Here is a 56,893-nt window from a genome sequence, read left to right as displayed (position 1 = left end):
AGACAAAGACCTTACTGTAGCCGGACACCGGAGCTGCGACCAGATATTCTAGGCAGCTCGACGACCCGAACCGGAGTGACGCAATGACTGACGCTGTAGCCCATGACGTGGAACTGGACGCCAGTGGCCTGAATTGTCCGTTGCCGTTGCTCAAGGCAAAAATGGAACTCAACAAACTTGAGAGTGGCGCCGTCCTCAAGGTAATCGCCACCGATGCTGGCTCGCAGCGCGACTTTCGCACCTTTGCCAGATTGGCCGGTCATACGCTGCTGCGCGAAGAAGACGAAGCAGGCGTCTACCGTTACTGGTTGAAAAAGGCCTGAAACCGACAGCGTTAAATCTAAGGATTATTGATGTTCAAAGTGTTACGCGACTGGATTCAGCGCTACTTCTCCGATGAAGAAGCCGTGGTGCTGGCGGTGCTGCTGTTTCTCGCCTTCACGGCCGTGCTGACCCTCGGCGGGATGCTCGCGCCAGTGTTGGCAGGGATGGTGCTGGCGTATCTGATGCAGGGCCTGGTGGTCACGCTGGAACGGCTGCGCGTGCCGGGTGGCGTGGCGGTAGGGTTGGTGTTTGCGCTGTTCATGGGCGTGCTGATGCTGTTTATCGTCGTGGTGCTGCCGTTACTTTGGCATCAGTTGATTACTCTGTTCAATGAGCTGCCGGGCATGCTTGCCAAGTGGCAATCGCTGCTGCTGTTGCTGCCGGAGCGTTATCCGCATCTGGTTTCCGATGAACAAGTCTTGCAAGCCATCGAAGCGGCACGTGGCGAGATTGGCAAGTTCGGCCAGTGGGCGCTGACATTCTCGCTGTCGAGTCTGCCGCTGCTGGTGAACATCATGATCTATCTGGTGCTGGTGCCGATTCTGGTGTTTTTCTTCCTTAAAGATCGGGCAATGATCGGTGAGTGGGTGCGAGGCTACTTGCCACGCGAGCGCGCGCTGATCACCCGGGTCGCGCAGGAGATGAACCGGCAGATCGCCAATTACATTCGTGGCAAGGTCATCGAGATCGTGATTTGCGGCGGCGTGACCTATATCGCTTTCGTCGCGCTCGGTCTCAACTATGCCGCACTGCTGGCGTTGCTGGTCGGTGTGTCGGTGGTGGTGCCGTATGTCGGCGCTGTGGTCGTGACCGTGCCGGTGCTGTTGATCGCATTGTTCCAGTGGGGCTGGAGTGATCAGTTCATCTATCTGATGGCGGTCTACGGAATCATCCAGACCCTGGATGGCAACGTGCTGGTGCCGTTGCTGTTCTCGGAGGCGGTCAACCTGCACCCGGTGGCAATCATCTGCGCGGTGCTGTTGTTTGGCGGGTTGTGGGGATTCTGGGGGGTGTTCTTTGCGATCCCGCTGGCGACGCTGTTCAAGGCGGTGCTGGATGCGTGGCCGCGCAAGGAGCCGGTGGTGGCGCCGCTACTGTAACGGTTGATCCAGACTTTGCAGGAAGGCTATTCGCGAGCAGGCTCGCTCCCACATTGACCGAGTTGCCAATGCAAGCACGGTTTATTGTGGGAGCGAGCCTGCTCGCGAAAGCGTCAGTAAAAATGACGCAAAACCATCAGGCCTTGTTCAAATCCTGAGCAGCAGCCAATACGGCATCCACATGCCCCGGCACTTTCACACCGCGCCATTCCTGACGCAGAACACCGTCCTTATCAATCAGGAACGTGCTGCGATCAACGCCCAGGTATTCCTTGCCGTACAGCTTCTTCAACTTGATCACGTCGAACAACTGGCAAACGGCCTCGTCCTTGTCGCTGATCAACTCGAATGGAAACTCCTGCTTGCACTTGAAGTTCTCATGGGACTTCAGGCTGTCGCGTGAGATACCGAAAATCTCCGTGTTGGCAGCCTTGAACGCGGCGTACTGGTCACGAAAGCCCTGGCCTTCGGTGGTGCAACCCGGGGTGCTGTCCTTCGGGTAGAAGTAGATCACCACTTGTTTGCCCTTCAGGGCGGACAGGCTGACGGTCTGCCCGCTGGTGGCAGGTGCTTCGAAATCGGCAACCGGTTGGTCGATGACAACGGCCATGAAAGCTTCCTTACATTGGGTTTTGTGGGCGCCAAGGCTCGATCAGTGCATCCAGGTTCATCGCATCGGAGAAATCGAGGAACTGGTCGCGCAGCCAGCTGATCTGGGTGCCGGCCGGCAGGGTCACGGTGAACGTGGCGTTGAGCATGGTGCCGCCGGTCTGCGGCGCCTGATAGGTGTCGCAGGTCAGGTTTTCCAGCTCGACGTTGTGGTCCATGAAGAACTGGCACAGCTCATTGATGATGTCCGGACGATACGCCGAGCTGACATAGGCCACGTAAGGCAGCGCCTGCGGACGATTTTCCAGCGGCGCGCTGCGCACCACGTTAGCCGTGAAGGCATGTTTCTTGGCCAGGCCCGGGAGGCTGCCCTCCAGGCGGGCGAGGGCGTCCCAACTGCCGGAGATCTCGAGGATCAGCGCACTGCACTCGCCGTGGCGAGTCAGGCGCGAAGTAACCACGGCGCAGCGATTTTCATGGCTGGCGCGGCACAGGACGTTAGTCAGCTCCATGGGGTTGGCGCCAAGGGCACTGATGACAAGGAATTGTTCGCGAACTGTGGGGGTGGACATGCAGCATTCCTAAAGCGATGAGCGGTCGGTAGGTTTACGCGCGTTGGCTGCCGGGGAGTGCCTGTTCTGGCGGTCCGTACAAAGAGGCCCGGCAAGCTCGCGGCTCGCTCCACTATAGCGGGAGCGCGCCGATGCGACGCAGGAACGGGGTCTGGGAGGCCGAAAAGGGAGGCTGGAACCCGGCGTACAAGCTGATCAGTACCGATCAAAGTCTGAAGGGTAGCGAAAAGCGGCGCCAAGGGGAATGGCAGCAGCGCAGTACTTCGCTTGTGCAAGCATCTTGGCGCCAGTACCATTACCGCTCTCTTTTTCCGGCAGGAGCGGTTTCATGATTGCGGGCAGTATGGTGGCACTGGTCACTCCCATGGATGCACAAGGGCGTCTTGACTGGGACAGCCTCAGCAAACTCGTGGACTTCCATCTCAAGAACGGCACCCATGCCATTGTCGCGGTCGGCACTACCGGCGAGTCGGCAACTCTTGATGTAGAAGAGCACATCGCCGTCATCAAGGCCGTGGTCAAACAGGTTGCCGGGCGTATTCCGGTCATCGCCGGCACTGGCGCCAACTCGACCCGCGAAGCCGTCGAGCTGACCCGCAACGCCAAGGAAGCCGGCGCCGATGCCTGCCTGCTGGTTGTTCCGTACTACAACAAGCCGACTCAGGAAGGCTTGTACCAGCACTTCAAACACATCGCCGAGTCTGTCGACATTCCACAGATTCTCTATAACGTTCCTGGCCGCACGTCGTGCGACATGCAGGCCGAGACCGTGATTCGCCTGTCCACCGTGCCGAACATCATCGGTATCAAGGAAGCCACCGGCGACCTCAAACGTGCCAAAGCGATCATCGATGGCGTGAGCAAGGATTTCATCGTGCTGTCCGGCGATGATCCGACCGCCGTTGAGCTGATCCTGCTGGGTGGCAAAGGCAACATCTCCGTGACTGCCAACGTCGCTCCGCGCGAAATGGCTGATCTGTGCGAGGCCGCGCTCAAGGGCGACGCCGACACCGCACGGGCGATCAACGAAAAACTGATGCCGCTGCACAAAGACCTGTTCATCGAAGCCAACCCGATTCCGGTGAAGTGGGCTTTGGTTGAAATGGGCCTGATGCACGAAGGCATCCGCCTGCCACTGACCTGGCTGAGCACACCTTGTCATGAAACGCTGCGCTCGGCCCTGCGCCAGTGCAGCGTCCTGGTTTAATTGAGGAAGTACAACGCATGAAGCGAATGGCCGGACTTTCCGCACTTGCCTTGATTATCTCCAGCACCAGTGGCTGCGGATGGGTCTGGGGCCCGGAAGGTTATTTCCGTGACCGTGGTAGCGATTACCTGGAAGCGCAACAGACTGCACCGATGCAACTGCCACCGGATGTCAGCACCTCCAAGCGTCTGGATCCGCTGCTGCCGATCCCGCGCAACGTCGCTGATGACACCGCCAAGGGCGAATACATTGTTCCGCGTCCTCAGCCGCTGTCGGCCGTTGCCGATGCCAGCGATTACTCGCTGCAGAAGAGCGGTGATTCGCGTTGGGTCGTGGCCCAGCACCCACCGGCCGAAGTCTGGCCAGTGGCTGTGCAGTTCTTCCAGGACAACGGCTTCCGTCTGGATGAACAGCGCCCGCAAACCGGTGAATTCACCACCACCTGGCAGCATTCCGACGAGCTGTCCGCCGCCATGGCCAAGCGCCTCAGCGCAGCCGGTATCGCCAGCGACAGCGAAACCCGCGTGCGTGTGCGCATCGAGCCGGGCGTGCAGCGCAACACCAGTGAAATCTACGTGGTCAGCGCCGAGCGTCCTGCCGGTAGCACTGCCGATGTGGCCTTCACCAATCGTTCGGTCAACACTGGCCTGGATGCCGCCCTGGTCGACGACATGCTCGCAAGCATGAGCCGTATCTCCGAAAAGGGTGGTTCGGTGTCGATGCTGGCTTCGCGTGATTTCGATACGCCGAGCCGTGTCAGCCTCAGCGAAGACGGCAGCGGCAACCCGGTGTTGAACGTCGGTACCGATCTGGACCGTGCCTGGTCGAGCGTTGGCCGTGCACTGGAACAAGGCGAATGGCGCGTTGAAGACATCAACCGCAGCCTTGGCCTGTACTACATCAACCTGGCCGAAAAAGCCGAGAAGAAAGACGACAAGCCTGGTTTCTTCAGCAGCCTGTTCGGCAGTGCGCCGACCAAGGAAGAAGTTGAATCCCGTGCCGAGCGTTATCAGGTTCGCCTGAGCAAGGTTGGCGAGAACATCCAGGTGACCGTCGAGAAAAACATCAACACCGTCGCGCCGGCCGAAGTGGCACGCAAAGTGTTGAGCGTGATTCAGGACAACCTGGGCTGATCAATCATGCGTTTTGCCGTTCTCGGCAGCGGTAGCCAAGGGAACGGCACGCTGATCGCCAGTGCTGATACGTATGTGCTGGTGGATTGTGGTTTTTCCCTGCGGGAAACCGAAAAACGCCTGTTGCGCCTGGGTGTGAACCCGGCGCAACTGAGCGCGATACTCGTAACCCACGAACATGCCGACCACGTGCATGGCGTGGGTTTGCTGTCTCGGCGCTACAATCTACCGGTCTACCTCAGTCGCGGCACACTGCGCGGGATGCGCAAACCGATTGAACCCGCAGGCTTCCTGGCTGGCGGCGAGCAACTGCAGATCGGTGCACTGAACATCGGGGTCATTGCCGTGGCTCATGATGCGCAGGAACCGACCCAGTATGTCTTCAGTGATCACCAGCAGCGGCGCTTCGGCCTGCTGACCGACCTGGGTTCCTACTGCGAGCGGGTGCTGGACGGTTATCGGGATCTCGATGCGTTGATGATCGAGTCCAACCATTGTCGTGACATGCTGGCCCGTGGTCACTACCCGTACTTTCTCAAGCAGCGGGTGGGCGGCGAGCTGGGACATTTGAACAACCATCAGGCGGCATTCCTGGTGTCCGAGTTGGGTTGGCAGGGTTTGCAACACCTGGTCCTGGCCCATCTGAGCAGCAAGAACAACCTGCCGCAGCTGGCCCGGCAATGTTTTGTCGACACCCTCGGGTGCGACCCGGACTGGCTGCAACTGGCCGATCAAGATTCAGGGCTCGACTGGCGCCACATCGCCTAGCCCACCTACTTAGCAAGCGGAGCCCATCATGGAAAAACGTGAAGAACTCTACCGCGGCAAAGCCAAATCGGTTTACAAGACCGACGACGCTGACCGCTTGATCCTGCTGTTTCGCAACGACACCTCGGCGTTCGACGGCAAGCGCATCGAGCAGCTCGACCGCAAAGGCATGGTCAACAACAAGTTCAACGCCTTCATCATGCAGAAACTCGAAGCGGCCGGCGTACCGACCCAATTCGACAAACTGCTGGCCGACAACGAAGTGCTGGTCAAGAAGCTCGACATGATCCCGGTCGAGTGCGTCGTGCGTAACTACGCCGCTGGCAGCCTGGTCAAGCGTCTGGGCGTTGAAGAAGGCCTGAAGCTCAACCCGTACACGTTCGAACTGTTCCTGAAGGACGACGCCAAGGGCGACCCGTTCATCAACGAATCCCACGTTGTGGCATTCGGCTGGGGCACCGCCGAGCAACTGGTTCGCATGAAAGAACTGTCGCTCAAGGTCAACGAAGTGCTGACCAAGCTGTTCGACGACGCCGGCCTGCTGCTGGTCGACTTCAAGCTTGAATTCGGCGTGTTCAGCGACGGCTCGATCGTCCTCGGTGACGAGTTCAGCCCGGACGGCTGCCGTCTGTGGGACAAGGACACCAAGAAGAAGATGGACAAGGACCGCTTCCGTCAGGGCCTCGGTGACGTCATCGAAGCTTACGAAGAAGTCGCCAATCGTCTGGGCGTACCGCTTTAATCGACGCAAGCATCTGATAGCACGAAGAAATTTTCGAAAGAGGGTTTGCTTTCGGTAAAAGTGTTGTTATGATGCGCGCCGTTGGAGAGATGCCAGAGTGGCCGAATGGGACGGATTCGAAATCCGTTGTACCTTCACCGGTACCTAGGGTTCGAATCCCTATCTCTCCGCCATTACATAGAAAAAGCCCCGTAGATGAAAATCTACGGGGCTTTTTCGTTTCTGCGAATCCGGTATTCGTGGCGATAGCGGAGGCGCTGAAGCGCTGAAGCGCGTCTTGCGCGGTGAGGTCGTTGGGGCGAGGCAATTTAAGTAAATACAGCCTCTGCCGACATTAGAGATACGACGCTCACAGGACTCGCCGGCCCATTTAAAGCAGCGTTCGCAGAGTAGAGGGCTGTCATTATTGGCGAGCGATCGGCCGCCAGATCACACCTGTCATCGTTTATCCTCTGCCCAGCCATCAGGCCAGCGCTCTCACTAAAGTGGATACTTGCTCACCTCGCCGTGAAAGGCGCATCCAGCGAGTTCCAGCCTCGCTCCCTATTTGAATTGGTTTGAATATGATAATTCCACCATCAGCCCAAGGTGCTCACCGCGTATCTGAACTTCAGTCCGTCAAGTCAGCCAGCGGCGCCGTTTCCCAGGTCGAAGAGTGCGAAGTGCTGGTTGCGCAGTTGCCAGCATTCGAGGATGGCGAGCCGCCAGTCGGCGTGGTCATCCATGCGTTTTACCCCGAAGTGCTGAAAGGTATCCTGCGCCGTTTGATTAAACTTTCTGAACGCCTGCATCTCTACGTGACCTGCGTAGCCGGGTGTGAAGATGAGATCTGTGCTCAGCTGACGGCCAGCACATTGAGTTTTTCGCTATACCGGGTGCCGAACCACGGCAGGGACGTTTTGCCGTTTCTGCGGGTGCTGCCGTTCTTGCGTGCCGATAACATCCGCACCCTGGTCAAGCTGCACACCAAGCGTTCGCTGCACTTGGGCGGGGAGATCGATTGGGGCGTTGAACTATTCGATGATCTGCTGGGCCCGGTACGATTCAGTCGAGCGCTGGAACACCTTGCCGACCCGGTGCACGTTCCAATGCTGGGTCCTCAGCGATACCTGGTGCCAGTCACCCGATTCCTCAGCGAAAGCAACCGTGCGTTGCTTGTCACCTTGGCCGAGCGTGGCGGCATTGATCCGCAAGGCATCAATGAGGCGGATTATTTTGCCGGCACCATGTTCTTTGCGCGCATTGAAGTGTTTACGCCTCTGGAGCGGATTCAACTGACGGGCAGCGATTTCGAAATCGAATGTGGCCAGCTCGACGGTACTCTGGCACACACGTTAGAGCGGTACTTCGGCGTTCTGGCGAATGTTGGCCGTCAGCAGCGCAATATCGACCTTTATCAGCGCTGGCTGGCGAGTCGGCAACTGGCCGCCGTCGAGGTCGAAGGTTTGCCCGCGCGACTGGCGAGCTGGCCGCGGCAACCGGATGTGTTGTTGGTGTTGACCGACACGACGGGTGATATCGGACTGTTGCGTTCCAGCCTGGCAAGCATCGACCGCCAGCTTTATCGGGCGGCGGCCATCGTGGTGCTGTCCAATGCCGAACCTGTAGGCGTGACGCCAGCCGATAATCTGGTCTGGCTGCCGTTGGCCGAATCCTGGCCGAGCCAGCTCAATGAACTGTTGCAGGAGATCGACGTTGACTGGTGGTATCTGTTGCGCGGAGGAGACGAACTGGATCCCCATGCGCTGCTTTTGCTCGCCGAAGGCATCGCTCTCAATCCCGGTGTCAGCGCTTGCTACAGCGATGAAGATTCACTGACCGCGGAAGGCTGCCAGAGTCCGGTATTCAAGCCGGATTTGAATCTGGATATGTTGCGCAGTTATCCGTATGTCGGCCGCGCACTGGCTTTCAGTCGCGAGGCCGCGCTGTCTGCTGACGGCTTTGATCCCGCCTTCAGCGAACTGGCGCCCCATGATTTGCTTTTCCGGCTGATTGAAAATCACGGTCTGGGCACTGTCGGGCATCTCGCGGATGTGCTGGTGCACCAGGCCATCAATTTCCCCCAGTGGCTCGGTGAACCCCAAGTCATCGCGAACTCGGCTGCCATCGTCGGGGCGCACTTGCAGCGCCTGGGCGTGGCTCATGAGCTGCAGGCCGGACCTTTGCCAATGGCCAACCGTGTGGTCTACCAACATGCGGAACAACCGCTGGTCTCGATCCTGATTCCCACCAAGGACTGCCTGCCGATGCTGCTGCGCTGCATCGAAAGCATCATGGAGAAAACCAGCTATACGAATTACGAACTGATCATCGTCGACAACAACAGCGAAACCGAAGAAGCCCGGGACTGGTTCAACGGTATGGAGCTGTTGAACAATCCCAAGGTGCGCATTCTGCGTTATCCGCATCCGTTCAACTATTCGGCGATCAATAATTTTGCCGTCAACCATGCCCGCGGCGATTACCTGGTGCTGCTCAACAATGACACGGTGGTCATTGATGGCGACTGGCTTGGTGCGATGCTCCATCACGCCCAGCGGCCAGAAGTGGGGGTAGTCGGCGCCAAGCTGTTATTCCTCGACGGGACTGTTCAGCATGCAGGCGTGGTACTCGGGTTGCGTGGCGTTGCAGACCACCCGTTTATCGGCGATTCAATGCAGTCCAACGGCTACCTTCACCGCTTGCATCTTGATCAAAACTACAGCGCGGTCACCGCCGCCTGCCTGATGATCAGCACCGAGCTGTACCAGCAAGTGGGTGGAATGGACGAGGTCGACCTGGCCGTTTCCTATAACGATGTGGATCTGTGCCTGAAAGTCGGCCAGGCCGGGCGGTTGATTGTCTGGACGCCTTATGCGCTGCTCGTTCACGAAGCCAGTGTGAGCCAGAACAACGTCGACACGACCAAGGAAGAAGCCAAGCGTAAAAGGTTCAAGGGCGAGCAGTCGGTGATGTACCAGCGCTGGCTTGGGCAAATCGCCAACGATCCAGCCTACAACCGCAACCTGACCCTGGAGGGCAGCGGTTTCTCCTCCAAATACCGCACCGATACCGACTGGCACCCGTTTGCCAGTCGTGAGTTGCCTCACGTGCTGTGTCATCCCGTCGACTCTTTCGGCAGTGGGCACTACCGCGTGCGTCAGCCTTTCGCTGCCCTGAAAGCCGCGCAGCTGATCGGCGGAGCGGTGAGCGACGAGGGGCTGCAACCGACAGAACTGGAGCGCATTGCGCCGGACACGATTATTTTCCAGGGGCAGCACACAACGCCTCATCTGGAGTACATGCAGGACACCAAGGCATTCTCCAGGGCGTTCAAGGTTTACGAGCTGGATGACTATATTCTTGACGTGCCCGCTGGCAACTTGAACCACGAATTGCTTCCCAAAGACATCACCAAACGCTTGAAGAAAGCCGTAGGGCTGTGCGATCGGTTGGTGGTGTCGACCGAGCCGCTGGCCAATGCGCTGAAGGGTTTCAACGCCGACATCCGGGTGATGGAAAACCGCCTGCCGAGCCATTGGTGGAGCGACCTGACCAGCCGTCGCCAACAAGGTCGCAAGCCTCGGGTTGGCTGGGCCGGCGGCTCGAGTCACAGCGCCGATCTGCAAGTCCTTGCCGAAGTGGTTCGTGCGCTGGAAGGGGAGGTTGAATGGGTGTTCATGGGGATGTGCCCACCAGCACTGCGGCCTTATGTCCATGAGTTCCATAGGGGGGTGAGTATTGAAAAGTACCCGCAAAGACTGGCCGGCCTGAACCTGGACCTGGCTTTGGCACCTCTGAAAGACAACTTTTTCAACGCCTGCAAAAGCAATTTGCGCTTGTTGGAATATGGCGCTTGTGGTTTCCCCGTGATCTGCTCGGACATCCTTTGTTATCGTGGTGATTTCCCGGTGACGAGAGTCAGGAACCGTTCGCAAGACTGGATTGCCGCTATTCGCGAACATCTTGCTGAGCACGATGCCAGCGCCAAGGCTGGAGACGCCCTGCGCAGCGTTGTACTCGATCACTGGATGCTCAAGGACGAACATCTGTTGGCGTGGCGAAACGCCTGGCTGGCGGACTGAACAAGAGGCCAGCGTTGCGCGCTGCTTCTTCAATGTCTTTCGATACCGGCCCGAAAAAAAGCCTCACAGCCTTGAAACTGTGGGGCTTTTTCATATCTGCAGGATCGTGCTGAGCGGTTAGATCTCCTTGATCGGAGTCTCCCCCTGCACAGCCTTGATCAACCCGATCACGTGCAAACAATCCGCCTTGTTCACATACGACTCGCCGCTGGCGATGGTCTCGTGGTTACCCGCCCGCAATCTCCAGCGCCATTGCCCTTTGCCGGTGCTCGGGGTGCCTCTGGATTGCCTGTAAATCTCGAAATACATTCGTTTCGCTCCATGCGATTCATTTGTGCGACAGCCTGTGTGGCGCATGCTCGCAAGCCTAGCGCAGACGGTTTTTTTGGCTATCGGACATTTGTTTCCAATCGTTCGCGGATGTTTCTGAAGGGCACGGGCTAGAGCGCAGCAATAGGCCTGTGGATTGGCCAAAATGACGCCGTCTGCGCCTTGCAACACCGTCGACGCTGCTGCTTAATACGGGACGGCTCATGGCGTCGAATATCGTTCGACGACCGACAAACACTATAAAAAGAGCATTCCTTTTGACTGAGCACGGAACGCAACAGCACAGGCAGGTGACGTTATCGCTGGTGGTCCCCGTTTTTAACGAGGAGGACAGCCTCGACACGTTTTTGCGGCGCATCAATGAAGTCTTCAAGACGCAGACGTTGATCGATCTTGAGTTGGTGTTCGTCAACGACGGCAGCACCGATGCCACGCTCGAACGCCTGCTCGAACATCAGCGACACGATGCACGCCTGCGCATCGTCGACCTGAGCCGCAACTTCGGCAAGGAAGCGGCGTTGTCCGCTGGTTTGCAGACCGCGACCGGGCAGATCGTGGTCCCGATCGATGCTGACCTGCAGGACCCGCCCGAAGTCATCCTGCAGATGATCGAGCGCTGGCGAGAAGGCTTTGAGGTGGTGCTCGGTCATCGCATCAGCCGTCGCAGCGACACCTGGGCCAAGCAGACGTCGGCCCACTGGTTCTATCGCTTGCACAACAAAATTGCCGAACAACCTTTACCTGAAAACGTCGGCGATTTTCGTCTGATGGATCGCTGCGTCGTCGATGCGTTGCTGACGCTGCCCGAATCCCGGCGCTTTATGAAAGGCTTGTTCGCCTGGGTCGGGTTTCGCACCACCCACGTCGATTACGAACGCCCGGAGCGGGTGGCGGGGCAGAGCAAGTTCAACGGCTGGCGCCTGTGGAATTTTGCGTTGGAAGGCATCACCAGTTTCAGCACCGAGCCGCTGCGGATCTGGACGTATGTCGGCGCGCTGGTGTCGCTGGTGTCTTTTGCTTTCGCCATCTTCATTGTGGTGCGCACGCTGATTCACGGTGTCGACATGCCCGGTTACGCCTCGCTGATGGTGGCCGTGACCTTTCTCGGCGGGTTGCAATTGATCGGCATCGGGGTGCTCGGTGAGTACCTGGGCCGCACGTATATCGAATCCAAACGCCGACCGGTTTTTCTGGTGCGTCGCGTCTACGACTCCAAGGACTGATTCATGGATCTCAAGGAAACCGACATCCTCGGCGACAGCATCAACGAGCATTGGTATTACTGCTCGAAAGCCGCGGCCACCCGGCGTTTGCTGGGAGATGCAGCCATCGGCCGAATCCTCGATGTCGGCGCCGGCTCGGGGTTTTTCTCCCACCACTTGCTGACGCATACCGATGCACGCGAAGCGTGGTGCGTGGATATCAGCTATAGCGCCGACTCCAGCGCCACCACCGCCGGCAAACCCGTGCATTACCGTCGCGCAATTGAAACCATCGATGCCGATCTGGTGCTGTTGATGGACGTGCTGGAGCATGTCGATGACGACCTCGGTCTGCTCAAGATGTATGTCGATAAGGTGCCATCGGGCAGCCGCTTTCTGATGACCGTGCCGGCGTTCCAGTTCTTGTGGAGCGGGCACGATGATTTTCTCGAGCACAAGCGCCGCTACACCCTGGCGCAGTTCGAAACACTGGCGCGCGCTGCCGGTTTGTCGGTGCAGCGCGGTGCGTATTATTTCGGCGCGGTGTTTCCGATTGCGGCGGCGTTGCGCTTGTTGCCGCAAGGCGCACAAACCCAGCCACCGCGTTCGCAACTCAAGCGCCATCATCCGCTGGTGAATACGTTGCTCAAGACACTTTGCAGCCTTGAATTACCGTTGATGGGTATGAACCGTCTGGCAGGTTTGAGCGTTTTTGTGCTGGCGCAAAAACCGTGACCTCAGCTGAAAAATCAGCGTTGATCCAGCGGGGTTTGCGTTTTGCCGTGACCGGTGTGTTCGTCACCGCTTTGCATGCGTTGGTCGCGGTGCTGTTTATCCATTTCATCAGTGCGCCGCCGCCCCTCGCCAACGGTGTGGCGTTCGCCGTGGCGACAGTGGTGTCGTATGTGATCAACACCACCTGGAGCTTCTCGGCCCGCTTGCATGGGCGGACCCTGGTGCGGTTTCTGCTGGTTTCGGTCGGTGGTTTTTTTCTGGCGATGTTTGTCGCCTGGGCTGCGCAAATGGCCGGCCTCCACTATTTGCTGGGCATCGGCGCGGTGGCGCTGACGATCCCGGCATTCACCTTCGTACTGCACAACTTCTGGACGTACCGATGAGGGCATTGAACAAGCATCCGGCCCTCGCGCTGCTGCCATTGTTGCTCGGTGTGCTGGCGTTTTTTCTGGTGATCGGCCCGCGCGCCCTGGATCCGCAGAACATCGCTTGGCTGAAGGACGGTGACCCGGCGACGCATTACTTGGGCTGGGTGTATTTCCGGCACTCGCCCTGGACGTTTCCGCTCGGGCTCAACCCTTCTTATGGACTGGAGTTGGGCAGTGCGATCATTTTTTCTGACTCCAATCCACTGCTGGCACTGTTGTTCAAACCGTTCAATGGCTGGTTACCGGAAACGTTCCAGTATTTCGGCTTTTGGTTGCTGGCCTGTTTTGTCCTGCAAGCGTGGTTTGCCTGGAAGCTGCTCGGACTCATCAGCGACAACCCCGTGCTGCGCCTGTTGGGCACCGGTCTGCTGGTGTTTTCGCCGCCGATGTTTGTGCGTACCGGTGGGCATCTTTCTCTGGCCGGCCACTTTCTGATCCTGGCTGCTCTGTATCTGGCCTTGCATCCGGCGCTGACGCGACGGCGACTGGCATGGGGCGCCTTGCTTGCAGCCACCGCGCTGGTGCATGCCTACCTGTTGGTCATGGTGGCTTTGATCTGGATAGCCGATCTGTTTGGCAAAGTCATGCTCGGCACTCTGACTCGTCGGCAGGGGCTGATAGAGTTCGGCAGTCTGTTTGCCCTGGTCAGCGTATGTTGCTGGCAGGCGGGTTATTTCAGCATTGTCGACGGCGCCGGTGGTGGCGGTTTCGGTTGGTATCGGATGAATCTGATATCCCTGTTCGACGCTGAGGGGTGGTCATACGTACTGCCAAGCTTCGCGACGGGCGGCGGCGACTACGAGGGCTTCAACTATTTGGGCCTTGGGGTGCTGTTGCTGGTGCCCGCCGCGGGTTTTGCCATGCTGCGCAGCAATATTCGCGTCAAGGCGTTGCTGAGCCGTTGGCCATGGCTAATGTTGGCGATGCTCGGGCTGACGGTATTTGCCTTGTCCAATCAAATTGGCCTGGGCGCTCACACGTTCAGTTATCCGCTGCCGAAAACCGTTGAGGGGCTGGCGAGTATCTTCCGTGCCTCGGGCCGGATGTTCTGGCCGGTGTTCTATGCCATCGTTTTACTGGTTACGTTTCTGGTGGTGCGTGGCTATCGACCGGCGTTCGCCATGGGGCTGCTGGCGCTGGCGCTGACGACCCAGATCGTCGACACGCGAATTGCCTGGGCGGGGTTGAGAGCGACAAAAATGGTCCCGCAAACTTCGGCCTGGGCCAGCCCGATGCACGATCCGTTCTGGAACAGTGCGGCCGCTCACTACAAGAATATCCGTGCGTTGATCCCCAAAAACCAGTCGGATCAGTGGCAGGTCCTAGCCGATTTTGCCGCGGCTCATGGTTTGAAGACCGATGCAGTTTATATGGGGCGCATGAGCCCCAAGGCGCTCGAAGAGGCTCAGCGTGACGCGCAACGCCGGCTGAGTGCCGGACAATACGAAGCCGATTCGCTGTACATCCTCGACGATGATTCGCTGGACCTGGCCATCCAGAATGTTCATAGCGATACCGATCTGCTGACCCGGGTCGATGACTTTGTCGTATTGGCCCCAGGCTGGAAGCGCTGTGATCAATGTGTGGCGATGGTCGATGAGGGGCGCTCGATGTCAGCTGTTCCGTTGAGCCAGCCCGGCCTGGTGCAAGCGTTCAATCGCAAGAGCCGGCAGTTGGTCAAAGGCTGGGCCGCTCCGGAAGCGTGGGGCACCTGGAGTGAAGGGCAAGACGCCGAAATCGCGCTGCGTGTGGCGCCAGATACCCGCTCGATTGTCATCGACGTGCTGGCTTTCGTCATGCCGCCCAAACTGACTCAACGGGTCATCGTCAGTGTCAATGGCATTGAAGTCTTGTCGACTCGCCTGACGCAGGTTCAGGGCAATCTGCTGGAAATTCCGCTCAACCCGGCTGTCCGCGAAACGCTGGTCGATGGCCGGGTCGTGACGATCCAGGTGCATTTGCCCGATGCCACCAGTCCACGCAATCTGGGGTTGAACGATGATGCTCGGGTGATGGGGCTGGGGCTGAAATCGCTGACCGTTCGCTGAGGCTCGGCCGGCCGTGCAAAGGTTGATGGACGCCGGGCCCAAGGCCTTTCTACACTGCCCGTATTCCGGGGAGCAGGGGGCAATGGATGAACCGCAATGAACTACGCAAAGCCGACATCAACCTGATGGTGGTGTTCGAAACCTTGATGCTGGAACGCAATGTGACCCGGGCGGCCGAGAAGCTGTTTCTCGGCCAGCCGACCATCAGCTCGGCGCTCAACCGCTTGCGGACGATGCTCAACGATCCGCTGTTCATCCGCGTCGGCCATCGCATGGAACCGACGGCCCGTGCCGAAGATATCTTTCGCCATCTCAAGCCGGCGCTGGATTCGCTATCCGTGGCGCTGAGCCTGACCCGCGATTTCGATCCAGCGGTCAGTACCATGACTTTCCGTATCGGCCTGTCCGATGACGTCGAGTTCGGCCTGTTGCCGCCGCTATTGCGTGCACTGCGTCAGGAGGCACCGAACGTGGTGTTCGTGGTGCAACACGTCGATTACTGGCGGATTCCCGATCTGCTCGCCGCTGGCGACATTACTGTCGGCATCAGCCAGACCCGAGGTCTGCCGGCCAATGCCAAGCGCAAACTGCTGCGGCATATTCAGCCGAGCATCCTGCGTGCCGACGCCAGCGATACGCCGCTGACGCTGGATGAATATTGCGCACGTCCGCATGTGCTGGTTTCGCACACGGCCAACGTCAGTGGTTTCGCCGATGAGTGGCTGGCGGAGCTGGGGCGCACGCGCCAAGTGGTGCTGTCGGTGCCGCAATACAGTGCTTTACCAGCGCTGCTGGCCGGTACTGATCTGATTGCCAGCCTGCCGGATTACACTGCGGCGGCCATGGCCACTTCCGGATTACTGTTCAAGGAACCGTTTCCGTTCAAGACGCCAACGCTGGATTTGTCGATGGTCTGGCTCAGTCATGTGGACAGCGATCCGGCTGAGCGCTGGTTGCGTTCGCGGCTGGAGCAATTCATGAGTGAACGGCCATTGACCGCAGCCTGAGCCATGACACCGTGTAGGAGCTGCGGCACGCTGCGATCTTTTGATCTTCAAATCTCACGATCAAAAGATCGCAGCCTCGTTTCACTCGACAGCTCCTACAGGGATTGGTGATGAGCCGCATGTGCTATATGTACGACCTTTCTGCCAACTGACTGGGGATATGCAATGCCACACCTGCACATGGAATACACCGCCAACCTGCCACAGTTGAACGCCGACGTCGCGTTGATCCGCCTCAACAACACGCTGGTGGGCTCCGGTCAGTTCGCGGCGGAGTTCGATATCAAAAGTCGTGCGGTGAAAGTCGAGACCTTCAAGGTCGGTACCGCCATGGCCGAGCGCGCCTTCGTCTATGTGAAGCTGGCGCTGCTCAGCGGACGTTCGCCGCAGATCAAGAAGCAGTTGTCAGAGAGCCTGTTGGCGGTCTTGCAGGACCTGTGCGAATGGCCGGCCGGTGTCGAGGTGCAGCTGTGCGTTGAGCTGGTCGACATGGATCGCGAGTCCTATAGCAAAACCGCGATTGGTGTGTAGGACTCAGGCCGCTTCAAGTTCGCTGCACACCTTGACCACCTGCTCGCGCAACCACAGGTTGGCGCTGTCCTGATCCACGCTCTGGCTCCACTGCATGTCGAGGGTGAAGCCTGGCAAGCCGTTTGGCGCCTCGCAGTGATTGAACACCGCCTCGTTGGTCAGCAAACGCTGGATACGGCGGGGCAGGGTGAGGATGAAGTCGGTCCCGGTGATCATTTTCAATGCCGCACTGTAGCTGTTCGAGCGCGCGACGATCTGGCGCTTCTGCGCCTGTCGCGCCAGCCAGCCATCGACCATGTTGGTGGTCGACGTCCACGGTGTCGGGAACACATGCCGGCGTTCGGTAAAGGCCTGCAGACTCAAGCGCGGTTCCAGTGGCGTGGCACGTTTGTCGAAGACACAGACCAGATCATCCTCCAGCAACATCCGTGATTTCAGGTCGGTGTGATGGCGGTGGAAGTTGGGGCCGAAGCTGATCACCAGATCGAGGCTGCCGTCGCGCAACTCATCCGCCGGGACGTCGGTCTCGAACTTGTGCATGTTGACCATCACCGGCAAATCATCGAAATCGAAACGCTTGAGCAGGCGCGGCAGGATCAGTTGCTCGAAGTATTCCGGGGCGCAGATGTTGAAGGTGACGGCTTGCTGGGTCGGGTCGAACGTGGGGGCGCCGGCGTGGCACAGGTTGATGCTTTCGAGGATCTTCTGCACATGGCCGTACATGGTGCTGGCCTTGTAGGTCGGACGCATGCCGGTGCGGGTATTGATAAACAGTTCGTCTTCGAAACTGGTGCGCAGTTTTTTCAAACAGTAACTGACGGTGGACTGGCTGACGAACAGGGTTTCTGACACGTCGGTAACGCTGCTTTGCTCATAAACAGCGATAAACACCATGAGATCCTGCATGTCGAGCTTTCGTAGCAAGTTACTGTTCAGCATCCGTTCCGTCTCGCTGTGCTCCTTGCGCTGAATCCGCGCAAACGTGTGCGAACGATCCTAACGGAACGATGGTGCCAGGACAAAGCCCTGTAGGACGTTTCACGGTCAGTTGTGGGACAGAAAGTTTTACTAACACGACGTCGCCGACAAAACCGTTGTAAGGTGGCCAGAAGCCTTTATCTCGACGAGGGAAAGTGTCGGGCGTAATGCCTGGGATCGAAGCGCCACACCATCAACAGCATCACCCCCATCACAGCCGTCAGCGACCACCAGGCCCATTCGAAACTCCCAAGCCAATCGCGGATCATTCCGGCCAGCAGCGGCGAAAGGCCGGCGATCAAGTAACCGATGCCCTGCACGAACGCGGTCAGGCCACCGGCGCGTTGCGGGTTATCGAAATGATCGAGCGAGACGATCAGGCTCATCGGAAACAAACCGCCAATGCCCAGCCCCAACAGGCACGGCCACAGCAGGCTGAGCTGTTGTGGACTGAGGATCAGGCCGCAAAACCCGGCGATGATCAGCATCAGTAACGCCATCAGAATCACGCGGCGATCGCGGCTGCGATTGGCGATAGCGGGAACCACCAGGCCGGAAATCACCTCCATGGCCGTCAGAAAACCTAACAGCAGTCCGGCGTTTTGTTCGCTCCAGCCTTTTTCCACGTAGTACGGGGCGAGCCAGGCGAGAACACAGGTGTAGGACGCTGTCCCCAAACCAAAGAAGATTGCCAGTAACCAGGCGCGGGAATTGCCTAAGAACCAATCTTTCCTCGCTGCCGCCATTTCCGTGGAGGGTTGCTGGCGGCGTTGGAGCCACCAGAACACAATCGCGAGTAAAGCCAGAATCGCCCAGAAGGCCAGACCGCTGCGCCAGCTTCCGGTTTGCACCATCACCAGTGGCGCCAGCGAGGCGGCAAGCGCGGCGCCACCCATGATCGACGTGACGTACAAGCCCATGCACAGCGCGACGTTGTCGGCGAAGCGCGATTTGATCAGCGCCGGCATCAACGCCTGAATCAGTGCAATGCCGATGCCGGCCAGCACGGCGCTGGCGATCAGTTCGGCTGCCGATTCGATAAACAGTCGCGACAGCGTCGCCAGGCCAATGATCAGCAACGACAGCAATACCGTCCGTTGCTCACCCAGCCGTTGACTGATGCCAATGCCGAAAAACATCGCCAGCCCCATGGCCGTCACCGGCAGCATGGTCAGCAAAGAAGCGACACTGAAGCTCAGCGGGATATCGCCGCGAATGGCCGACAGTAGGGGGCCGACCGTCGCCATCGACGGACGCAAATTGAGCCCGACGAGAATGATGGCGAACATCAACCAGACAGCGGGGCGGGCGGTGGCGCGGAGGTTTTCCATCATCAGACCTTTGAGCGGGGCCAACGATTAGGCGCGGAACCGCTTGTGCCGGGCAAACCAGAAAATCCACAGCCCTTTTTAAAAATCAAATACCGATCCCTGTAGGAGCTGTCGAGTGCAACGAGGCTGCGATTTTTTGATCTGGCTTTAAAGATCAAGATCAAAAGATCGCAGCCTGCGGCAGCTCCTACAGGGGACGCATTGTTTACTGAATAAAACCTGAACCATTCTCAAATACTTCACAAGTTTCAGCATAAAGGTATAAGCCAACTAATCATTGGCGTCTTTTTCACAAAAAATTGATGGTTGCCTGCTTAAAGTTTGTCATGCCTTAGTTAATGAAATTTTCACAATTGAATTTTCCAACATTGACCGAGGCTCGTCTTTTCAGGAATGACCCCTTCTATGTTGAAGTTAAAAGCCGTGCGCCCGGAATGGCTGACGTTGATTGCCAGTGCCTTTCTTTTACTGGGCTGCAATGTTGTGCTCTGGCAGCACCTGTTCGAGATCACCGCTGCCGATGGCAATGGCCTCGCCATGCGCTTGGCGTTTGGGGTGATGATCCTCGCCGCGTTCAACATCGTGCTGACGGTTCTGGCTTTTCGTCCAGTGCTCAAACCGCTCTTGACGCTGATATTTCTGATCAGCGCCGGTGTGGCTTATTTCATGAGCCAATATGGCGTCATGATCGACGCCGGCATGTTTCGTAACTTTGCCGAAACCAATGCCACGGAAGTGCGTGACCTGCTCGCGTGGAAGTTGTTTGCTTATATTCTGTTGCTCGGTGTTTTACCGTCCTTGTTACTGTGGAAAGTGCCAGTCAGCTATCGTCGCTGGCACCGCGAGTTGATCAGCAAAGTTATTGTCAGTGTCGTTTCGGTCGCGGTGATTGGCGCGGTGGCATTGGTCAACTATCAGGGCCTGTCCTCGCTGTTTCGCAATCACCACGAAATTCGTTTGATGTTGGTGCCCAGCAACTACATCGGCGCTTCGGCCGGTTACCTGCGTGAGCAAGTGGTCTCGGCACAGCAACCGTTCATCAAGATCGGCGAAGATGCCCGGCGCAATCCCGAAGTGCAGCTTCAGCCGCGTAGATCCCTGACCGTGCTGGTCGTGGGCGAAAGCGCCCGAGCGGAGAACTTCGGCATCCTCGGTTATGACCGGGACACCACCCCGCAACTGGACAAGGAAGCCGGGTTGATCGCCTTTACCGATGTGCACTCCTGCGGTACGGAAACGGCTGTTTCGGTGCCGTGCATGTTCTCCAATATGGGTCGCAAGGATTACGACGCGAGCAAGGCGAAAAATGAAGAGGGCCTGCTCGACGTGCTCAAGCGTGCCGGCATCGATGTGATCTGGCGCGACAATCAGTCGGGCTGCAAAGGCACTTGCGATCGGGTCACTCTGCAAGATGTGAGCAACCTGAAAGATCCGGCACTGTGTGCCAACAACGAGTGCCGCGATGAAATCCTCCTGCAAGGTCTGCAAAGTTTTATCGACCATCTAAACAAGGACACCGTGCTGGTTTTGCACCAGATGGGCAGCCATGGCCCGGAATACTTCAAGCGTTATCCGAAGGAATACGAGCACTTCACGCCTGTTTGTGAAAGTAACGCGCTGAACAATTGCAGCCGTGAAAGTATCGTCAACGGTTACGACAACACGCTGGTGTACACCGACCATGTGCTATCGAGCCTGATCGATGTATTGCGCAGCAATCAGGACAAAGTCGATACCGCCATGTTGTATCTGTCGGACCACGGCGAGTCGCTGGGCGAATACAACTTGTTCCTGCACGGTACGCCTTACATGTTGGCGCCAGAGCAACAAAAGCATGTAGCGATGCTGGCGTGGTTCAGCGACAGCTATCAAAAGGCCTATTCGGTCGATACCCATTGCCTGCAAATGAGCCGCGACAAACCGCTGAGCCAGGACAACCTGTTCCACTCGATGCTTGGCCTGCTCGAGGTCAAGAGCAAGGTCTATCAGCCGGGTCTGGACATGTTTGCCGGTTGCCGTGGTGCGGTGATCGACGGCGTACTCGCCAAGGACTGAGTCCAATCGGCTCCGTCGTTCTGAGACGACGGGGCTTTCTGCTTCTTCTGTCAGACTATTCTTGCTCTCTGGCAGGACATTTCGTTACAGCTCTTGCCCTTCACAGGCGCGTAAATCGCCGGTGGCGATATATACTGCGCGCCATTCTTCAAGGGAGAGCCGTGTGGCCATCGATATTCACTGGATTCGCGACAACGAAAGCCTCGCGCAGTTTTGCGCCGAGTGGCAGCAGCTGCCGTTCGTTGCCCTCGACACCGAATTCATGCGGGTCGACACCTTCTACCCGATTGCCGGCCTGTTGCAGGTCGGCGACGGCAAACGCGCCTACCTGATCGACCCGTTGACCATCAACGCCTGGCAACCGCTGGCCGCCTTGCTGGAAAACCCGGCGGTGCTCAAAGTCCTGCACGCCTGCAGCGAAGACCTCGAAGTGCTGTTGCGTCTGACCGGCAGCCTGCCGGCGCCGATGTTCGACACGCAACTGGCTGCCGCTTACTTGAACCTCGGTTTCTCGATGGGCTATTCGCGGCTGGTGCAGGAAGTGCTTGGCATCGAACTGCCGAAGGGCGAGACCCGTTCCGACTGGTTGCAGCGCCCGTTGTCCGAGACGCAAATCAGCTACGCCGCCGAAGATGCCGTGCATCTGGCGGAGGTTTTCGTACAGCTGCGGCCGAAACTGTCTGACGACAAATTTGCCTGGGTATTGGAGGACGGTGCCGAACTGGTCGCCAACCTGCGCCGCGAAACCGATCCTTACGAGGTCTACCGCGAGGCCAAACTGGCGTGGAAACTGTCCCGTGCGCAGTTGGCCGTTCTGCGTGAGTTGTGCGCCTGGCGTGAAAAAGAGGCCCGCGCCCGCGATCTGCCGCGCAACCGCATCGTCCGTGAGCATTCGCTGTGGCCGCTGGCCCGCACGCAACCGGACAACCTTGCAGCGCTGGGCAAGATCGAAGACATGCACCCGCGTACCGTGCGTCAGGACGGCCAATTTCTGCTTGATCTGATCAAGCGCTCTGGCAGTGTGGGGCCTGATCAATGGCCGCCCGCCGTAGCGGAGCCATTGCCGATCGAAGCCGCCGCGTTGATCAAACAATTGCGCGCATTGGGCCAGGCTGAGGCCGAGCGTCTGGGTATTGCCCCGGAACTGATGCTGCGCAAGAAAACCCTCGAAGCCCTGGTCAAAAGCGGTTATCCCGAGGGTCCTTACCAATTGCCTGAGTCGTTGCGTGGCTGGCGCCGCGAACTCATGGGCCAGAAGCTGCTCGACAGCCTGGCCACCGCCGGAGAACAGCCTTGAAACGTATTTGTTCCATCTACCAAAGCTCCAAGCGCAGCGGCATGTACCTTTATGTGCTCAAAAGTGATGCGCTTGAGCGTGTGCCGGAAGCGCTGATGCTGGCGTTCGGCAAGCCGAAGCATTCCTTCGACCTGGTGCTGTCGCCCGAGCGCAAACTGGCCAGCGAGGACATCGTCGTGGTTCTGGAAAACCTCGACAAGCAGGGCTACCACCTGCAAATGCCACCGGCCGAGGACGAGTACATCGAGCACTTGCCCGAAGAGTTGCTGCGACGCAACGACCCGGTCTGATCTGCGCGGCTCTGTTCTGAGTCTCGGTTTACCCTGGAACTGTTTTTACCGCGATGGCCGTCCGAATCCGGCGGCCATCTGCACGGTTTGCGAAAGGTTTGAAGATGCGCGTTCTGATTGCCGAACACGACCACGCGATATACGCCCGGCTGCTGCGTCAGGCAGCGCCCGAGGTTGAAGTACTGACCAGCGGCGACTCCGCCGAGCTGGCTCGTCAGGCCGCCGATTGCCCGGTGTGGCTCGGCCAGCCCGATCTATTGGCGACCCTGCTGCGTCAGGGTCATCAACCACAGTGGCTGCAATCGACCTGGGCCGGCATCACGCCGTTGCTCGCTGACGGTTTGCGCCGCGATTACCGTTTGACCCGTGCGGTGGGGATTTTCGGTCAGGTGATGGCTGAATACGTGCTGACCTACATCCTCGGCCATGAGCGCGAAGTGCTCGCACGACTGGTCAGCCAGGTCGAACGCAAGTGGGACAACCGCAGCGGCCAGAGCCTGGTCGGACGCAAAGTGCTGATCGTCGGCACGGGTGACATTGGCCAGAGCGTGGCGCAGTTCCTGCTGCCATTTGGCATTGAGTTGTACGGCATCGCCAGCAGCGCCCGCCAGCAGGCGCCGTTTGTCGAAGTCGGTTCGATGGCCGATCTGCCGCGTCTGGTGGGCGAGGTGGATTACGTGGTCAACCTGTTGCCGAACACCGAGCACACCCACGATATCTACGATGCGGCGCTGTTCAAGCAATTCAAACCGACCGGGTTGTTTATCAACGCCGGACGGGGTGTCGCGGTGGTTGATGCCGATCTGGTGGACGCGTTGAAGGAAGGCCATCTGGCGGGGGCGGTGATCGACGTTTGCCGTCAGGAGCCACTGCCACAGCGCCATCCGTTCTGGACCGCGTGGGGTTTGCTGCTGACCGGGCACAGCTCGGCACCGACGTCACCGGCGTTGATGGTGCAGCTGTTTGTCGAGAATCTGAAGGCGTATCAGGCGGGTGAGGCATTGCGCGGGGAAGTGGATTTCAACCGCGGATATTGATCTCCTTGCTTCAGATCGTTCCCACGCTCCGCGTGGGAATGCAGCCGGGGACGCTCTGCGTCCCATTGGAACGCGGAGCGTCCCTTGAGTCATTCCCACGCGGAGCGTGGGAACGATCATTTGCGGTGTGGCTTAGAGGCTGAAGTCGCCTTCAGCCGCCAGTTCGTTCAGCGGACGGCGCGGGCTCGGCTCTTCACGGGCTTGCAGGTATTCAGCCAGCGTTGCCTTGTCACCGAGTTTGCCGACCGCCACGGCCGCGTGCAGCGCGTAACCTTCAGGAATATTCAGCTCCTTGCGCGTCAGCTCCTGATCGAAACCAGCCATGCCGTGGGTGTGCCAGCCGCTGATGCTTGCTTGCAACGCCAAATGGCCCCACGCCGAACCGGTGTCGAAGGTGTGCCACAACGCTGGGGTTTCTTCCGTCGCGCCGGGTGCAGTGAACGTGGTTTTCGAAATCACGATCACCAGCGCCGAGGCGTGCTGCGCCCAGCTACGGTTGAATTCATTGAGCAGACCCAGATAACGCTCCCAGTTCGGCGTATCGCGACGCGCATAGAGGAAACGCCACGGCTGCGAGTTGTACGCCGACGGCGCCCAGCGCGCGGCTTCGAAAAAGCTCAGCAGGGTTTCTTCCGGGATCGCTTCGCCGGTGAAGGCACGCGGCGACCAGCGGTCGGTGAATTGCGGGTGAATGGCGTAATCGGCAACGCGAGGGTTGGCACTCATGGAGAGATTCCTTGCTACGGTTGAGTCAGGGATTTGCATGAAAACCCGGCGGGATCAGTTGCGCTGAACGATGGGGTTTTCCGAGCCTGAGGGTTCACCACAATGCAACGCGGTCGAGCGTTAATGGCTTGTGGGCAAGGCTCCTTGCGACTGGCAAAGCTACGCGCCGCCACAAAAACTGACAAGTCCCGCACAACCGGCAGTCGCCAACGCTTGGCCCGCAAGGCCTTGAGCACTAGACTGGCGGCCTTTTCACCACCTGATGTTGATGCTTGAGCCATGGCCGCCGAAGTCGAACCGTTCTGGAAACGCAAAACCCTCGATCAGCTGAATCACCAGGAATGGGAATCGCTGTGCGACGGCTGTGGTCTGTGCTGCCTGCAAAAGCTCGAGGATGAGGAAGACAACAGCGTTTACTACACGCGCATCGCCTGCAAACTGCTGGACCTGAACACCTGCCAGTGCAGCGATTACCCGAACCGCATCAAATTTGTCCCGGACTGCATCCAGCTCACCCCGGGCCAGGCCGAAGAATTCAAATGGCTGCCGCCGACCTGCGGTTATCGACTGGTCAGCGAAGGCAAGGATCTGCCGTTGTGGCACCACTTGGTTTGCGGCGATCGCGACGCGGTGCACCACGAGCGGATTTCCCAGTCCGGGCGCATGCTCGCCGAAGGCAGCGTGCCGGAAGATGACTGGGAAGATCACCTGATTTTCCGCGCGGGCTGAATACCTGCGGATTCAAGCTTTACCAAGGAGTGCGTATGGCTGTCGGATTGTCGCGAGCGTTGATGATTGCGCTGCTGGCGCTGAACACGCCGGCATGGGCGGCGAAGAAAGTCGATCTGGATTATCACGTGCGCTTGTTGCCACAGAGCGATCAGGCCGAAGTACGCCTGACCCTGGCCAAAGGCGAGGCGGTGCGCAGTCTCGATTTTGATCTTGGCGACGGCAGTCATTACAGCGACTTCAAGGCTGACGGCCAGTGGCTGCTGAGCCCGGGCAAAAACGCCCGGGGCGTCTGGCGTCCGACCAGTGACAAGTCCAGCCTGACCTACCGCGTACGCGTCAGCCACGGCCGCAAGAACGGCAGCTTCGACACGCGCATGACCCCGACTTGGGCGTTGATGCGCGGCGATGAACTGGTGCCGCCAGCCAAACTCGATCAGCAGGACGGCACCGAACTGGTCGCGCGTCTGCAATTCGAATTGCCCGACGGTTGGAAGAGCATCGAAACCGCGTGGCCGCGCATCGGCAAAAACAAATTCCGCATCGACAATCCCTCGCGCCTGTTCGACCGCCCGACCGGCTGGATGCTCGCCGGCCACCTCGGCAGCCGCCGCACTCGCTTGGGTGAAACCGAGGTCACCGTGGCCTCACCGCAAGGGCAGGGCATGCGCCGAATGGATGTGCTGACGTTGCTGACGTTTGTCTGGCCGCAGGTGCAGGCTGTGTACCCGCGACATCCGAGCAAGCTGTTGATCGTCGGTGCCAGCGACCCGATGTGGCGCGGCAGCCTCGGTGCGCATGAATCCATTTACGTGAATACGCGATTGCCGCTGGTCAGCGAAAGCGGCAGCAGCGCGCTGGTGCGTGAGCTGGCACAGGTTTTCGGGCGCATTAACGACGAGCAGCGTAGCGACTGGATCAGCGAAGGCTTTGCCGAGTATTACGCCATTGAACTGGTGCGCCGCGCGGGCGGCATGAGCGATGAGCGTTATCAGAGTTTGCAGGCGAAACTGAGCAAGGACAGCCAGAAAGTCACGACCTTGCGCGGCGAGCAGATCAGCCCGGCGCAGGTGGCGAAAGCGGTGGTGCTGTTGCAGGAACTGGATGGCGAGATTCGTTTGAAGACGCGCAACAAGCGTTCGCTGGATGATATCTTGCGTGGAGCGATGCATCTGGGGACGGTGAGTACCAAGGAGTTTGTGCAACTGGCCGAGAGCGTGCTTGGCGAGTCGTCCAAAGTCCTCGATACCGCGTTGCTACAGTAAAGATCAAAAGATCGCAGCCTGCGGCAGCTCCTACCTGTGGAATGCGTTTTCCCTGTAGGAGCTGCCGCAGGCTGCGATCTTTTGCTTTTAAGCTATCAAACCCCGGCTTTCGGCGATTTCACCGAATCATTGCCGGTCACGATGGCAGTGCTGGTCGCCGCCTCGGCATTGGCTTTCAGCTTGCTCAGCTCTTCCCCGGCCCTTTCGATCTTCGCCCGCACGTTGTTCATGTCCTGACGACTTTTCTCAAACAGGCTTTTCACCGAACTGTGCCCGGTAATCCCGCGCGCCATGGCCACGCCGCCAATCGCCACCTGAATCAAGCCGAACACACCGCCACGGCGCAGGCCCTTGCCGACCATGATCACGCCGCCCGCGAGCGAGCCGATACGCTCCCAGCCTTCGACGTTCTGCTCGGAACGACTCTGGAACGGGGTGGATTCGATACGTTCGACACGTTTGAGCTCGGTCATGATCTTTCTCCAGGCAATGAGTAATGGATAAACAAGCTGACTGCCAGAGCGGTCAGCTCGTTCCATCAAATGTACGACGCTTCAGCGGAATTTTGGCCCGGAGCGGGTGTTCAAGCCCTTGGCCATGCGGTCGTAGAGCACGACGTTGACCGTGGCGGCGAGGTTCATGCAGCCGGTGGTCGGGATGTACACGACGTCTTCGCACCAGTCGCGGATCTCTTTGTCCAGCGAGCCGTCTTCCGGGCCGAAGATGTACAGGGCGCGATCCGGGTGGGTGTATTCCGGCAGCGGGCGGGCGCCCTCGACCAGTTCCACGGCGACCGGCACGCAGTTGAGCGGGAGGATCTTTTTCAAATCGTCGATGCCGATCAGCGGGATGTCGTAGTGCACGCGTTTGGTGTCGGTGACGAAGTCGGCGGCGCGTTCATAACGCTTGCCGGTGTAGAACACCGACGCCACGCCATAACAGCCTGCGGCGCGCATCACCGAACCGACGTTCTCCGGTGATTTGGGGTTATACAAACCAATGCAGCTGTACCGTTTGTCTGCCACGAGCGGGGTGCCTTCGGGAAAAAGAGGGCGATTATACGGGGATTGGGGGAGGGCGGGCAGATTCGAGATCTGTGGTGTTCGGGAGATCGCTATCGCGAGCAGGCTCACTCCTACAGGGGAACGCATTCCAAAATGTAGGAGTGAGCCTGCTCGCGATGGGGCCTTAACGGCCAATAAAGATCTCTAATCTTCTTTCTTCATCAACCCGGCCAGCGCGGCAAACGGGTTGTGCGTGGCCTTGGCGATCTTCGGCGTGCTCAGCGAGCCTTCGCTGAAATACTGCTGGTCGGTATAGCGCGAGTGTTCGTTGTCGTGGCAATACAGGCACAACAATTCCCAGTTCGAGCCGTCCTGCGGGTTGTTGTCATGGTTGTGGTCGCGGTGGTGCACGGTCAGTTCGCTCAGGCGCTTGCCGGAAAACTCACGGGTGCAGCGGCCACAGACATGCGGGTACATCTTCAGGGCTTTGTCGCGGTAGCCCATTTCCTTGTCGCGCTGGTTGTCGGCGAGGATGCGATCCAGCTTCGACGTGTTGGTTGGGGTGGACGAACTCATGGGTTCACCTTTGTAAAAGACTAATGACGGTTATGCGCAGAGTTTAGCTCAGCCCTTGAGCTTCTCGGCAATCCAGATTGTGTGCCGCGTGCCCTTGTTGCCGTGGGCGAAGACTTGGACTTCTTCGGCCTTGAAACCGGCCTTCTTCAATTTGTCGGAAAACAGTCGGTCAGCGCTGGCCGACCACACGGCGAGCACGCCTTTGGGGCGCAAGGCTTTGGCGCAGGCATTCAGACCCGCGGCGGAGTAAAGCCAACTGTTGGCCTTCTGCGTCAGGCCTTCGGGGCCGTTGTCGACGTCGAGCATGATCGCGTCGAAACCGTTCGGCTCACTTTGCAGGACCTTGGCCACGTCTTCCTGACGGATCACCGTGCGCGGATCGAGCAGCGGCCGACCGGACTTTTCGCCGAGCGGGCCACGGTTCCACTCGACCACGCCGGGTACCAGTTCCGCGACCACCACTTCGGCAGTTTTACCCAGATGCTTGAGTGCGGAGGCGAGGGTGAAACCCATGCCCAGACCACCGATCAGTACTCGCGAATCCGGGCGGCCAGCAACCTTGCGGCAAGGAATCTCGGCCAGTGCATCTTCGGAGCCGTGCATGCGCGTGTTCATCAATTGTCCGCCGTCGCCGCCCTGGATCTTGATGACAAAATCCTCGCCATACTCGAACAGGCACAGGGCACCGCCGCTTTCAGGGATCGGGGTGGTGTCGAGCAGAACGAAACGTTTCATGGAAATCTCTACAAGGGGGAAGGCAAGCAGGCTCGTTGGGAGTAGCCTGAGCGCAGACTAGAGGCCAAACGGAGCCCTTGATGAAGCGCACCATTCTAACGGTCATTGCCCTGGCCGCGCTCTCGATTACTGCAGTGCAGGCGCAACAGGCGATTCCGGTCAGCCCGGCGCCGCAACCTGGCTCGCCCGGGACAGCGACACCGACGCCGTATCCGCAGATCACGCCGATCAACATTCCCAAGTCCGGTGCCGGCAGCGGCAGCCCACCGCTGGTGCCGATCGAAATGCCCAGCCCGCCGAGCAAGGATCAGCCGGTGCCGGGTATCGAACCGACCGGCACCAAGGCAAAATCTCCCGGCGGTTAAACCTGTTGCGCCGCCAGTTGACCGTCGGCCATGCGCAGGCGTTTCGACAGGGAAACGGCGAGGGCGCGGATGATCTTCGCGGCGATCTTCGGCGCGTCGTTGAGCATTTTTTCCAGCGAATCCTTGCCGAGGTTCAATAGCTGGCAGTTAGTCGCGGCGATGCAGGTGGCCGAGCGGCGTTCACCGTCGAGCACGGCCATTTCACCAAACGCCCGACCGCTGCGCAGGGTAGCCATGGTGATCACCTGACCATCGGGCCCGGTTTTCTGCACGGCGACCTGGCCGGTGTGGAGGATGCACATGAAACTGCCGGCATCGCCCTCGCGGAAAATCGCCTCGCCTTCAGCCACGGTGCTGATGCTGAAGTAGCCGGAAGCGGCCGCAAAGTCGGCCAGCTGCAATTGATCGAACAGGCCGCAGTCCATCAGCCAGTCGCGGATTTCGTTGTTCAGTAAGGTCGGTTCTGACATGTCGTCACGGTCTTTTTGTTTTCACTGTTTCAGGCTTCAGACGATCCCTTGTAGGAGCTGCCGAAGGCTGCGATCTTTTGATCCTGCCTTTGAAAAAATCAAAATCAAAAGATCGCAGCCTTCGGCAGCTCCTACAGGGATCTGTGTGGTATCGGCCTCTTGGGTCTGCAATTAAGACCCAAGTGACCGACGGAGTTCCTCAGGCCAGACCCAAAACCTTGAAAACAAATGCGTATTCGAGCGCTACGTCACGTAATCCCTGATAACGCCCGCTCATCCCGCCATGCCCGGCGCCCAGTTCCGTTTTGAGCAGCAGCACATTGTTGTCGGTCTTGGTGGCGCGAAGTTTTGCCACCCACTTGGCCGCTTCCCAGTACTGCACGCGGCTGTCGTTGTAGCCGGCGATTACCAGCGTCGCCGGATAATCCTGCGCGCTGACGTTTTCGTACGGCGCGTACGCCTTGATCCGCTCGTAAACCTCCGGCTCTTCGGGATTGCCCCACTCGTCGTACTCGGTAACGGTCAGCGGCAGCTCCGGGTCGAGCATGGTGTTGAGCACGTCGACGAACGGCACTTCGGCAATCGCCACGCCGAACAGATCCGGACGCTGGTTCAGCACTGCACCAATCAGCAAACCGCCGGCGCTGCCACCGCTGATCGCCAGTTTTTCAGCCGTGGTAATGCCGTTGAGGATCAGAAACTCGGCGCAGGCAATGAAGTCGCTGAAGGTGTTGTGCTTGTGTTCCTGTTTGCCGGCGCGATACCAGGCCTCGCCCAGTTCACCGCCGCCGCGCACGTGAGCAATGGCGAAGGCCATGCCACGATCCAGAAGACTCAGACGGGCATGGGAGAACCACGGATCAAGGCTCGAGCCGTAAGCGCCATAACCGTACAGATACAGCGGCACCGCTTGGCCAACCATTTCGCGCTTCATCACCAGGCTGATCGGTACTTGCGTACCGTCCGGTGCCGTCGCCCACAGGCGCTGGCTGACGTAAGCGTCGGCGTCGAACGGGCCGAGTACCGGAGTTTCTTTCAACACCGCCTGTTCGCCGCTGGCGAGGATCAGTTGGCGAACCTGTGCCGGACGGTTCAACGCCTCGTAGCGCAGACGAATGCGGTCGCTCTCGAACTCCAGGCTGTTTTGCACATAGAGGCTGTAGGCCGCGTCCGGCAATTGCACGCGATAAGGCGTCAGACCGTGTGGGTGAACTTCGATGATCGGCAGGCCACCCTCGCGCAGACTCAGGGTCATGGCCTCGGTGTTGAGGCTGACGCCATCAAGCATCACTGTGTCGCTGTGGGGGATCAGGTTTTGCCAGTCGGCTTCGGTCGGCGCGGTGCCGGTGTCCGGGGCCTGATACAGGGCGTAGTTGATACCGTCACGGTTGGTGCGGATAAACCACGTCCAGACGCCATCGAGCAGGCCGTGATCGACATCGTATTCGTGATCTTCGACGCGCGGCGCCAGGCAAGTGAACGGCAGGTGCGGCTGATTGGCGTCGAGTGCCCAGACTTCACTGGTGGTCTTGCTGCCCAGCGATAACAGCAATTGCTGCTCGGAACTGGAACGGTAGCAGTGCAGGAAGAAACGCCCGTCCGGTTCGTGGAAAACTTCTTCGGCAGCGGTGCCGTCGAGGCGATAACGGAACAGTTTGTGTGGGCGATGGGTGTCGTCGAGTACGCCGAAAAACAGGGTCAGGCTGTCATTGGCCCAGGTCATGCTGCCGTCGCAATCTTCGAATTCCAGTTCGCTGACTTTGTCGTTGGACAGTTCCTTGACGAACAGCGTGTAGATCTCATCGCCCGAGGCATCGACGCTGTAGGCCAGACGCTGGTGATCGGGGCTGATGCTGAACGCACCCAGCGAGAAGAACCCGCCGTTGGCCAGCACATTCGGGTCGAGCAGCAGTTGCTCGCGGCTTTCGTCGAGGCTCAGGCTGTCGTCCGCCGGTCGCGGGCAACGGTAGTGCCGGGCGTATTCGTCACCGGCGGTGGTGCGCGTGTAATACAGGTACGGGCCCCACGGCGATGGCAGGGACAGGTCGGTTTCGAGGATCCGGCCCTTGATCTCTTCGAACAGGATTTCACGCAGCTCGGCCTGATCGGCGGTCTGCGCTTCCTGCCAGGCGTTTTCGGCCTTGAGGTAATCGAGCACCGCGTCGGTGTCGCGCTCCTGCAGCCAGGCATACGGGTCGGCACCGGCAGCCTTGTGGGCGATCGGGGCACTGATGACGTTGGCGGATTGGGGCATGGAAGGCTCTCGGACAATATACGGAATAGGGTTTTCGCAGCTTTTGAAACCGTCGCAGGCCCCTGTGGGAGCGAGCCTGCTCGCGAAAGCGGTGGGTCAGACAACAATGTTTCAACTGACAGTCCGTATTCGCGAGCAGGCTCACTCCCACAGGTCGTGTGTCTATTGGGACAAGCCGCACGGGCGAAAAGTCGTTACTATAAGCGCCTCTTTGCCTGCCTTGCCATGGACACCATGACCGAGAACGACTATCTGATCGCCTGGGGCCTCTACGCCTTTGCCGCTGTGGGCTGCCTGTTGGTATGGATGCGCCTGACTACCTGGATGTGGCGCTGGTTGCGCGAGCCGCTGCGCGTGCTGATGGCGGTGTTGCTGTTCAGCCCGACCATCATTGATCCGGTGAAAGCCAAGGTTGCGCCGTCCATTGCCATCACCGCGCTGGACCTGGCCTTCAAGGTCGGCAACAACGCCTGGCGTGCAGTCTCCGATCTGTTCATGTACAGCATGATCGCTTTCGGCATTTACCTGATTTTCGTGGCGATCCGCTTCCCGATCGAACGTGCTTCGCGTGCGCGTCGTGAACAGGCAGAAGCCGCCAAAGCCGCCGCTCGCGCTGATGACCGCGATGACGATCAACCGTTTGGCGGTGCCGGTGATGACCGTTATGGTCGTCCACCTCTGCCGAACAATCCGCAGCGCATGCGGGTCGAGCCGCGCCTGTAACCCGAGAGTCCGCACATGTGTGAATTACTGGGCATGAGTGCCAACGTGCCGACCGATATCGTGTTCAGCTTCACCGGCCTGATGCAGCGTGGCGGTCGTACCGGCCCGCACCGCGACGGTTGGGGCATCGCTTTCTATGAAGGCCGTGGCTTACGGCTGTTTCAGGATCCGGCTGCGAGTTGCGAGTCGGAAGTCGCCAATCTGGTGCAGCGTTATCCGATCAAGAGCGAAGTGGTCATCGGCCACATCCGCCAGGCCAACGTCGGCAAGGTCTGCCTGTCCAACACTCACCCGTTCGTCCGCGAACTGTGGGGGCGTAACTGGTGTTTCGCGCACAACGGCCAGCTCGCCGATTTTACGCCGATCAAAAGCTTCTACCGCCCGGTCGGCGATACCGACAGCGAAGCGGCGTTCTGCGATTTGCTCAACCGCGTGCGTGCAGCATTCCCGGAGCCGGTCGATATAGAAGAGCTGTTGCCGGATCTGGTCGCTGCCTGCGCCGAATACCGCAGCAAAGGCGTGTTCAACTGCCTGCTCAGCGATGGTGACTGGCTGTTCTGCTATTGCTCGACCAAACTCGCACAGATCACCCGCCGTGCACCGTTCGGCCCGGCGCGTCTAAAGGATGTCGACGTGATTGTCGATTTCCAGGCGGAAACCACGCCCAACGACGTGGTCACGGTGATCGCCACCGAACCTTTGACCGAAAACGAAACCTGGACCCGCTACGAACCGGGCCAATGGAGCCTGTGGCGACGCGGCGAATGCGTCAGCCAGGGCAAGACCGAATAAGGATTGCACCCCATGTTGCTCAGTTATGTACGGCTGGTGTTGTTTGCGGCGGGCCTGTTGATCGGTGTCCAGGTGCCGGGGTTCATCAACGATTACGCCAAACGCGTGGAGGCGCACCTGATCGAAGCGCAGACCGGTTTGCGCGGTTTTCAAGGGACTGCCGAGCAGTTCTTCAAGGGCGATATGCAGGCACTGGTCGCGCATTACCGCGCCAGTGAAGATCCGATCTTCCGCAGCGACGCCGACAGTCTGAACACCTTGCTCACGCGTCAGGTGGCTTTGGACAAGCAGTTCCAGGCGATGCAAGGCCCGTGGTACATCCGCTTCCTGCAAGTGGTGCTGGCCGCTGACCCGGATATTCGCAAGGAAACCTGGAACGGCTACAGCTACCAGATCCTGCTGACCCCGGAAGCGATGATCTGGGGCATGAGCGGGGCGTTGCTGCTGTCGTTCGGGATTGAGTGCCTGTTCCGCTTGATCGACTGGGTGGTGCTCGGTGGCCGACGCCTGCGCCAGAGCCGGCCGATCGAAGACCGCGACGTGCGCGGTCTCTGATGATCGTTCCCACGCTCTGCGTGGGAATGCCTCAACGGACGCTCCGCGTTCGGCTTTCGAGGGGCGCGGAGCGTCCCGGGCTGCACTCCCACGCGGAGCGTCGGAACGATCAACTTAAAGCGATGTAGTCCTTGCCCACCTTGTGCGCATACCCTTCCAGCACCTGCTGACACAACGTCACAATCTCCTCGACCCACTCAACCCCCACCCGCCACGACACCACCACCTGCAGGTTTGGCGGTCGCTGATCAATATCCAATAACGTCAATTCCCCCCGCGCCAATTCCTCAGCCACCAACACTGGCGGCAGCACACCAATCCCAAATCCATCACGCAATAACCGGGTAATCGCCGACACCGAGTTCACGCAATTCAAACGTGGAGCCAGTACGCCATTGGCTTGCATCAGCGCCAAAAGATCCTGATGCGGTCGGGAGTTTTTCGAGTAGGTGATGATCCGCTCCTGCGCCAGTTCGGCGAGGTCGGCGTAGTCGCGGTTGTAGATCGAATTACTGGCGACAATCCAGCCCAGTGGATGACTGGCCAGCTCCAGACTGCGTACGCTTTCATGGCGCACCAGGTCGGTTTGCAGAACGATGTCGAGAAAGCCTTTTTGCAGCTGATCGCAGAGGTTCAGCGAGGTATCCGCCACCAGCTCGATTTCCACCCGTGGGTACAGATCGGTCATCTGCGCGACCAACGGGCTGAGCCAGGTGTGGATTACCGTGTCCATCACGCCGATGCGCACGCGGCCGACTTTGCTCGAGCGGGTCTCAATCGACTGTTTCAGGGCGGACATGGTGTCGAGCATCTGCTCGGCGTACTCCAGCACTTTCAACCCTTCAGGCGTCAGGCTGACACCGCGTGAATCGCGCAAAAACAGCTTCACCCCCAGCTCACCTTCCAGTACCGCGATGCGGCTGGAAATCGAGGCCTGGGTGGTGAACAGCTTGTCGGCGGTCAGGCGAAAACTCTTCAGTCGGGCGACCCAGACAAAGGTCTCGAGAAACTTCAGGTTCATGGGCAAGGCTCGGGTGACAAATTTTTCTTATGGCTAAGGCGGGTTTTTATTCGTTGGACGCAGCAGGGCCGCGCGACGAAAAATCGACGCATCCGGTCCCCACGATAGGCGTCGTCGGGGCTACGAACAAGACCAATAAAAAACCTGCGGAGATAAGCCATGCGTGCTCCCGACACTCTAGAAGTACCCAAGGCAACGGCGCGTCCGGGGCCGTTTGACTGGTATCGCAACATCAACCAGCAAGAGCGCCGCACGTTCTGGAGCTGCAAGATCGGCTACGGTCTGGACGGCATGGACACGCAGATGCTCAGCTTCGTCGTGCCGACATTGATTGCAATGTGGGGCATTACCACCGGTGAGGCCGGGCTGATTCACACCAGCACCTTGATTGCTTCGGCGATTGGCGGCTGGGTCGCCGGGATTCTCTCCGACCGCATCGGTCGTGTACGCACCTTGCAACTCACCGTGCTGTGGTTCGCCTTCTTCACCTTCCTCTGCGGCTTCGCGCAAAACTACGAACAACTGTTGATCGCCCGGACGTTGATGGGCTTCGGTTTCGGCGGCGAATGGACCGCCGGGGCGGTGCTGATCGGCGAGGTGATCCGCGCCAAGGACCGTGGCAAAGCGGTGGGCATGGTGCAATCCGGCTGGGCGCTGGGCTGGGGACTGACGGCGATTCTGTATGCGCTGCTGTTCTCGGTGCTGCCGCCGGAAGATGCCTGGCGCGCACTGTTCATCCTCGGCATCGTGCCGGCGATTTTTGTGATTTTTGTCCGCCGTCTGGTGAAGGATCCGGAGATCTATCGCGAGGCCAAGGCGCAGCAAACGCCAGAAAACCAATCGAAGTTCTATGAGATCTTCGCCCCCGGCATGCTCTTCACCACGATTCGTGCTTCGCTGCTGACTACCGGTGCTCTGGGTGGCTATTACGCGATCACTTCCTGGCTGCCGACCTTTCTGAAAAACGAACGCGGCTTGAGCGTACTCGGCACCGGCGGCTATCTAGCGATGGTGATTGTCGGCTCTTACGTCGGCTATGTGATCAGCGCTTATCTGACTGACCTGCTGGGGCGGAAAAAGAACTTCATCCTGTTCGCGGTCGGCTCGTTCACCATCGTTCTGCTCTACACGCAGCTGCCAGTGAGCAATGGCGTGATGCTGTGGCTGGGCTTCCCTCTGGGCTTCTTCGCCTCGGGAATTTTCAGTGGTATGGGCGCGTTTCTCACTGAGCTGTTTCCTACACGAATTCGCGGTTCGGGGCAGGGCTTCTGCTACAACATCGGTCGGGCGCTGGCGGCGTTGTTTCCGCTGCTGATCGGTCTGCTTAGCCAGAAAGTACCGTTGAGCGTCGGCATTGGTGCATTTGCTGCGGTGTCTTACGGTGTGGTGATTATCGCGGCATTGAGCCTGCCGGAAACCCGTGGCAAGCAACTCGATGCGCAGTTACTGATAACCTGCGCAGCACAGTCCTACAGATAAAAAGACAAGCCCCTACAGGAGTGTTCACCGTGAGCCGCCTGCTATTGAATTGCGACATTGGCGAGAGCTTCGGCAGCTGGACCATGGGTCTGGATACCGAGGTCATGCCCTTCATCGATTGTGCCAACGTGGCTTGCGGTTTCCACGCCGGTGATCCGAGCATCATGCGCAAGACCGTCAGCCTGGCGTTGAGCCACGGCGTGCAGATCGGCGCACACCCGGCCTATCAGGATCTGGTCGGCTTCGGCCGCCGTTCCATGGCGTACTCGGCGCAAGAGCTGCAAGACATCCTGCATTACCAGATCGGCGCCCTCGACGGCATTTGCAAAGCCCAGGGCGGCCGTGTCAGTTACGTCAAACCCCATGGTGCGATGTACAACGACATGATGGCCAACCCGGCGCAATTGCGTGCGGTGATTCAGGCGGTGGCCGCTTATGACCGCAGCCTGCCGCTGATGCTGATGGCCACCCGCGACAACTCCGCTGCGCAGCAGATCGGCGATGAGTATGGCGTGACAATGTGGTTCGAAGCATTCGCTGACCGTGCTTACGACAGTGCCGGCAAACTGGTCTCGCGACAATTGCCGGGCGCGGTGCATCACGACCCGGGAAAAATCATCGAGCAAGCCCTGACCATTGCCCGGGGCGACAACCTCAGCGCCAGCGACGGCAGCGCCTTGCGCCTGCACGCCAACACCCTCTGCGTGCACGGTGACAACGCCAGTTCAGTAGCCGCCGTGCAACGCATTCGCGAAGCCTTGAATCAGCAGAGCGCCTCATGAACCCAAGGATTGAAGTGGTGGCACTGGATTGCCTGATGCTGCGTCTGTTCGATGAAATCGCCGAAGCCAACATGCCGTGGATGCTTGCTGCCAGTGAGCGTTTGCGTGCGGTATTCGGTGAGCAACTCATCGATCTGGTGCCGTCTTATACGACGTTGATGGTGCATTACGATTTGACCGCATTGAGTCCGAGTCAGGCGCGGGAATTGATCGCCGAAGCGTTGATCGATCTGTCACCGAATGCGCAAACCGCTGGCCAATGCCATGTGCTGCCGGTCTGGTACGACTTGAGTGTCGGCCCTGAGTTGAGTTTGCTGGCCGAACGCAGCGGTCTGGCGGTGGATGAAGTGATCCGTCGCCACAGCGGACGTGAGTATCAGGTATTCGCCCTTGGTTTCGCGCCGGGTTTCGCGTTTATGGGGTTGGTCGAAGAAGTGCTTGCCGCGCCTCGCCTGAACACGCCACGCAAAAAAGTCGCTGCCGGTAGCGTCGGCATTGCCGAACGGCAGACGGCGGCTTACCCCGTGGTCTCTCCCGGCGGCTGGAACCTGATCGGCCGCACCCCGGCCAAGTTGTTCGACCGCAATCGCGATGGCTACAGCCTGATGCAACCCGGCGACACCGTGCGATTCGAAGCGGTCAGTCATGCCGAGTTCGTCAATCTGGGCGGCGATGACACGCCACTGGAGGCGCAGGCATGAGCCGACTGAGGATTGAAGCGAGTACACCGCTGTGTCTGTTGCAGGACGCGGGACGTTTCGGCGTGCGGCATCTGGGCGTCACCCAGGGCGGCGCGGCGGATTGGTGCTCAGCGAGCTGGGCCAACTGGATGCTGGGCAACCGACTGGATGTGCCGGTCATCGAAATCACCCTTGGCGGGTTTGCCGTAGTCGCTGAAGACGATTGTTTGCTGGCGCTGGCCGGAGCTGATCTAGGCGCGCAGATTGATGGTCAACCGCTGGCGCCGTGGCGCAGTTTCAAGTTGGGTAAAGGACAGAAGTTGCTGTTCACGCAACCGTTGCTCGGTGCCCGGGCTTATCTGGCGGCGCCCGGCGGTTTCGAGGCGCCCAAGGTCTTGGGTAGTAGCGCGACAGTGGTGCGCGAGGCGTTCGGTGGTCTGGATGGCCTGGGCTTGCCGCTGGCCAAGGGGGCGGCGCTGAGTTATCGCGGTGAATCGCTGTCGCTTCGCGAAGTGCCTTTGGCGTTACGGCTGGATCTGAAATCGAATGCACCACTGGATCTGGTGCTCGGTGCGCAGATTGGCCAGTTCAGCGGGCAGAGTCTGTTCGATGCATTCAACAGTGCCTGGACGCTGGACAGCCGCGCCGATCGCATGGGCATTCGTTTGCTGGGCAAGGCGTTGGAATATCAGGGCCAGCCAATGATTTCTGAAGGAATTCCTCTCGGTGCGGTGCAAGTGCCGCCGGACGGCCAGCCGATTGTGTTGCTCAATGATCGGCAGACGATTGGCGGGTATCCACGTTTGGGGGCGTTGACGCCGTTGGCGTTGGCGCGGTTGGCGCAGTGCCTGCCGGGGGCGCAGGTGCGGTTGCGGCCGGTGGTGCAGGAAGTTGCGCACTGTGAGCACATCAAATATCTGCAGCGCTTCAGCAATAGCTAAAAGCTTCGCGAGCAGGCTCGCTCCCACAGGGTGAAATGCATTCCAATGTGGGAGCGAGCCTGCTCGCGAAGGGGCCATTACTGACAAAACAGATTATTTGGACAAAAACCGCATCCCTTCCTCAAGCCCGCGCAACGTCAATGGATACATCTGATCTTCGATCAGATCACGCACAATGTTGGTCGACGAGGTATAGCCCCAGGTATCTTTCGGATACGGATTGATCCAGATGAGCTTCTTGTACTTCTCCATGAAGCGCTGCATCCACACGTAGCCCGGCTCTTCGTTCCAATGCTCGACACTGCCGCCGGCCTGGGTGATTTCATACGGCGCCATGGCGGCGTCACCGATGAAGATCACTTTGTAGTCGGCGCCGTACTTGTGCAGCAGGTCCTGAGTCGACGTGCGCTCTGAAGTGCGGCGCATGTTGTTCTTCCACACCGATTCGTAAACGAAGTTGTGGAAGTAGAAGTACTCCAGATGTTTGAACTCGGTCTTGCAGGCCGAGAACAGTTCTTCGCAGATCTTCACGTGCGCGTCCATCGAACCGCCGATGTCGAACAGCAACAACAGCTTCACCGTGTTGCGGCGCTCGGGACGCATCTGGATGTTCAGCAGGCCGGCGTCCTTTGCGGTGTGGTCAATGGTGCCGTCGATGTCCAGCTCTTCTGCCGCGCCCTGACGCGCAAACTTGCGCAGTCGACGCAGGGCGACTTTGATATTGCGCGTGCCCAGTTCCACCGAATCATCGAGGTTCTTGTACTCGCGCTGATCCCAGACTTTCACGGCTTTGCCCTGGCGCTTGCCAGCATCGCCGACCCGAATGCCTTCCGGGTTGAAGCCACCGGAGCCGAACGGGCTGGTGCCGCCAGTGCCGATCCATTTGTTGCCGCCGGCGTGGCGTTCCTTCTGTTCTTCCAGACGTTTCTTGAACTCTTCGATCAGCTTGTCCAGGCCACCGAGGGACTGGATCTGCGCGCGTTCCTCGTCGCTCAGCGAGCGCTCGAACTCCTTGCGCAGCCAGTCTTCGGGAATCAGCGCCTGCAAGTGATCATCGAGCTTTTCGAGGCCATTGAAGTAGGCGCCGAACGCGCGGTCGAACTTGTCGAAATGGCGTTCGTCCTTGACCAGAATCGCCCGCGACAAGTAATAAAACTCGTCCATGTCGGCGAAGGTCACGCGCTGTTTCAGCGCGTTGATCAGGTCGAGCAACTCGCGCACCGACACCGGCACCTTGGCGGCACGCATTTCATTGAACAGGTTGAGCAACATGGCATCAGCCTCTTAGCGGGTGCCGCGACGGCTCATGAACGCCAGGCGCTCAAGCAGTTGCACGTCCTGTTCGTTCTTCACCAAAGCACCGGCCAGTGGTGGAATTGCCTTGGTCGGATCACGTTCGCGCAGCACCGCTTCGCCGATGTTGTCGGCCATCAGCAGCTTGAGCCAGTCGACCAGTTCCGAGGTCGACGGCTTCTTCTTCAGGCCCGGCACCTTGCGCACGTCGAAGAATACGTCGAGCGCTTCGCTGACCAGATCCTTCTTGATGTCCGGGTAGTGCACGTCGACGATTTTCTGCAGGGTCGGGCGGTCCGGGAAGGCGATGTAGTGGAAGAAGCAGCGGCGCAGGAAGGCGTCCGGCAGTTCTTTTTCGTTGTTGGAGGTAATGATGATGATCGGGCGCTTCTTGGCCTTGATGGTCTCGTCGATCTCGTAAACGTAGAACTCCATCTTGTCGAGTTCTTGCAGCAAGTCGTTCGGGAACTCGATGTCGGCCTTGTCGATCTCGTCGATCAGCAGAATGACCCGCTCTTCGGACTCGAACGCCTCCCAGAGCTTGCCTTTTTTCAGGTAGTTGCGCACGTCGTGGACTTTTTCAGTGCCCAGTTGCGAGTCGCGCAGACGGCTGACAGCGTCGTACTCATACAGACCCTGATGCGCCTTGGTGGTGGACTTGATGTGCCAGGTGATCAGCTTGGCATTGAACGATTCGGCCAATTGCTCGGCGAGCATGGTCTTGCCGGTGCCCGGCTCGCCCTTGACCAGCAGCGGCCGCTCCAGGGTGATAGCGGCGTTGACCGCCAGCTTCAGGTCATCGGTGGCGACGTAGGCCTGGGTGCCTTCGAACTTCATCTGCTAATCCTCGAACGGTAACGCCGACCTGAACGGGCAGGGCGGGGGCGAAATAATCGGATGCCCGACTATAACGCGCAGCCCGGTCGACTGTGAACGCAGACGGCGTATTCAGTCTCTGAATGGGGCGTCACATGTTGACTCAGTCTCGGCCTGACGCCAGACAACACGGTTGTGGCGAGGGAATTGGTCTCCCATTTCAAAAAACTAACCCGCATCCGGCTTCGGCCGCTCATACCGCGCATTGAATGCCTGTACGAAACCATTACGCAAAATCTGCAAAAACGCTTCGAACGCGCTGATATTTTGCTGATGCACGTTGCCGCTGAGTTCGACCTTGGTGGCGAACTGGTTTTTCGCCTGGTTCTTCAGCACGGTTTCCGAGCCGCCGACGATGGCCTCCCAGACCGAGCGGAAGATGCTTTTGTTCTTGTTTTCCACGTCCTGCTGCCAGTTGAACACTTCGACGTCGCGCAGCAGTGGTTTGATGTAGCCGTTGACCTTGGCTTTTTTGGCTTGGGCTTCGATCACCACATCACCGTGGCCGGCGTTGAAGTCGAACTTGCCGTAGGCCGAGGCAAAGTCGTTCATGCTTTTGAGTTCGATGTCCTTGGCGCGCAGGCGGAATTCGAAGTCCTCGAAGTTGCTCAGAGGGTCGAACGTTGCGGTGGTTTCCAGCGGTGCATGCCCCAGCAGCAGGGCTTTGCCTTCAAAGCGGGCGTCGCGTTTGCCCTGTTTGTCGACCACGTTGGTCAGGTTGTAGATGCTCGCGTCGACGTTGGTGGCGTTCATGTTGACCGGCGGTTTTGAGTTGAAATTGCGGAAGCTGATCTTGCCGTCGTGAATCTGCACTTCATCGAGGGTAATTGGCAGCAACTTGCCCAGTTGCGCACGCCAGTCAGTGCCCTGACCGGTCTGGGAATTCTGTTTGTTGGCCCCGCCATCGACGAAATTGATTTCGGGATTGACGAATTTCACTTGCGCCACCACAGCATGGTCGTACCACAACGAATGCCAGCTGACCGCCAGATCGATCAACGGAGCGTTGACGAACGGCACCGGCACTTTGCCGTCCACCTTGACGATTTTCAGACCATTGATTTTGTACGCCCCGCGCCACAGCGCAAGGTCGACGTCAGTGATCTGGCCCCGATAGTCACCCATGTCCGCCAGTTTGCCGTTCAGGTAGTCACGCACCATGTAGGGCAGGGCGATGTGCAGCGCGATCAGCAACACAACGACGACGGCGAAAATCCCTAGTGGCCAACTGTAGCGACGCTTCATGACGGCAATTCCCTGACGATGTAAGCGATTGACTGTTACGCCGCGCAGACGTTCGACCCGACTGGACTGCGCCAGGCAACAGGCATACCTTGGAAGGCTGAATTCAATGCTGCATAAGGACCCAGCCATGAGCCGTATTTTTGCTGACAACGCCCATTCCATCGGCAACACGCCGCTGGTGCAGATCAACCGCATCGCGCCGCGTGGCGTGACCATTCTGGCCAAGATCGAGGGGCGCAACCCCGGTTATTCGGTCAAGTGCCGGATCGGCGCCAACATGATCTGGGACGCCGAGAGCAGCGGCAAACTGAAACCGGGCATGACCATTGTCGAGCCGACGTCGGGTAACACGGGCATTGGCCTGGCATTTGTTGCCGCCGCTCGTGGTTACAAATTGATGCTGACTATGCCGGCCTCGATGAGCATCGAACGCCGTAAGGTTCTCAAGGCCTTGGGCGCCGAGCTGGTGTTGACCGAGCCGGCCAAGGGCATGAAAGGCGCCATCGAGAAAGCCGCCGAGATCGTCGCCAGCGATGCTGACAAGTACTTCATGCCATCGCAGTTCGATAATCCGGCCAACCCGGCGATTCACGAAAAAACCACCGGTCCGGAAATCTGGAACGACACCGATGGTGCGGTGGATGTGCTGGTGGCCGGCGTCGGCACCGGCGGAACCATCACGGGCGTTTCGCGGTATATCAAGAATACCCAGGGCAAACCGATCCTGTCGGTGGCGGTGGAACCGGTTTCCTCGCCTGTGATCAGCCAGGCGCTGGCCGGCGAAGAGATCAAACCGAGTCCGCACAAGATTCAGGGGATCGGTGCCGGTTTTGTGCCGAAGAACCTGGATCTGTCGATGGTCGACCGGGTCGAGCAGGTCACCGACGACGAATCCAAGGCCATGGCGCTGCGCTTGATGCAGGAAGAAGGGATTTTGTGCGGCATCTCCTGCGGTGCAGCGATGGCGGTAGCAGTGCGTCTGGCGGAGACGCCGGAAATGCAGGGCAAAACTATCGTGGTGATTCTGCCTGACTCGGGTGAGCGTTATCTGTCGAGCATGTTGTTCAGCGATCTGTTCACTGAGCAGGAGACTCAGCAGTAATCCAGTTGATTCAGGTCAGCCGCGGTTCAGGATCGTTATGCTAATAAATGCTTTGTTGCGCAATTCTTAACACTGATTCTTGTGTAAGGCGGGTTTTGCCCGGCGCCGGTAGTGTTTATCATGGCCGGCTGCCATGCCGGGTAAAGGGCGTTGCGCAGCGTTGTCTTTATTCAAGGAGTTGTTGATGACCTTTTCGTTTGCCGCCAAGGCGTTTGTGCTGCTGCTCTTTTTGGGCAGCACGCTCTATGTGCATTTGCGCGGCAAGGCGCGTTTGCCGGTTCTGCGTCAGTTCGTCAACCACTCGGCGCTGTTCGCCCCGTACAACGCCTTGATGTACCTGTTTTCCGGCGTGCCGTCGAAGCCGTATCTGGATCGCAGCAAATTCCCGGAACTGGACGTGCTGCGCGACAACTGGGAAACCATTCGCGACGAGGCCATGCACCTGTTCGACGAAGGCTATATTCGCGCGGCGGAAAAGAACAATGACGCCGGTTTCGGCTCGTTCTTCAAGAAGGGCTGGAAGCGTTTCTACCTCAAGTGGTACGACAAACCGCTGCCGTCGGCTGAAACCCTGTGCCCGAAAACCGTGGCGCTGGTCAGTGCGATTCCCAACGTCAAAGGCGCGATGTTCGCGCTGTTGCCGGGTGGCAGCCACTTGAACCCGCATCGCGATCCGTTCGCCGGCTCCCTGCGTTATCACCTCGGCTTGTCGACGCCGAACTCCGACGATTGCCGGATTTTCGTCGATGGTCAGGTTTACGCCTGGCGTGACGGCGAAGACGTGATGTTCGACGAAACCTACGTGCACTGGGTCAAGAACGAAACCGACCAAACTCGCGTGATCCTGTTCTGCGACGTCGAGCGTCCGCTGAGCAACCGCCTCATGACCCGCATCAACCGCTCGATCAGCGCCTGGCTCGGCCGTGCCACCGCACCGCAGAACCTCGACGATGAACGCGTTGGCGGGATCAATCAGGCCTACGCCTGGAGCAAGAGCTTCAGTGACAAGTTCAGTGGCGTGGTCAAACAGTGGAAACGCCGTCATCCGAAGGCTTACCGCGTGATGCGGCCGGTGTTGGCAGTGGTGGTGTTGACGTTGTTGGGGTATTGGCTGTTTGGTTAAGGCTGGATCAGGCAATAAAAAACCGCTCCTTGTGAGCGGTTTTTTTATGAAGAGAAGGTGAATGAGGCGCCAGCGAGGACGCCTCCGGGCTCTTCCGCTGCTGGATTCACCAATGCTTCTCTGATTCGGTGCAACTCCCGTTCAGACAACTTTCCCGAAGAGCGTTTTCTATCAGCTTTTATCGATCTGGCGCCTGGCGCCTTTTTTTCAATGGCAGCCTTCATGGTGCCTCCGGCGTTGATCATTAAATGAGCAGTTGTCCGATACTAGTCTTACCAAATTAGCTTCACAAGCCTACCCTCCGAATCGAATTCAAAACCCAGCTGCCGTTAAAGAGAAATCACCCCTGGGAGAGGCTCCTGAATTTCAATTTGTGTACTGCCGATGATTCGTGCGAAGTGAGTCACGGCGGTCAAAGCAAATGTCGCTACTCGGCTTTTGAGAGGGGGATCGTTATCGGGCTTTCCTTCCAGGCGCACAATTTTCACTCGCAACCGGCTCTGATTAGGGTTTGCAAAGCAAAGTCCGCATAACTCCTGATCAAACCAGATTGCCAAATCGAAGCTAAGTGGTTCTTTGGCTTTCCACCTGACAACTTCTTGCCAAGAGAAGTGAGGATCAAACCATTCTTCATAGGCACTCAGAGCTTGAGCATCGATTGCTTCGAAACGAACTCTGGAGTGATCAACATCCACTATCCCTTGCTGCAATAAGTCTTTGTGCAGCTTTGCGAAAGTAACCCCAGCCTGTTTCCTGGCCTGTGATTTGTAAACCTGGTAGCGCAAATACGTCCGTTCCCTTGGCATGTGATCCCGTGCATTCCTTGTCCTCGATGGTTGGGTGTCGCAATTGCAATCCAGCCTATTCACCTCGCGGCCAACTGTCCCTGCCGGCCCTTTGCCCAAATCATTGCAATCCATGTCCTACGCTGGTTATAGTCGGCGCTCGTGAGCCGTACGGCTCACCCTCCAACTCCTCAAAAAAGATCTGCGCCAATGCCTGCATCCCTCATAAACGCGGTAGTCGATTCAGCGGTCAACGCTGGCGTCGTGCCGTGCGGGAATCAGCAGCCCAAGCAGATCAGTCATTACCCCCCACCTGTCAGTAGCACGCCGGTGTGCGCAGTCGTATCACCGCCGGGCGTTGGCGTTTCGGGCTGATCGGCAGTTTTTGCTGACCCCTGCGCCCGCCAGAAAAACCTACTGAATTTCAGCTTCGGCTGAGTTGGCTTCTTACCTGACTACAGGTGGTATTCATGTTTGTCCTTTCGAAAAAATCCGCGCTCGCGGCGACGTCCACGAGCCTGTTCGTTCTGCTGTGGAGCAGCGGGGCGATCTTCTCCAAATGGGGGCTGGCCCACGCATCACCGTTTGCCTTTTTGCTGATTCGCTTTGTGATTGCCTTGTGCGGGCTGGTGCTGCTGGCGCCGCTGCTCAAGTTGAAGTTGCCCAAGGGCGGCCGGCCGATGTTGTTTGCGATTGCCACGGGTGTGGTGTTGTTGGGGGCCTATCAGATTTTCTATCTACTGGCGCTCAACACCAAAGTCACTCCAGGCGTGATGGCGACCATCATGGGCGTGCAGCCGATTCTCACCGTGGTGTTGATGGAGCGGCAGCGCTCGGCGAGCCGGATGTTCGGTCTGGCGCTGGGATTGGCGGGGCTGATCATGGTGGTTTACCAAGGCATCGGTCTGGCCGGGATGTCCTGGGCGGGGATGCTGTTCGGGTTGCTGGCGTTGGCGAGCATGACGCTGGGCTCGATCATGCAGAAACGCATCACCGACAATCCCCTTGGCACGCTGCCGGTGCAGTATCTGGCCGGGCTGCTGTTGTGCGGAATCTTCGTACCGTTTCAGCCGTTTCATTTTGAACACAGCGCCGGTTTCATCGTGCCGGTATTGTGGATGGGGCTGGTGGTGTCGGTGCTGGCGACGCTGTTGCTGTATCGACTGATCGCGCGAGGCAATCTGGTGAATGTCACCAGTTTGTTCTATCTGGTGCCGGCGGTGACGGCGGTGATGGACTATCTGATTTTCGGCAATCGCCTGGCGGCACTGAGCGTGCTGGGGATGCTGTTGATCATTGTCGGTCTGGCGTTTGTGTTTCGTGAAAGGGGATAACAGATCATCAGGTGGCGGCTTTTAGACCGCCGATCGCGAGCAGGCTCACTCCTACAGGGGAACGCATTCCAATTGTAGGAGTGAGCCTGCTCGCGATAGCCATTTCAGCTGCGCCGGAAGTCTAGCGGGCTGTCACCTGCGAAGGTTTCACCACCGCCGGCTTCAACACCAACCACAACGCCAGCGCAATCAATACCCCGCCATAAATGTGCGCCATCGACAACGGCTCATCCAGCAACAACGCCCCCCACAACACGCCGAACGGCGGGATCATGAAGGTCACGGTCATCGATTTCACCGGCCCGATCGAGCTGAGCAGGCGGAAATAAATGATGTAGGCAAACGCCGTGCAACCCAGGCCCAGGCCCAACAGCGACAGCCAGACATTCCAGCCACCCCAACTGACCGGCGGCGCGGTGATCACGCTATAGCCGAACAGCGGCAACAGGAACAACGTCGCGCCGAGCATGCTGCCCAGCGCCGACAATCGGCTGTCCAGTCCACCGGCCTGATCCAGCCAGCGCCGCGCGAGGAAACCGGCAAAACCATAACAAGTGGTCGCCAGCAAGCAGGCGAGGGCACCCATCAACAGTTGCATGTCAAATGCCACGGGACCGGCGCGGGTCAGCACGCCAACGCCTAACAGGCCGAGGAACACCCCGCCCAGTTTGGCTGCGGTGAGTTTTTCACTGAAGAACAACCCGCCAATCAGCACGCCCATCAGCGGCGTGGTGGCATTGAAAATCGCCGAATAGCCGGCTGGCAGTACCTGAGCGGCGACTGAATACAGCGTCGCCGGAATCCCCGAGTTGATCACGCCCAGCAGCATCACGGTTTTTAGTTTGCCTTTGAAATCCCAGCGCACGCGCATTAGCCCGAGGATTACCAGCAGGCCAACGGCCGCAATCGATACGCGAAAGAACCCGGTCGGAATCGTACCGATCGCTGGCGCGATAATGCGCATGAACAGAAAACTCGCGCCCCAGATGGCTGCCAGCGACAACATACGGAAAATATCGACAGGGCTCACGGCGGGTCTCCTTCCTTGATCGGGACGAGAGTGTTGCCGAGTGCCCTGACGATGGCAACCGCTATTCGGGCATGCAACTTTTTGCTCAGATCACAAAGCGCGTCACCAGGCCGTTGAGATCGACCGCCAGACGCGACAGCTCCTGGCTCGCAGCCGAGGTCTGAGTCGCCCCGGCGGCGGTCTGGGTCGAGAGGTCACGGATGGTCACCAGATTCTGATCGACCTCACGCGCCACCAAAGCCTGTTGCTCGGCCGCGCTGGCGATCACCAGGTTACGTTGGTTGATCTGCGAGATCGACGCGGTGATTTTCTCCAGTGCCTGCCCGGCGCTGTTGGCGCGCCGCAACGTCTGGCCAGCCTGCTCGGCACTGCTCTGCAACGCGCCAACGGTTGCCCCGGTGCCTTGCTGGATGCTGCTGATCATCAGCTCGATTTCTTCGGTGGAATTCTGCGTGCGTTGTGCGAGCGAACGCACCTCATCGGCGACCACGGCAAAACCGCGCCCGGCTTCACCGGCGCGCGCCGCTTCGATCGCCGCATTGAGCGCCAACAGATTGGTCTGCCCGGCAATCCCGCGAATCACCTCCAGCACTTTGCTGATGTCCTGCGCCTGAGTGGCCAGGCCCTCGGCTTGTTCAGAAGCACCGAGTACCGCATCGACCAGCTCCTGAATCGAACTGATGGTTTCGCTGACCTGTACATGGCCGTGCTTGCTGTCTTCGTTGGACGCGGCAGACGCCTCGGCACTGGACACCGCGTTGGCAGCGACTTCGTCCACCGCCGTGCTCATCTCGGTGACCGCGGTGGCAGCTTGTTCGATCTGGTCGTTCTGCTGTTGCAGACCGCGGGTGCTTTGCTCCATCACCGAACTCATTTCCTCGGCCGCAGAAGCCAATTGCTGCGCCGATTCGCTGATACCGCGGATGGTCGAGCGCAGATTGCCCTGCATCTCGGCGAGGGCTTCGAGCAACTGCGCGGCTTCATCTTTACCGCTACTGATAATTTCGCCACTGAGATTGCCGGCAGCAATGCGCCGCGCGACATCCAGTGCCTGATTGATCGGCGTGGTGATGCTGCGGGTCAGCAACCAGGCCAATAGCAAGGTGGCAAGCAGGGCGACCACGATGATCGACGCGACGATCCACAAAGCCTGCTGATACATCGCCGCAGCGGCTTCGGCTGCGGCATCCGCACCTTGTTGGTTGAGGGTGATCATCTGCTCCAGCGTCTTGTCGAGCACAGTGCCCTGCGGGGCCAGTTCATTGCTCAAACGCGTGGCAGCCTGCTCGTTCTGCCCCGCGTCAATCTGGCTGACAATCTGATCGAGAATGCTCAGGTATTTGCCGACGGCCGCGTTCAAGCCGTCGAGCATCACTTGTTCCTGATCACTGGCGATCAAGGCTTTGTGATCGTTGAGGCGCTTGAGCAACTCATCGCGTTGCGTCTTGAGAATGCCTTTGCTTCTGTCGCGCACCGCGGGTTGGGTGACGGCAATCAGACGCAAGGATTCGAGGCGGATGCTGGCGATATTCGCCGCCGCGTCATGAATGCTCTCGATGCTGGGCATCCACGATTCTTCGATCACTGCCGCACTTTCGCGCAGGGTTTTCATCTGGCCCAGACCGAACAGGCCGACCACCACCAGCAGACTGGCCAAAACGGCAAAGCTCAAACTGGCGCGCAAACCTATGCGCAGATTCCGGATAGACATCAGTGTGCTCCTTGATCTTTGAGGGGGGGGAGGTCGTCCTCGTCAGCGAGGATCTTGTTATGAGGCGGGTAATGGCGGGCTGTATATCAAAGTGCCATTATTTTGGTAAGACCAATCTGGCGTCGTCGCCGAGGGTGCGTGAATTTGCAGCAAAACCACGGACTAGACGCGTGTATTCGCTATTGGATGCGAAGCCCAGAGAATTCGCGGGCTGGCGCAGGATGAGAGGCCGCACCGCTCAGGCGCTTAACTGACCGAACGGTCGATTAAAAAAACTTTGCAAAAACGCTGTTGGCGTACAACCCCGGCGCAGATTTGGCAGAAATTGCACTTCACCTGCGCACGCATCCGTGGCTAAGCTCAGGCACAGATTTCCCCACGCACGCCGAGGTCTTATCTATGCCGCAGCAATGGCCAGCCACCGACATCGCCCGGATGATCCTCGATGGCTTCGACGATTATCGCGAGCATTTCCGGCGGATCACCGACGGCGCCCGGGAACGCTTCGAGCAGGCACGCTGGCAGGAGACGCAAACGGCGTCGGCGGCGCGGATCAGTCTCTATGAAGAAAAGGTCGGCGAAACCATCGCCCGCCTGCGCGATTACTTCGACGATGAAACGCTGATGAACGTCAGCTGCTGGCCACTGGTGAAAAGCGCCTACATCAGCGTCATCGACCTGCGCTTCGACGATGAGTTGTCCGAGACCTGGTACAACTCGATTTTCTGCGGGCTGTTCAGCCATGACCTGATCAGCGACGGCTGCATGTTCATCCACACCACCCGCCCGAGCCTGCGCCGTGCCCGCGCCGCGCAGACCCGTACCTACAAACCGCAAGGGCAATTGTCGGGGATGCTCGCGAGCATTTTTGCCGACTATCGCTTCAGCGAGGACTACGCCGATCTGCCCGGCGACTTGCATCGCCTCGAAGCACAACTGCGCGAGAACCTGCCGGACTGGGTGTGCAAGGATCCTGAGCTCAGCGTCGAGCTGTTTTCCTCGGTGCTGTACCGCAACAAGGGCGCGTATCTGGTCGGGCGCATCTACACCCGCGACGAGCAATGGCCGCTGGTGATCCCGCTGCTGCACCGCGAAGGGCGCGGGATTCAGATCGACGCGCTGATCACCGACGAAGCCGACGTGTCGATCATCTTCTCGTTCACCCGTTCGTACTTCATGGTCGATGTGCCGGTGCCGGCGGAATTCATCGGTTTCCTGCGGCGCATCCTGCCGGGCAAGCACATCGCCGAGCTGTACACCTCGATCGGCTTCTACAAGCACGGCAAGTCCGAGTTCTACCGCGCACTGATCAATCATCTGGCCAACACCGACGACCAGTTCATCATGGCCCCGGGCGTACGCGGCATGGTCATGAGCGTGTTTACCCTGCCGGGCTTCAACACCGTGTTCAAAATCATCAAGGACCGTTTCTCGCCTTCGAAAAACGTCGACCGCGCCACGGTGATCGAGAAGTATCGATTGGTGAAAAGCGTCGACCGGGTAGGGCGTATGGCCGATACCCAGGAGTTCGCCGACTTCCGTTTTCCGTTGAGCAAGTTCGATCCGGCGTGCCTTGAAGAACTGCTGGAGGTGGCGCCGTCGACGGTGTCGGTCGAGGGCGACACGGTGCTGATCCGTCACTGCTGGACCGAGCGGCGAATGACCCCGCTCAATCTGTATCTGGAAAACGCCAACGATGCGCAGGTGCGTGAGGCGCTGGAGGATTACGGCCTGGCGATCAAGCAACTGGCGGCGGCGAACATCTTTCCCGGCGACATGCTGTTGAAAAACTTTGGCGTCACCCGGCATGGGCGGGTGGTGTTTTATGACTATGACGAGATTTGTTTCCTGACCGAGGCCAACTTCCGCCACATCCCCGCGCCGCGTACACCGGAGGACGAAATGGCGTCCGAGCCGTGGTATTCGATTGGGCCGCTGGATGTGTTTCCCGAGGAATTTCCGCCGTTTCTGTTTGCCGATTCGGGGCAGCGCAAGTTGTTCGATCAGTTGCATGGCGAGTTGTATAACGCCGATTACTGGAAGAGCCTGCAGGAGGCGATTCGGGCCGGGAAAGTGATTGATGTCTTTCCTTATCGGCGTAAAGGGTTGGATAACGAATAGCCCTCTAAAAAACACCCTCACCCCAGCCCTCTCCCGGAGGGAGAGGGGGCCGACCGAGGTGTCTTGGGTCAAACGCCGACCTGAGAGACCCAGGCGATTATGGATTCGGTGATGCACGTTCAGGTCGGCGAAGCTGGCAAAGTTGACTCGGTCGGTCCCCTCTCCCTCAGGGAGAGGGCTAGGGTGAGGGCCGCAATCCCCCTGACACGCCACAAATCCGCCAAATCTGCGACAATCCGCCCCCTGCATAAATAGACGACCGAATTGCCTACCCGATGACCGACGAATCGCCCTCCATCGACAAACTGCTGAAAAACCTCGATCACGCCATGCTCGCCGACCGTCACCGGCTGCGGCGGCAGTTGCTTGAGCTGCGCAAGAAACCCGACGAGGCCAAGCTGGCCCAATGGGTGACGCGCATGCAGGCGTCCTGTGATCAGGTGCTGGCGCGCCGTGCCAGCCTGCCGGTGATTCGTTACGACGACAGCCTGCCGATCGCAGCCAAGCGCGACGAGATCAAGAAAGCGCTGGAAAAGCATCAAGTGCTGATCATCGCCGGCGAAACCGGCTCGGGTAAAACCACCCAATTGCCGAAGATCTGTCTGGAAATCGGTCGCGGTCAGCACGGTCTGATTGGCCACACGCAACCGCGCCGAATCGCTGCTCGCAGCGTCGCCAGCCGCGTTGCTGAGGAACTTGGCACGCCGCTCGGTTCGCTGGTCGGCTATCAGGTGCGTTTCGAAGATCAGAGCGATTCCAACACCCTGATCAAACTGATGACCGACGGCATCCTGCTCGCGGAAACCCAGAATGATCGCTACCTCGAACGCTACGACACGATCATCGTCGACGAAGCCCATGAACGCAGCCTCAACATCGATTTCCTGCTCGGTTACCTGAAAACCCTGCTGCCGCGTCGTCCGGATCTGAAAGTCATCATCACCTCGGCGACCATCGATCTGGAGCGTTTCTCCAAGCACTTCGATGATGCGCCGATTGTCGAGGTGTCCGGTCGCACCTTCCCGGTGGACACCTGGTACCGCCCGCTGACGCTGGAGCAGGACGAAGAGGGCAACCGCGTCGAGGATGACCTGACGGTGGATCAGGCGATCCTCGCGACCCTCGATGAAATCGCCGCTTACGAGCGCAGCGAACGCCGCAGCCCCGGTGATGTGCTGGTGTTCTTGCCGGGCGAGCGCGAGATTCGTGACGCCGCCGATATGCTGCGCAAGGCGCAAATCAAACACACTGAAATCCTGCCGCTGTACGCGCGCCTGTCGCCGGCCGAACAGCAGCGGATTTTCCAGTCGCACCCGGGCCGTCGCGTGGTGCTGGCAACCAACGTTGCCGAGACTTCGCTGACCGTGCCGGGCATCCGTTACGTGATCGACAGCGGCACCGCGCGCATCAGCCGTTACAGCTACCGCGCCAAGGTGCAGCGTCTGCCGATCGAGGCGATTTCCCAGGCCAGCGCCAACCAGCGTAAGGGCCGTTGCGGCCGGGTCGAGCCGGGTATCTGCATTCGGTTGTACAGCGAAGAAGATTTTAATGGGCGCCCGGAATTCACCGATCCGGAAATTCTGCGCACCAACCTCGCCGCAGTTATTTTGCAAATGCTGCATCTGCGTCTCGGCGAGATCACCGCATTCCCGTTTATCGAACCGCCGGATGGCAAGGCGATCAGTGACGGTTTCAACCTGCTGCAAGAACTCTCGGCAGTCGATCGCAACAGTCAGTTGACCCCGCTGGGTCGCCAGTTGGCGCGCCTGCCGGTCGACCCGCGCATGGGCCGTATGCTGCTCGAGGCGGCCAAGCTCGGTAGCTTGCAGGAAGTGCTGATTGTCGCCAGTGCCATGTCGATTCAAGACCCGCGCGAGCGTCCGCCGGAACGTCAGCAAGCGGCCGATCAGGCTCACGCACAGTGGAAGGATGTCGATTCGGATTTCGCCGGTTTGGTAAATCTGTGGCGTGGTTTTGAAGAGCAACGCCAGGCGCTGACTGCGAGTCCGCTGCGCAACTGGTGCCGCAAGAACTTCCTCAACTATCTGCGTCTGCGCGAATGGCGTGATTCCCATCGGCAGTTGAGCCTGATCTGCCGCGACATGCAGTTGAGCCTGAATAAAGAGCCGGCGGATTATCCGAAACTGCACAAAGCGGTGCTGGTCGGTCTGCTCAGCCAGATCGGTCAGAAAACCGAGGACGGCGATTACCTCGGCGCACGTCAGCGGCGTTTCTGGATTCATCCGTCTTCGGGCATCGGCAAGAAGCGCCCGCAATGGCTGATGACCGCCGAGCTGGTGGAAACCACCAAGCTTTACGCGCGCATGGTCGCCAAGATTGATGCCGACTGGATCGAGCCGCTGGCCGGGCACCTGATCAAGAAAAACCACTTCGAACCGCACTGGGAGAAGAAGCGCGGCCAGGTCGTGGCGTTCGAACAGATCACCCTGTTCGGGCTGATCGTGGTCGGCCGCCGCCCGGTGCATTACGGCCCGGTGGATCCGGTGGTTTCGCGAGAGCTGTTTATCCGCGAAGGTCTGGTGCGTGGCGAGATTCAGTCGAAAGCCAAGTGCCTGACCGCGAACAAACAACTGCTGGAACAGCTCGACGAACTGGAAGCCAAGGCCCGTCGTCGCGATATTCTCGCCGACGAAGAAACCTTGTACGCGTTCTACGATGCGCGGTTGCCGGCGGAGATTCACCAGACCGCGACCTTCGACAGTTGGTATCGCATCAACAGCCAGAAGAACCCGCTACTGCTGATCATGCGCGAAGAAGACGTGCTGGCCCGCGAGGCCAGTGAAGTCACCGCGCGCGATTACCCGGACACCCTGCACATCGGCGATCTGGAACTGGCGCTGACCTACCACTTCGAGCCCAATCACCCGCGTGACGGCGTGACCCTGCGCGTGCCGGCACCGCTGTTGCCGATGCTGCCGCCGGAGCGCTTGGAGTGGCTGGTGCCGGGGATGATCGAAGCCAAGTGCATCGCCCTCGTGCGCAACCTGCCAAAAGCCTTGCGCAAGAACTTCGTGCCGGTGCCGGACTTCATCAAGGCTGCCTTGCAACGTATGACCTTTGCCGACGGTTCGTTGCCACAGGCGCTGGGCCGCGAACTGCTGCGCATGACTGGCGCGCGGGTCAGCGATGAGGCGTGGGCAGAAGCTGAGCAAGGCGTCGAAGGGCATCTGCGGATGAACCTGGAAATCGTCGATGGCCAGGGCAAATTCCTCGGTGAAGGTCGCGATCTGGCCGAGCTGACTGCGCGGTTTGCCGAAGCCAGTCAGGCCGCACTGGCCGTGCCGCAAAGTGCGAAAAGCCAGCAACCGGTGGAGGCCAAGGTCTTCGCCCCGGTGGCGGAAAAGACTCAACAGAAGATCGCCGGGCTGTCGATGACGGTGTATCCGGCGCTGGTCGAAGAGGGCGGCACGGTCAAGGAAGGGCGCTTCTCGACCCCGGCCGAGGCCGAGTTCCAGCATCGTCGCGCCTTGCAGCGGTTGTTGATGCAGCAACTGGCGGAGCCGGCCAAATTCCTGCGCGGCAAGTTGCCGGGGCAGACCGAACTGGGCTTGCTCTATCGTGAGCTGGGCCGGGTTGATGCGCTGGTTGAAGACATTCTCCTGGCCAGCCTCGACAGCTGCATTCTCGAAGGCGAAGACCCGTTGCCCCGTGATGGCGCCGGGTTGGCGGCGTTGGCCGAGCGCAAACGTGGCAACTGGACCGAGCACGCCGAGCGCGTGGCCCGGTTGACGCTGGAGATTCTCAAGCTCTGGCACGGTCTGCAAAAACGCTTCAAGGGCAAGATCGATCTGGCGCAAGCCGTGGCGCTGAATGACATCAAGCAGCAGATCAATAATCTGGTTTATCCGGGCTTCGTTCGCGAGACGCCGATGCAGTGGCTCAAAGAGTTGCCGCGTTACTTGAAAGCGGTCGAGCAGCGTTTCGAAAAACTCGGTGCGCAGGTGCAGAAGGATCGCGTCTGGAGCGGTGAACTTGCCGGCCTCTGGGCGCAATACCAGACCCGCGCAGCGAAACATGCGCAGGAAGGCAAACGCGATCCGCAGCTTGAGTTGTACCGCTGGTGGCTGGAGGAATACCGGGTGTCGCTGTTCGCCCAGCAACTGGGCACCAAAGTCCCGATCTCCGACAAGCGCCTGAACAAGCAGTGGAGCCAGGTCGAACCCTGACCTTGAGCCATGCGCAATCCCCTGTGGGAGCGAGCCTGCTCGCGATTGCGGTGTGTCAGTCACATTATCACTGGCAGACAGACCGCTATCGCGAGCAGGCTCACTTCTACAGGGGGATCGCGTTTAGCAGGAGAAAGGCGCCAAAAGTCCACGTTTATGGCAAACTTCGCGACCATAAACGCCGGTTTCGCGACCCAGAGCCTTCGGCCGTGGTGCGAGACGGAATAAAGCGATGCCAGGTTTGCGTCCCCCGGATGGGAATAGACCCTTTGTGTGTTGGTACGACGGTTCCAGCACTTTCTGCCTGAACAGATTAGAGAAACGACCATGCATAACGTCGTCATCAGCGGCACCGGCCTGTACACCCCGGCCAACAGCATCTCCAACGAAGAGCTGGTGCAGTCTTTCAATACCTACGTCGCCCAGTTCAACGCCGACAACGCCGACGCGATCGCCAGCGGCGAAGTCCAGGCCCTGACCGAATCCAGCGCTGCGTTTATCGAAAAGGCTTCCGGCATCAAGAGCCGCTTTGTCATGGACAAGGACGGCATCCTCGATCCACAACGTATGGCTCCGCGCTTGCCGGAGCGTTCCAACGACGAATGGTCGGTGCTCTGCCAGATGGCCATCGGCGCTGCCGAACAGGCCCTGCAACGCGCCGGCAAAACCGCCGCTGACATCGACGGCGTGATCGTCGCCTGCTCCAACCTGCAGCGCGCCTACCCGGCCATCGCCATCGAAGTTCAGGAAGCGCTGGGCATTCAAGGCTTCGGTTTCGACATGAACGTCGCTTGCTCCTCGGCGACCTTCGGCATTCAGGCGGCGGCCAACAGTGTGCAACTGGGCCAGGCCCGGGCGATCCTGATGGTCAACCCGGAAGTCTGCACCGGTCACCTCAACTTCCGTGACCGCGACAGCCACTTCATCTTCGGCGATGCCGCGACTGCGGTGGTCATTGAACGCGCTGACACCGCGACGTCCAAGCACCAGTTCGATGTAGTCAGCACCAAACTGCTGACCAAGTTTTCCAATAACATCCGCAACAACTTCGGCTTCCTCAACCGCGCGGCTGAAGAGGGCGTCGGTGCACGCGACAAGCTGTTCGTGCAGGAAGGCCGCAAGGTGTTCAAGGATGTCTGCCCGATGGTTGCCGAGCTGATCGGCGAGCATCTGCAAGAGAACCAACTCAACGTCGGCGACG

Annotated in this window: 52 protein-coding genes and 1 tRNA gene (1 of these 53 running past the window's edge); 34 read left to right on the top strand and 19 right to left on the bottom strand. The window is 59.1% G+C overall.

Going from position 1 to position 56,893, the window contains the following annotated elements; all coding sequences use genetic code 11:
- Positions 1-83: 83 nt before the first annotated feature.
- The gene (locus tag CKW17_RS05645) at positions 84-323 is read left to right on the top strand and encodes a sulfurtransferase TusA family protein (protein ID WP_095119109.1); all 240 of its coding nucleotides are present in this window, start codon (positions 84-86) and stop codon (positions 321-323) included.
- 30 nt (positions 324-353) lie between these two features.
- Positions 354-1,424, top strand: coding sequence for an AI-2E family transporter (locus tag CKW17_RS05640; RefSeq protein WP_095119108.1), 1,071 nt, complete (start codon positions 354-356; stop codon positions 1,422-1,424).
- Between the two features lie 136 nt (positions 1,425-1,560).
- Here the strand turns inward: CKW17_RS05640 and CKW17_RS05635 are convergent, their stop codons facing one another.
- Positions 1,561-2,034, bottom strand: a complete 474-nt coding sequence (locus CKW17_RS05635; protein ID WP_095119107.1) for a peroxiredoxin — start codon at positions 2,032-2,034, stop codon at positions 1,561-1,563.
- A gap of 10 nt (positions 2,035-2,044) precedes the next feature.
- Complete coding sequence (locus tag CKW17_RS05630) at positions 2,045-2,605, bottom strand: glycine cleavage system protein R (protein ID WP_038358363.1); 561 nt, start codon at positions 2,603-2,605, stop codon at positions 2,045-2,047.
- A 328-nt stretch (positions 2,606-2,933) separates the two neighbouring features.
- Here CKW17_RS05630 and dapA point away from each other — a divergent pair, with 328 nt between their 5' ends.
- The 6 genes from dapA (at position 2,934) to CKW17_RS05595 (ending at position 10,519) form a co-directional block, all read left to right on the top strand.
- Complete coding sequence (gene dapA, locus CKW17_RS05620; RefSeq protein ID WP_007911392.1) at positions 2,934-3,812, top strand: 4-hydroxy-tetrahydrodipicolinate synthase; 879 nt, start codon at positions 2,934-2,936, stop codon at positions 3,810-3,812.
- Between the two features lie 17 nt (positions 3,813-3,829).
- On the top strand, positions 3,830-4,945 hold the full coding sequence (gene bamC / locus CKW17_RS05615; RefSeq protein ID WP_095119105.1) for an outer membrane protein assembly factor BamC: 1,116 nt from the start codon (positions 3,830-3,832) through the stop codon (positions 4,943-4,945).
- Between the two features lie 6 nt (positions 4,946-4,951).
- Complete coding sequence (locus CKW17_RS05610) at positions 4,952-5,713, top strand: MBL fold metallo-hydrolase (RefSeq protein ID WP_095119104.1); 762 nt, start codon at positions 4,952-4,954, stop codon at positions 5,711-5,713.
- Positions 5,714-5,741: 28 nt separating this feature from the next.
- Complete coding sequence (purC, locus tag CKW17_RS05605; protein ID WP_007911389.1) at positions 5,742-6,455, top strand: phosphoribosylaminoimidazolesuccinocarboxamide synthase; 714 nt, start codon at positions 5,742-5,744, stop codon at positions 6,453-6,455.
- Positions 6,456-6,538: 83 nt separating this feature from the next.
- Positions 6,539-6,628: transfer RNA gene (locus tag CKW17_RS05600), tRNA-Ser, on the top strand.
- Between the two features lie 390 nt (positions 6,629-7,018).
- A complete protein-coding gene (locus CKW17_RS05595) occupies positions 7,019-10,519 on the top strand; it encodes a glycosyltransferase (RefSeq protein WP_095119103.1) in 3,501 nt (1,166 codons plus the stop codon).
- Positions 10,520-10,636: 117 nt separating this feature from the next.
- Here the strand turns inward: CKW17_RS05595 and CKW17_RS05590 are convergent, their stop codons facing one another.
- Positions 10,637-10,828, bottom strand: a complete 192-nt coding sequence (locus CKW17_RS05590; RefSeq protein WP_095119102.1) for a DUF1508 domain-containing protein — start codon at positions 10,826-10,828, stop codon at positions 10,637-10,639.
- A 278-nt stretch (positions 10,829-11,106) separates the two neighbouring features.
- On the opposite strand from CKW17_RS05590, the gene CKW17_RS05585 reads away from it, so the two are divergent.
- The 6 genes from CKW17_RS05585 (at position 11,107) to CKW17_RS05560 (ending at position 16,800) form a co-directional block, all read left to right on the top strand.
- Positions 11,107-12,072: a glycosyltransferase family 2 protein gene (locus tag CKW17_RS05585; protein WP_095119101.1), complete on the top strand. Its 966-nt coding sequence runs from the start codon at positions 11,107-11,109 to the stop codon at positions 12,070-12,072.
- Positions 12,073-12,075: 3 nt separating this feature from the next.
- Positions 12,076-12,786 carry a bifunctional 2-polyprenyl-6-hydroxyphenol methylase/3-demethylubiquinol 3-O-methyltransferase UbiG gene (locus tag CKW17_RS05580; protein ID WP_095119100.1) on the top strand — a complete coding sequence of 237 codons (711 nt, stop codon included), beginning with the start codon at positions 12,076-12,078 and terminating at the stop codon, positions 12,784-12,786.
- Positions 12,783-13,169: a GtrA family protein gene (locus CKW17_RS05575; protein WP_095119099.1), complete on the top strand. Its 387-nt coding sequence runs from the start codon at positions 12,783-12,785 to the stop codon at positions 13,167-13,169. The genes CKW17_RS05580 and CKW17_RS05575 overlap by 4 nt, the downstream gene beginning before the upstream one ends.
- The gene (locus CKW17_RS05570) at positions 13,166-15,262 is read left to right on the top strand and encodes a DUF6311 domain-containing protein (protein ID WP_095119098.1); all 2,097 of its coding nucleotides are present in this window, start codon (positions 13,166-13,168) and stop codon (positions 15,260-15,262) included. Before CKW17_RS05575 ends, CKW17_RS05570 begins: the two co-directional genes overlap by 4 nt.
- 86 nt (positions 15,263-15,348) lie before the next feature.
- The gene (locus CKW17_RS05565) at positions 15,349-16,269 is read left to right on the top strand and encodes a LysR substrate-binding domain-containing protein (RefSeq protein ID WP_077571542.1); all 921 of its coding nucleotides are present in this window, start codon (positions 15,349-15,351) and stop codon (positions 16,267-16,269) included.
- A 165-nt stretch (positions 16,270-16,434) separates the two neighbouring features.
- Positions 16,435-16,800, top strand: coding sequence for a 5-carboxymethyl-2-hydroxymuconate Delta-isomerase (locus CKW17_RS05560; RefSeq protein WP_007911370.1), 366 nt, complete (start codon positions 16,435-16,437; stop codon positions 16,798-16,800).
- Positions 16,801-16,803: 3 nt separating this feature from the next.
- On the opposite strand, the gene CKW17_RS05555 is transcribed toward CKW17_RS05560, so the two are convergent.
- A complete protein-coding gene (locus tag CKW17_RS05555) occupies positions 16,804-17,739 on the bottom strand; it encodes a LysR family transcriptional regulator (RefSeq protein WP_034153164.1) in 936 nt (311 codons plus the stop codon).
- A gap of 176 nt (positions 17,740-17,915) precedes the next feature.
- A complete protein-coding gene (locus tag CKW17_RS05550) occupies positions 17,916-19,109 on the bottom strand; it encodes a cyanate transporter (RefSeq protein WP_095119097.1) in 1,194 nt (397 codons plus the stop codon).
- A gap of 405 nt (positions 19,110-19,514) precedes the next feature.
- Between CKW17_RS05550 and CKW17_RS05545 the strand changes: the two genes are divergently transcribed.
- The 4 genes from CKW17_RS05545 to CKW17_RS05530 all read left to right on the top strand — a co-directional run bounded on the left by CKW17_RS05545 (position 19,515) and on the right by CKW17_RS05530 (position 23,788).
- Positions 19,515-21,164, top strand: a complete 1,650-nt coding sequence (locus CKW17_RS05545) for a phosphoethanolamine transferase (RefSeq protein WP_095119096.1) — start codon at positions 19,515-19,517, stop codon at positions 21,162-21,164.
- A gap of 163 nt (positions 21,165-21,327) precedes the next feature.
- A complete protein-coding gene (rnd, locus tag CKW17_RS05540; protein WP_093438244.1) occupies positions 21,328-22,461 on the top strand; it encodes a ribonuclease D in 1,134 nt (377 codons plus the stop codon).
- Positions 22,458-22,751 (top strand): YcgL domain-containing protein, encoded by a 294-nt coding sequence (locus CKW17_RS05535; RefSeq protein ID WP_007911350.1) that lies wholly within the window; start codon positions 22,458-22,460, stop codon positions 22,749-22,751. Before rnd ends, CKW17_RS05535 begins: the two co-directional genes overlap by 4 nt.
- 104 nt (positions 22,752-22,855) lie before the next feature.
- Positions 22,856-23,788: a D-2-hydroxyacid dehydrogenase gene (locus tag CKW17_RS05530; RefSeq protein ID WP_095119095.1), complete on the top strand. Its 933-nt coding sequence runs from the start codon at positions 22,856-22,858 to the stop codon at positions 23,786-23,788.
- Positions 23,789-23,920: 132 nt separating this feature from the next.
- Here the strand turns inward: CKW17_RS05530 and CKW17_RS05525 are convergent, their stop codons facing one another.
- A complete protein-coding gene (locus CKW17_RS05525) occupies positions 23,921-24,514 on the bottom strand; it encodes a nitroreductase family protein (RefSeq protein WP_095119094.1) in 594 nt (197 codons plus the stop codon).
- A 279-nt stretch (positions 24,515-24,793) separates the two neighbouring features.
- Here CKW17_RS05525 and CKW17_RS05520 point away from each other — a divergent pair, with 279 nt between their 5' ends.
- Entirely contained in the window at positions 24,794-25,243 is a 450-nt protein-coding gene (locus CKW17_RS05520) for a YcgN family cysteine cluster protein (RefSeq protein ID WP_095119093.1), read from the top strand.
- Positions 25,244-25,278: 35 nt separating this feature from the next.
- On the top strand, positions 25,279-26,508 hold the full coding sequence (locus CKW17_RS05515; RefSeq protein WP_095119092.1) for a hypothetical protein: 1,230 nt from the start codon (positions 25,279-25,281) through the stop codon (positions 26,506-26,508).
- A gap of 95 nt (positions 26,509-26,603) precedes the next feature.
- Here the strand turns inward: CKW17_RS05515 and CKW17_RS05510 are convergent, their stop codons facing one another.
- From CKW17_RS05510 to CKW17_RS05495, 4 genes are all read right to left on the bottom strand, one after another.
- Positions 26,604-26,981, bottom strand: coding sequence for a DUF2892 domain-containing protein (locus CKW17_RS05510; protein ID WP_095119091.1), 378 nt, complete (start codon positions 26,979-26,981; stop codon positions 26,604-26,606).
- 81 nt (positions 26,982-27,062) lie between these two features.
- Positions 27,063-27,533, bottom strand: a complete 471-nt coding sequence (locus CKW17_RS05505) for an RNA methyltransferase (RefSeq protein ID WP_007911337.1) — start codon at positions 27,531-27,533, stop codon at positions 27,063-27,065.
- A 183-nt stretch (positions 27,534-27,716) separates the two neighbouring features.
- Complete coding sequence (locus tag CKW17_RS05500) at positions 27,717-28,088, bottom strand: YajD family HNH nuclease (RefSeq protein WP_007911336.1); 372 nt, start codon at positions 28,086-28,088, stop codon at positions 27,717-27,719.
- A gap of 48 nt (positions 28,089-28,136) precedes the next feature.
- Positions 28,137-28,823, bottom strand: coding sequence for a spermidine synthase (locus tag CKW17_RS05495; RefSeq protein ID WP_007911335.1), 687 nt, complete (start codon positions 28,821-28,823; stop codon positions 28,137-28,139).
- A gap of 80 nt (positions 28,824-28,903) precedes the next feature.
- On the opposite strand from CKW17_RS05495, the gene CKW17_RS05490 reads away from it, so the two are divergent.
- Entirely contained in the window at positions 28,904-29,188 is a 285-nt protein-coding gene (locus CKW17_RS05490; RefSeq protein WP_095119090.1) for a hypothetical protein, read from the top strand.
- Here the strand turns inward: CKW17_RS05490 and CKW17_RS05485 are convergent.
- The gene (locus CKW17_RS05485) at positions 29,185-29,658 is read right to left on the bottom strand and encodes a cyclic nucleotide-binding domain-containing protein (protein ID WP_095119089.1); all 474 of its coding nucleotides are present in this window, start codon (positions 29,656-29,658) and stop codon (positions 29,185-29,187) included. The genes CKW17_RS05490 and CKW17_RS05485 overlap by 4 nt on opposite strands.
- 199 nt (positions 29,659-29,857) lie before the next feature.
- Positions 29,858-31,912: a S9 family peptidase gene (locus tag CKW17_RS05480; protein ID WP_095119088.1), complete on the bottom strand. Its 2,055-nt coding sequence runs from the start codon at positions 31,910-31,912 to the stop codon at positions 29,858-29,860.
- A 225-nt stretch (positions 31,913-32,137) separates the two neighbouring features.
- Here CKW17_RS05480 and CKW17_RS05475 point away from each other — a divergent pair, with 225 nt between their 5' ends.
- The 3 genes from CKW17_RS05475 to CKW17_RS05465 are packed head-to-tail and all read left to right on the top strand — an operon-like array spanning position 32,138 to position 33,982.
- On the top strand, positions 32,138-32,635 hold the full coding sequence (locus CKW17_RS05475; RefSeq protein WP_095119087.1) for an MFS transporter: 498 nt from the start codon (positions 32,138-32,140) through the stop codon (positions 32,633-32,635).
- A 15-nt stretch (positions 32,636-32,650) separates the two neighbouring features.
- On the top strand, positions 32,651-33,427 hold the full coding sequence (locus CKW17_RS05470) for a class II glutamine amidotransferase (RefSeq protein WP_007911322.1): 777 nt from the start codon (positions 32,651-32,653) through the stop codon (positions 33,425-33,427).
- 12 nt (positions 33,428-33,439) lie between these two features.
- Positions 33,440-33,982 (top strand): DUF2937 family protein, encoded by a 543-nt coding sequence (locus CKW17_RS05465; RefSeq protein ID WP_034153178.1) that lies wholly within the window; start codon positions 33,440-33,442, stop codon positions 33,980-33,982.
- A 109-nt stretch (positions 33,983-34,091) separates the two neighbouring features.
- Here CKW17_RS05465 and CKW17_RS05460 read toward each other — a convergent pair whose 3' ends face one another.
- Complete coding sequence (locus CKW17_RS05460; RefSeq protein WP_095119086.1) at positions 34,092-35,003, bottom strand: LysR family transcriptional regulator; 912 nt, start codon at positions 35,001-35,003, stop codon at positions 34,092-34,094.
- A 159-nt stretch (positions 35,004-35,162) separates the two neighbouring features.
- Here CKW17_RS05460 and CKW17_RS05455 point away from each other — a divergent pair, with 159 nt between their 5' ends.
- Genes CKW17_RS05455 through CKW17_RS05440 form a run of 4 tightly spaced genes read left to right on the top strand, consistent with a single transcriptional unit; the run spans position 35,163 to position 38,885 of the window.
- Positions 35,163-36,482: an MFS transporter gene (locus CKW17_RS05455; RefSeq protein WP_095119085.1), complete on the top strand. Its 1,320-nt coding sequence runs from the start codon at positions 35,163-35,165 to the stop codon at positions 36,480-36,482.
- A 29-nt stretch (positions 36,483-36,511) separates the two neighbouring features.
- Positions 36,512-37,264, top strand: a complete 753-nt coding sequence (locus CKW17_RS05450) for a 5-oxoprolinase subunit PxpA (protein ID WP_095119084.1) — start codon at positions 36,512-36,514, stop codon at positions 37,262-37,264.
- Positions 37,261-37,965 (top strand): 5-oxoprolinase subunit PxpB, encoded by a 705-nt coding sequence (pxpB, locus tag CKW17_RS05445; protein ID WP_095119083.1) that lies wholly within the window; start codon positions 37,261-37,263, stop codon positions 37,963-37,965. Before CKW17_RS05450 ends, pxpB begins: the two co-directional genes overlap by 4 nt.
- The gene (locus tag CKW17_RS05440) at positions 37,962-38,885 is read left to right on the top strand and encodes a biotin-dependent carboxyltransferase family protein (RefSeq protein WP_095119082.1); all 924 of its coding nucleotides are present in this window, start codon (positions 37,962-37,964) and stop codon (positions 38,883-38,885) included. The genes pxpB and CKW17_RS05440 overlap by 4 nt, the downstream gene beginning before the upstream one ends.
- 93 nt (positions 38,886-38,978) lie before the next feature.
- Here CKW17_RS05440 and CKW17_RS05435 read toward each other — a convergent pair whose 3' ends face one another.
- From CKW17_RS05435 to CKW17_RS05425, 3 genes are all read right to left on the bottom strand, one after another.
- Positions 38,979-40,157, bottom strand: coding sequence for a VWA domain-containing protein (locus tag CKW17_RS05435; RefSeq protein WP_007911295.1), 1,179 nt, complete (start codon positions 40,155-40,157; stop codon positions 38,979-38,981).
- A gap of 12 nt (positions 40,158-40,169) precedes the next feature.
- Positions 40,170-41,015 carry a MoxR family ATPase gene (locus CKW17_RS05430; protein WP_038358424.1) on the bottom strand — a complete coding sequence of 282 codons (846 nt, stop codon included), beginning with the start codon at positions 41,013-41,015 and terminating at the stop codon, positions 40,170-40,172.
- Between the two features lie 207 nt (positions 41,016-41,222).
- Entirely contained in the window at positions 41,223-42,299 is a 1,077-nt protein-coding gene (locus CKW17_RS05425; RefSeq protein ID WP_095119081.1) for a DUF748 domain-containing protein, read from the bottom strand.
- A gap of 127 nt (positions 42,300-42,426) precedes the next feature.
- Between CKW17_RS05425 and cysK the strand changes: the two genes are divergently transcribed.
- Both cysK and CKW17_RS05415 read left to right on the top strand, forming a co-directional pair.
- Positions 42,427-43,401 (top strand): cysteine synthase A, encoded by a 975-nt coding sequence (gene cysK / locus CKW17_RS05420; protein ID WP_095119080.1) that lies wholly within the window; start codon positions 42,427-42,429, stop codon positions 43,399-43,401.
- A 184-nt stretch (positions 43,402-43,585) separates the two neighbouring features.
- Positions 43,586-44,524 (top strand): aspartyl/asparaginyl beta-hydroxylase domain-containing protein, encoded by a 939-nt coding sequence (locus tag CKW17_RS05415; RefSeq protein ID WP_038358439.1) that lies wholly within the window; start codon positions 43,586-43,588, stop codon positions 44,522-44,524.
- A 329-nt stretch (positions 44,525-44,853) separates the two neighbouring features.
- On the opposite strand, the gene CKW17_RS05410 is transcribed toward CKW17_RS05415, so the two are convergent.
- On the bottom strand, positions 44,854-45,330 hold the full coding sequence (locus tag CKW17_RS05410; RefSeq protein WP_095119079.1) for a hypothetical protein: 477 nt from the start codon (positions 45,328-45,330) through the stop codon (positions 44,854-44,856).
- Between the two features lie 449 nt (positions 45,331-45,779).
- Between CKW17_RS05410 and CKW17_RS05405 the strand changes: the two genes are divergently transcribed.
- The gene (locus CKW17_RS05405; protein WP_095119078.1) at positions 45,780-46,643 is read left to right on the top strand and encodes a DMT family transporter; all 864 of its coding nucleotides are present in this window, start codon (positions 45,780-45,782) and stop codon (positions 46,641-46,643) included.
- Positions 46,644-46,764: 121 nt separating this feature from the next.
- Here CKW17_RS05405 and CKW17_RS05400 read toward each other — a convergent pair whose 3' ends face one another.
- Positions 46,765-47,673, bottom strand: coding sequence for a DMT family transporter (locus tag CKW17_RS05400; RefSeq protein ID WP_095119077.1), 909 nt, complete (start codon positions 47,671-47,673; stop codon positions 46,765-46,767).
- 85 nt (positions 47,674-47,758) lie between these two features.
- On the bottom strand, positions 47,759-49,384 hold the full coding sequence (locus CKW17_RS05395) for a methyl-accepting chemotaxis protein (protein WP_095119076.1): 1,626 nt from the start codon (positions 49,382-49,384) through the stop codon (positions 47,759-47,761).
- 399 nt (positions 49,385-49,783) lie between these two features.
- Between CKW17_RS05395 and aceK the strand changes: the two genes are divergently transcribed.
- The 3 genes from aceK to CKW17_RS05380 all read left to right on the top strand — a co-directional run.
- On the top strand, positions 49,784-51,505 hold the full coding sequence (aceK, locus tag CKW17_RS05390; protein ID WP_095119075.1) for a bifunctional isocitrate dehydrogenase kinase/phosphatase: 1,722 nt from the start codon (positions 49,784-49,786) through the stop codon (positions 51,503-51,505).
- 275 nt (positions 51,506-51,780) lie between these two features.
- Positions 51,781-55,692, top strand: coding sequence for an ATP-dependent RNA helicase HrpA (gene hrpA, locus CKW17_RS05385; protein ID WP_095119074.1), 3,912 nt, complete (start codon positions 51,781-51,783; stop codon positions 55,690-55,692).
- 327 nt (positions 55,693-56,019) lie between these two features.
- Positions 56,020-56,893: the 5' portion of a beta-ketoacyl-ACP synthase III gene (locus CKW17_RS05380; protein WP_095119073.1), read on the top strand. Its footprint extends 248 nt past the window's final position; the window shows 874 of its 1,122 coding nt (coding positions 1-874); its start codon is at positions 56,020-56,022; the stop codon falls past the right edge of the window.

Origin of the sequence: Pseudomonas sp. Irchel s3f10, from assembly GCF_900187515.1 — a bacterium.
Lineage (GTDB): Bacteria > Pseudomonadota > Gammaproteobacteria > Pseudomonadales > Pseudomonadaceae > Aquipseudomonas > Aquipseudomonas tensinigenes.
The sequence above is the reverse complement of the archived record's forward strand: the minus strand, read 5'-3'. Positions and strand labels throughout refer to the sequence as shown.

Excerpts from the sequence above, each read along its gene's own strand:
- CKW17_RS05645 (WP_095119109.1), top strand. The coding sequence starts at position 84 with ATGACTGACGCTGTAGCCCATGACGTGGAACTGGACGCCAGTGGCCTG.
- CKW17_RS05640 (WP_095119108.1), top strand. The coding sequence starts at position 354 with ATGTTCAAAGTGTTACGCGACTGGATTCAGCGCTACTTCTCCGATGAA.
- CKW17_RS05635 (WP_095119107.1), bottom strand. The coding sequence starts at position 2,034 with ATGGCCGTTGTCATCGACCAACCGGTTGCCGATTTCGAAGCACCTGCC.
- CKW17_RS05630 (WP_038358363.1), bottom strand. The coding sequence starts at position 2,605 with ATGTCCACCCCCACAGTTCGCGAACAATTCCTTGTCATCAGTGCCCTT.
- dapA (WP_007911392.1), top strand. The coding sequence starts at position 2,934 with ATGATTGCGGGCAGTATGGTGGCACTGGTCACTCCCATGGATGCACAA.
- bamC (WP_095119105.1), top strand. The coding sequence starts at position 3,830 with ATGAAGCGAATGGCCGGACTTTCCGCACTTGCCTTGATTATCTCCAGC.
- CKW17_RS05610 (WP_095119104.1), top strand. The coding sequence starts at position 4,952 with ATGCGTTTTGCCGTTCTCGGCAGCGGTAGCCAAGGGAACGGCACGCTG.
- purC (WP_007911389.1), top strand. The coding sequence starts at position 5,742 with ATGGAAAAACGTGAAGAACTCTACCGCGGCAAAGCCAAATCGGTTTAC.
- CKW17_RS05595 (WP_095119103.1), top strand. The coding sequence starts at position 7,019 with ATGATAATTCCACCATCAGCCCAAGGTGCTCACCGCGTATCTGAACTT.
- CKW17_RS05590 (WP_095119102.1), bottom strand. The coding sequence starts at position 10,828 with ATGTATTTCGAGATTTACAGGCAATCCAGAGGCACCCCGAGCACCGGC.
- CKW17_RS05580 (WP_095119100.1), top strand. The coding sequence starts at position 12,076 with ATGGATCTCAAGGAAACCGACATCCTCGGCGACAGCATCAACGAGCAT.
- CKW17_RS05570 (WP_095119098.1), top strand. The coding sequence starts at position 13,166 with ATGAGGGCATTGAACAAGCATCCGGCCCTCGCGCTGCTGCCATTGTTG.
- CKW17_RS05565 (WP_077571542.1), top strand. The coding sequence starts at position 15,349 with ATGAACCGCAATGAACTACGCAAAGCCGACATCAACCTGATGGTGGTG.
- CKW17_RS05560 (WP_007911370.1), top strand. The coding sequence starts at position 16,435 with ATGCCACACCTGCACATGGAATACACCGCCAACCTGCCACAGTTGAAC.
- CKW17_RS05555 (WP_034153164.1), bottom strand. The coding sequence starts at position 17,739 with ATGCTGAACAGTAACTTGCTACGAAAGCTCGACATGCAGGATCTCATG.
- CKW17_RS05550 (WP_095119097.1), bottom strand. The coding sequence starts at position 19,109 with ATGGAAAACCTCCGCGCCACCGCCCGCCCCGCTGTCTGGTTGATGTTC.
- CKW17_RS05545 (WP_095119096.1), top strand. The coding sequence starts at position 19,515 with ATGTTGAAGTTAAAAGCCGTGCGCCCGGAATGGCTGACGTTGATTGCC.
- CKW17_RS05530 (WP_095119095.1), top strand. The coding sequence starts at position 22,856 with ATGCGCGTTCTGATTGCCGAACACGACCACGCGATATACGCCCGGCTG.
- CKW17_RS05525 (WP_095119094.1), bottom strand. The coding sequence starts at position 24,514 with ATGAGTGCCAACCCTCGCGTTGCCGATTACGCCATTCACCCGCAATTC.
- CKW17_RS05520 (WP_095119093.1), top strand. The coding sequence starts at position 24,794 with ATGGCCGCCGAAGTCGAACCGTTCTGGAAACGCAAAACCCTCGATCAG.
- CKW17_RS05515 (WP_095119092.1), top strand. The coding sequence starts at position 25,279 with ATGGCTGTCGGATTGTCGCGAGCGTTGATGATTGCGCTGCTGGCGCTG.
- CKW17_RS05510 (WP_095119091.1), bottom strand. The coding sequence starts at position 26,981 with ATGACCGAGCTCAAACGTGTCGAACGTATCGAATCCACCCCGTTCCAG.
- CKW17_RS05500 (WP_007911336.1), bottom strand. The coding sequence starts at position 28,088 with ATGAGTTCGTCCACCCCAACCAACACGTCGAAGCTGGATCGCATCCTC.
- CKW17_RS05495 (WP_007911335.1), bottom strand. The coding sequence starts at position 28,823 with ATGAAACGTTTCGTTCTGCTCGACACCACCCCGATCCCTGAAAGCGGC.
- CKW17_RS05490 (WP_095119090.1), top strand. The coding sequence starts at position 28,904 with ATGAAGCGCACCATTCTAACGGTCATTGCCCTGGCCGCGCTCTCGATT.
- CKW17_RS05485 (WP_095119089.1), bottom strand. The coding sequence starts at position 29,658 with ATGTCAGAACCGACCTTACTGAACAACGAAATCCGCGACTGGCTGATG.
- CKW17_RS05480 (WP_095119088.1), bottom strand. The coding sequence starts at position 31,912 with ATGCCCCAATCCGCCAACGTCATCAGTGCCCCGATCGCCCACAAGGCT.
- CKW17_RS05475 (WP_095119087.1), top strand. The coding sequence starts at position 32,138 with ATGGACACCATGACCGAGAACGACTATCTGATCGCCTGGGGCCTCTAC.
- CKW17_RS05470 (WP_007911322.1), top strand. The coding sequence starts at position 32,651 with ATGTGTGAATTACTGGGCATGAGTGCCAACGTGCCGACCGATATCGTG.
- CKW17_RS05465 (WP_034153178.1), top strand. The coding sequence starts at position 33,440 with ATGTTGCTCAGTTATGTACGGCTGGTGTTGTTTGCGGCGGGCCTGTTG.
- CKW17_RS05460 (WP_095119086.1), bottom strand. The coding sequence starts at position 35,003 with ATGAACCTGAAGTTTCTCGAGACCTTTGTCTGGGTCGCCCGACTGAAG.
- CKW17_RS05455 (WP_095119085.1), top strand. The coding sequence starts at position 35,163 with ATGCGTGCTCCCGACACTCTAGAAGTACCCAAGGCAACGGCGCGTCCG.
- pxpB (WP_095119083.1), top strand. The coding sequence starts at position 37,261 with ATGAACCCAAGGATTGAAGTGGTGGCACTGGATTGCCTGATGCTGCGT.
- CKW17_RS05440 (WP_095119082.1), top strand. The coding sequence starts at position 37,962 with ATGAGCCGACTGAGGATTGAAGCGAGTACACCGCTGTGTCTGTTGCAG.
- CKW17_RS05435 (WP_007911295.1), bottom strand. The coding sequence starts at position 40,157 with ATGTTGCTCAACCTGTTCAATGAAATGCGTGCCGCCAAGGTGCCGGTG.
- CKW17_RS05430 (WP_038358424.1), bottom strand. The coding sequence starts at position 41,015 with ATGAAGTTCGAAGGCACCCAGGCCTACGTCGCCACCGATGACCTGAAG.
- CKW17_RS05425 (WP_095119081.1), bottom strand. The coding sequence starts at position 42,299 with ATGAAGCGTCGCTACAGTTGGCCACTAGGGATTTTCGCCGTCGTCGTT.
- cysK (WP_095119080.1), top strand. The coding sequence starts at position 42,427 with ATGAGCCGTATTTTTGCTGACAACGCCCATTCCATCGGCAACACGCCG.
- CKW17_RS05415 (WP_038358439.1), top strand. The coding sequence starts at position 43,586 with ATGACCTTTTCGTTTGCCGCCAAGGCGTTTGTGCTGCTGCTCTTTTTG.
- CKW17_RS05410 (WP_095119079.1), bottom strand. The coding sequence starts at position 45,330 with ATGCCAAGGGAACGGACGTATTTGCGCTACCAGGTTTACAAATCACAG.
- CKW17_RS05405 (WP_095119078.1), top strand. The coding sequence starts at position 45,780 with ATGTTTGTCCTTTCGAAAAAATCCGCGCTCGCGGCGACGTCCACGAGC.
- CKW17_RS05395 (WP_095119076.1), bottom strand. The coding sequence starts at position 49,384 with ATGTCTATCCGGAATCTGCGCATAGGTTTGCGCGCCAGTTTGAGCTTT.
- aceK (WP_095119075.1), top strand. The coding sequence starts at position 49,784 with ATGCCGCAGCAATGGCCAGCCACCGACATCGCCCGGATGATCCTCGAT.
- hrpA (WP_095119074.1), top strand. The coding sequence starts at position 51,781 with ATGACCGACGAATCGCCCTCCATCGACAAACTGCTGAAAAACCTCGAT.